This is a genomic window from Flavobacterium daejeonense DSM 17708 (genome assembly GCF_000425425.1).
GTDB lineage: Bacteria > Bacteroidota > Bacteroidia > Flavobacteriales > Flavobacteriaceae > Flavobacterium > Flavobacterium daejeonense.
In genome coordinates this window covers 1-57671 of the sequence record NZ_AUDK01000021.1, presented here as the reverse complement: position 1 = coordinate 57671, position 57671 = coordinate 1, and the positions used below count along the sequence as shown (strand labels likewise).

Sequence of the window (57671 nt, the reverse complement as noted above, 5' to 3'; positions counted from 1 at the left end):
GCGGGAGCCATTGGTAACAGAACCATTGGAGGTTCAGCTATGGGAGGAATGATTATCGGTACTTTATTCGGAGTCTTTGTAATTCCAGGTTTGTATTACATATTTGCTAAAATGAGCGACGGTCGTACTTTAATTCAGGACGAACATAACGAACCGGCTTCTGAAGAGTTCATGAGAGCTAGTGAGGGCGAAAGCAAACTCAAATTAAGGCTGAAAGAAATGAACAAACAATTGAAAAAATTAATGAAAAGAGAGGAAGACAATGAATAATTCAATTTTCAAATTTATAAACATAAGGTCAGTGCTGGGACTGACCTTATCTACCCTGGTTTTTCAAAGCTGTGTACCAACAAGAACCGTGCGCGATGAAAAAAAGGATTTACCGAAACAGTTTCAGAATGTTGTTTCGAATGATACTACCAATTCGGCTCAGATAAAATGGGAACAATTCTTTGATGATTCTAATCTGAATGCACTTATTGAAACGGCTCTGACCAACAATCAGGAGTTGAACATCATGTTGCAACAAGTGGATATGGATAAGAATGAGATTCAGGCCCGAAAAGGAGAATATTTACCATTTGTAGGCATTCAGACAGCTGCTGAAGTAGAAAAAGTAGGTCGTTATACCAGTCAGGGTGCTAATGATGCCAATACTGAAATCAAACCTGGTGAAGAATTTCCGGAACCCTTACAAAACTACAAAGTAGGTGCTTTTGCAACCTGGGAACTGGACGTTTGGAAAAAATTACGTAATGCTAAAAAAGCTGCCGTAATGGAATACCTTTCTACAATGGAAGGTAAAAATTTCATGGTTACCAGCTTAATTGCTGAAATTGCTGATTCGTATTATGAATTACAGGCTTTAGACAACAAACTGGCCATTTTGACTAAAAACTTAGAATTGCAAAACAATGGTTTGACAATTATTCGTTTGCAAATGCAGGCTGCCAAAGCTACCGCTCTTGGTGTGCAAAGACTGGAAGCTGAAGTGTATAAAAACACCAGCGAACTGTACAATGTAAAACAGGAAATTGTTGAAACCGAAAATAAACTGAATTTCTTAATCGGTCGTTCACCGCAACATATTGACCGAAATTCAGATAATTTTATAGAGCAAAAAATAGATACTATTTATGCTGGTATTCCTTCACAGCTCTTAACCAACCGTCCGGATATCCGACGGGCAGAATATGAATTGCAGGCTGCCAAACTGGATACAAAGGCAGCCAGAGCTAATTTTTATCCTTCGTTTACGTTAAGAGCTGGTGTAGGTTTAGAATCGTTCAAGACCAAATATCTTACCACGATGCCGGAATCCGTATTGTATGGTTTAGCCGGTGATATGGTTGCTCCGTTAATCAACAGAAATGCTATTAAAGCCGCTTATTACAATGCTAACGACAAACAATTGCAAGCCGTTTTTGAGTATGAAAAAACCATTTTAAATGCCCATATCGAAGTATTAAACGGTTTATCAAAAATTGATAACCTGAAGAAAAGCTACGAGCAAAAAGAACATCAGGTGCAGGCTTTGACCAATTCTATTGAAATCACTAACAAACTTTTCAGTGCGGCCAGAGCCGATTATATGGAAGTTTTATTAACCCAACGCGATGCTTTGGAATCTAAATTACAATTGGTGGAAACCAAAAAAGAACAGTTAGCTGCTAAAGTTAACATGTACAAATCATTAGGCGGTGGATGGAATTAATTTCGTCTAAAGTTTGATAGTCTTTAAAAAACACCTCTAATGAAAGACAAAGCCACTCCGAAAAGAGTGGCTTTGTTGTTTCTTAGTTTAGTAATTTAGGGACTAAAACATACATTTTTTGTTTTTCATCAAATCTTAATACGCTTTGTTTTGAACTCTGTTTTTTGATGATTTCTTTATCGCAATTGGCATCAAGTGAATAGTCTTTGAACTTCGTTTTGACAATAATATCGTTAAACTTATCTGCTAAATTAGTATTGATAACAAAAACACTTTTTGAAGTTTCAAATGAAGCATTTTCACAACCACCACCATTTTCACCATTCGATTTTTCAAGTTCAAAATCATGCAATACTTCAACAATTTGGTTGTTTTTAAAACAATAAAGATTAATTGAATTTAAACTAAATGGATTTACACTGGAACTTCCGCTATAACTATATCTTATACCAAAAGCTCTGGTTTTTTTGTTCAAATAATAAAGTCCTGTATCAATCTTTAATTCATCAAATCTCAAAGCATCCGAAGTCCATTCCGCTTTTTTGATGTATTTGAATTCAATTGATTTGGTGTTTTTATTCCACACCAATAGGTTATTGTCAATATCAAAACATTCCTCACATTCCGAATCACGATTACTAATAACTGGCAAAACAACAATTACTTTATTATTTTGATTCGGAAGTGCTTTCAAGCAAATTTTATCAGCCAAAAGATTCTTTTCATTGACTTTTAAGAATGCAACAGCTTTATTAATAATTTCTTTATCTGACAATTCCTGCCCAATAATTGAACTTTTAAAAAGAATAAAAGCAATTACCAATAAATTTTTCATGCACTAAAATGTTTTATTTAGTTCTTTAAATCAAAATTCAGCATTCACAAACCTTCAATCTGAAATCAAATCCCCTTAGCTTTCATTTCCAGAATCACATCTGAAGGGTTCAGGAAAGTCGGTGCTTGTTCCGTAATACTACCGGCGCGTTTTTTATTGAGTTTAAAAACCACATCCTGTTCGCTGGTAAATAACAAAGCGCTTAAAAAAGGCTTATTCATCAACGAAAACAAAACAGGATAGATTTCCTCCAAAGAATGAAAACTTTCGGTCTCTTCGGTCTTAAAACGGCTTATAACCGACATTTGCATCACATCATTCTCCAGTAAAACCGGACGAACATAAACATTCTTGATTTCGGTATCGCCAATGGTTTTTGCCAGCGTTAATTTGGCAAAAGTTTTATCTTCTATACTCTGTTTTACTCTTTCCCAAAAAAGCGCAAAAATAGGCTCGTATGACATTTTATTTATTTGATTATTAATTTTTGAAAACTACTCTCCTGTAAAAACCGCTTTTCTTTTTTCCAAAAAGGCTTTGGTACCTTCTTTGAAATCCACGGTTCCAAAACATTTTCCAAAGGATTTAATCTCGGTCTCATAGCCATTCTCCCCTTCTCTGAAATTGGCATTTACCGCATGAATCGCCATACTAATAGCTGCCGGAGAATTTTTAATGATTTTCTGTGCCAATTCATTACAGAAATCCAAAAGCTCAGCCTGTTTACAAATATGATTTGCCAATCCTACTCGGAAAGCTTCCTCAGCCGAAATCATTCCGGCGGTTAAAATCATTTCTAAGGCACGTCCTTTGCCAATTAGCTGCGGCAAACGCTGTGTTCCTCCGTAACCGGGAATCACGCCCAGAGAAACTTCCGGAAGTCCCATTTTAGCATTTTCAGCAGCTACACGAATATGACAGGACATAGCCAATTCTAAGCCTCCTCCCAGCGCAAATCCGTTAATCGCTGCAATAACCGGCACCCGAAGATTTTCGACAAAATTAAACAAGGTTTCCTGTCCCTGAGCCGATAACTGAATACCTTCTTCTACTGAAAATTCGGCAAATTCGGCAATATCTGCTCCGGCCACAAAGGCTTTTTCGCCGCTTCCGGTCAAAATAATGGCGCGAACATCCTGAAGCATTTCCAGAGTTGAAAAAGCATGATGCAATTCGGCAATGGTAACTTTATTTAAAGCATTTAATTTTTCAGGTCGATTGATGGTAATGGTTGCAATATTATGCTCTTTTGCAATCAAAATGTTTTGGTAGCTCATTGTGTTGATTTAAGAGTTAATAATGGGTAGCGAAACTGTAAAACGTGTTCCTTTTCCGTATTCGGTTTCAAAGTTGATGCTGCCTTTATAGTTTTCGATAATATTCTTTATAATTCCTAATCCCAGTCCCATTCCACTGCTTTTGGTGGTAAACTTAGGTTCGAAAATACGATGTATATCCTCCGTTTTAATCCCGATTCCGTTGTCTTCTACAACAATTAGCACATTATTATCTTCTTTTTTGACCGAAACAGCTACCCTCTTGTCCTCTTGTTGCTCCGGAATCGATTGTATGGCATTTTTTACTAAGTTAGTAATTATTCGGATTAATTGGGTACGATCGATCTTCGAAATTATCTCCGGCGCTTCACTTTCAAAAACAATTTGATTTTCGGTGAAAATATCTAAGGCCAATTCGACTACCTCAACCACATTCAGCGTTTCGTTTTGCTGTGCCGGCATCGAAGCAAAATTAGAAAATGCCGAAGCCACCGAATTCATCGTATCAATTTGCTGAATTAATGTTTCGGAGTAATCTTTCATTTTTTGCAAAATATTCGGATCATCCGGATTAAATCGACGTTGGAAGCTTTGCACTGTCAATCGCATTGGTGTCAGCGGATTTTTAATTTCATGCGCCACCTGTTTGGCCATTTCGCGCCAGGCTTCTTCCCTTTCGCTTTGCGCTAATTTAATGGCACTTTTTTCTAATTCGTCCACCATTTGGTTATAACCGGCGATCAACAAATTGATTTCTTTGCTGTTGGCAGTAATTAAAATCTTTTCATTTTTTTTGTTCAAACGCGTTTCGTTTAATTTATCCGAAATGGTTTTCAGTGATTTGGTAATATATGAAGAAAGGAAATAAGCCAAAGCAAAAGCGACAATCAGCATGAAAGAATACACCTGACTCAACCGGATGAGAAAACCATGTAATTCTTTATCATAAAAACCGTCATCTTCCTGATAGGGAATATTTAAAACCCCCAGCGGTTTGAATTTATCATCTTTAATTTGGGTAAACGAAGAGCGATTTTTAATGCCGTTAATGGTCGTAATATCCACATAACGCTTTTCAATCGAAGAACGAACCAGTTTCAGAATGTATTTGGGAATGGGTGGCGCTACTTTGTCCACCGAAAAGGTCTCTTTGGAAGATTTTAGTAAGTTTCCGTCCAAATCATAAATATTGATTTCGATATTATGAATGTGAGCTAATTCATGAATTTTATCCTTAAAAATCAAATCCAAATTTTCGGTTGTCAAAGGATAAGTAGTCGTGGAAAGAATGTAATTGATGTGTTCTCGAACCGCATTTTCCTTGCGTTCCAAACGTTCCTGATGGTATTCCATAGCTTCGTTTTTAAACTGAATAATAGAAATCGAAGCCAGTAAAACCGAAGCTACAATTATCACAACGATCATCGAAAGAAAGATTCGAATTCGCAAGGATAGCATTGATAATTTGAAGCTCTTTAGCATATTTTAGTGATTAGTGAATTGTAATTAGTGATTAGTAAAAGCTAATTACAAATCACCAGTTACTAATTACTTCTTTTCTCTTATTCTTTTATAAAATTTAAAGCCTAACATGATTAAAACCGAGAACAAAATAATCCCGATGACACCATAAATCCAATTTACGGCATTTTTTAAAACTACTAAAAAAACAACCGCAAAAAGAATAATAGTAGCTCCTTCATTCCACAAACGCATAAAATTGGCGGAATAGTTTACCTCATCTTTTTGTAATTGTTTGTATATCTGATGGCATTTTAAATGATACAAATACAGCACAAAAACAAAGCCAAGTTTTACATGCATCCACGGCATTTGCAACCAGGCATTTCCCGTAGGCGTAAACAACAGCATCCAAAAAGCAAAAATACTGGCTAAAACCGCCGATGGCCAGGTAATAATGTACCACAAACGATAACTCATGATTTTGAATTGCGTTTGCAAAATCTCTTTTTCAGGAGAAGGTTTATCGGCTGCTTCAATTTGGTACACAAACAAGCGGACGATATAAAACAAACCCGCAAACCAGGTAATGACAAAGATTAAATGCAGGGATTTTAGATAGTTGTAATAATCCATTTGAATTTAGATTTTAGATTAACGATTTTTAATTTTTGACTGTTCCATTCTAAAGACTTAGCATTAAATCTAAAATCGTTAATCAATATTCATCAATCTTAAATCTATTTCGCCCAATCGTTAATCCAGTTACTTACGGTTTTACACCAGTCGTCACCATCGTTCAAGCAAGGAACGGCAAGGAATTCTTCTCCCCCGTGTTCTTCAAATTCTTCTTTGGCACGCATGGCAATTTCTTCCAACGTTTCTAAACAGTCCGCCACGAAAGCTGGTGTAACTACCGCTAGTTTCTTAATACCTTTTGCAGGCATTTTGTTGATTTCAACATCCGTATAAGGCTCCAACCATTTATCTCCAGCCAAACGGGACTGAAAAGTAACACTGTATTTTTCTTTTGGAATTCCTAAAGCTTCTGTAGCTAATTTGGTCGTTTCATAACATTGGTGACGGTAGCAAAATGCATGAGCCGGTGATGGCGTATTACAACAAAATCCGTCTATCTTGCAATGCGATTTGGTAATATCTGTTTTTCGAATGTGACGTTCCGGCAAACCATGATAGGAAAACAACAAATGGTCGTAATCATAGGTTTCTAAAGAACTTTTGATAGAATCGGCTAAATTTTGGATATAATCCGGTTTGTTGTAAAAAGCAGGAACGGATGAGAATTTCATGTTTGGAAAATGTTTCCTTCTCACTTCTTCAGCTTTTTCTAAAACCGTCACTGTTGAGGACATCGCATGATGCGGATACATCGGAAACAACAATACTTCCGTCACTCCTTTATCTGCCAGTTCTTTTAAACCGGAATAAATATCCGGATTTCCGTAACGCATTGATAAAGCAGCCGGAATACCTAACTGTGGTTTTACCTTTTCAAACATGCGTTTTGAAAGTACAATCAAAGGCGAACCTTCTTCCCACCAAATTTTACTATACGCTTCGGCTGAATCTTCAGGTCGTTTTCTTAAAATAATACCGCGAACCAATAACGCTCTCAATAAAAAAGGAACGTCGATAACGTATTTATCCATCAAAAATTCGTCTAAATACGGCTTTACATCTTTGGGAGTTGGACTTTCAGGTGAGCCTAAATTGATAAGTAATGTACCTTTCATCTTTTAATTTTTGTTGTCGCAAAAGTAAACCAAATCTATGTTGGTATAAATTACTATTAACTATTTTTTATTTATTATTGAATTAAAAAAATCAATATTAAAATTTAAGGATTAATCATTAATTGATTCAAAAACAAACTTAAACTAAACTGTTTTAGAAACATTTAATCCTCCTTTTTGCAAAAAATTCTTAAAATTTTCTTTATCTTTTTTTATTAATTCTTTAGTCTGTAATTCAAGCGATTTTATAATTGTCACGTCAGATTCAAAACCAAAAAGTCTGCTTATTCCTGTGTCTCTGGTTTGGATTAAGATTTTCATTTTATAATTCTTACCATAAGATGCCTTTTCTAGTTTCTCAATTGCATCTTCTATTGTTTCATATTCGCCTTGAATTTTTACCGGAACTGGCAGACCTTCAAAATGGTCTTTTAAAAATCCATCTATTCCACTATTTCTTTGAACAGGAAAAGCATTTATGTTTTGTAAAATGGCTAGTTCTTTCTCCGTTTTTTCTTGATACTCGTTTGTTCCTTTGTTTAAAAGGTTTGATTCTGAAATTATCATTTCTTCTAATCTTAAACTTGCAAGTTCAACAGCATCTTGTGAAATATCAATTCCGATAAATTGTCTCTTTAATAATTTAGCAGAAACACAAGTTGTTCCGCTACCACAAAATGGATCAACAACCAAGTCACCTTCGTCTGTAACGATATTTAAAATTTGATTGAGCAATAAAACTGGTTTTTGGGTTGGGTAACCCGTTCTTTCTTTTGCTTTTGGATTTAAGTATGGAATTTCCCAAACGTCAGAAAGAGGAACACCTTTTTTCTCCTTGCCTAAAATTACATTTCCGTTTTCATCTTTTTTATAAACAGATTTTCCATTTTCATTACGTTCTCTGTCTTGTAATATTTGGTCAAGATTTGTTGTTGCCGAATAATCAGTATAAAGTGTATTGAATTTAAAATCTTGTGTTTTAGAGTAAAAGAAAATTACTTGATGAGCATTTAACAATCCCTTTTTAGCATTAGACCATCTTTTATATGACCAAATAATTTCACTTTGGAAGTTCTCACGTCCAAAAACACTGTCCATCACAACTCTAATATTATGCGATGCCGTTTTGTCGCAATGAAGAAATACACTTCCTGTGTTTTTTAAAATCCTTTTCGATTCTTTTAATACATTTTCAACTAGTTCTAAATATTCTTCAATTGAGTTGTATTTGTCGTCAAATTCATAAGTTTTAGAATTGTCTTTATTCCTAAGACTATGTTTGCGTTGAGTAAAAAAAGGTGGATCAAAGTAAATCAAGTCAACTTTATTGGTTTCAATTTCTTTGAGTTTTTCAACGCAATTTCCGTGATAGATTTTATTAGTTTCCATTTTTAGGGTGTCCTTTCGTTAGCAATCTGTGTCAAAATAGCTTTTAGGTCAACTCCAGAATATGTTTTTAAATATTCCCAAGCTTCATCACCACCATAGTATTCTCCGTCAACACCTGCATAAAGTGTATTCAAAGTTTCCTGAATTTTAATCGCTTGTTCTCTTTGAGGATAATAAAACATTACCCTTATTGGCTTGTAGCCATGCTCTCTAATTACTTTTACTCTTGTATGTTCTTTTGTTATGTGGTCTCCGTCTGTGGTTGCATCTCTCCACTTTACTTCTATGGCATCATTGCCATTTAAAAAGTCAATCTCAAAGGTTTTTGGACGTTGTCCAAGGGTGTTTTCTATTTTGGTTTTTATGCCTTCTGGAAAATTAAAATTCAGGCATAAAGTAGCAGCTTCTTCAAGAAATGAACCTGCATATTTATAAAGAAAACGTCCTGTATTTTGATATTGGTCAATAAGTTGCCCTTCTTGTAAGGAAATGCCCAAAACTCGATAAATGAGATAATGAGAGTTGTCATCAGCTTTCATTTCTTCTGTTCTCGCTTCAATCTTTCCTTTCAAGTTTGCCGAATATACTTCAGCTAAATTCTTTATATTTTGTATTAATTCCTCCATTCAATTGTTATAAATAAACTTGTTTGCAAGTTAAAAATTTTGATGATCCAAATTTATCCTAATTTGAAGTTTAATTAAGCATTTGGATTGATTGACATCAAATATTTTTTGGGTGTGGTTCCAAATTTCTTTTTGAAAGCCGCAATAAAATGGCTTCCGGTGCTGTAACCTATTTTCAAGCCTACTTCATTCACATTATAGGAACCGCTGTCAAGCAGTTTTCGGGCAAAATCCATTTTGTAATCAAACAAAAAACCATAAACCGTATCGCCATAAATTTGTTTGAAACCCATTTTGAGTTTTTTCAAATTCAGCCCTACCTGATCTGCCAGTTCCGGTAATCCCGGTGGCTCAGCCATATTAGCAATGATAATTTCTTTGGCTTTCTTGATTTTCAACACATTTTCTTCATCTACTAAAAACGGACATTGTTCCGCATCAGGATCTTCATTTCGGTTGAAAAACAAGCTCAATAATTCGTAACCTTTGCCTTTGTAATACAAATTTTTTATCGAAGGATTCAAATTATAATGGAACATCTGATTCAAAACAATGGCCATCGACGGACTGATATCGCTTTCGTTATAATATTTTTTGTCCTGATTTTCTTTGCTCAAAAACGGAATATGTTCGGCATCGGAAGTAAACAATCCGTGAAACTTTTTGATAGAAACAAAAATAGAAATCAACCAGGATTTGGGTGCAATCTGAACATTCAACGGCAGTTCTTTTTCGGTATTATAAAACAACAATGCTTTTTCTTCCTTGAGATTAAGCACGTAATTTCCCTGATTAAAAATGTAATTAGCACTACCTTTTAATCCGAAATGAAATTGAATTAAACCCAACTGAACCGGACGCTGAAAGGTTAAAACGGCATCGGTATTATTTTGAAAACGAATTAAAATAAAATCATCGTCAATTTTTATTTCTTCCTCCATTTTTCCTGTTTACTTTGTTCCACTTTTGTTTTTTGGTCTTTCAAAATTAAATCTTTTTGATGGTTTATTCTAAAATAAAAAAATCTTTGTTCTTTCCGTCCCCTATTTCAAAATTCCATTCAGCTGAATGTGGACGGCATTAGAAACTTTATTTTTTACTATTGCGGGAATATCAATAGCAAAATCACTGGCTTTTACTGAAAAATTTGAGGTTATTTTAATTCCTGAACTGGATTGACTTATTTTAAGAACCGCCTGAATGTCTTGGTTTTTTCCGTGCAATTCTAATTTTCCGCTAACCCGATAATCCTTAGGTATCGAAGTCAAACTCTGAAGGTCAAAATTTTCAATTTTCCCTCTAAAAATCGCTTTTGGATATCGGTCACTTTCTATATAATTTTCATTGAAATGCTCTTCCATCAACGCCACTTTAAACCGAAATCCTTTCATTAAAGCCAAACTGGCAATTTCGCCCGTTTTCGGGTTTAGAACTAAAGTTACCGCATTATTCGTTGCTTTTACTTCTTCAAATGAAGGCACTGAAGCTTCAAAAACGATGGCCGCCGTTTTACAAATCATTTTCTCCTGGGCAAAAGTCAAACTGGCTAACAACAAAACGCTTATTAAAATAATTTTTTTCATGTTTTCTGTTTTTAAATTATTCTTCGACAAATCCGTCATTTTTCCATTGCACTACAATATCAATGGTGGCTTGCGGTAATCTTGGCCCGCCTTGCGGCATCAACAAACTATTGCCGTTGTTAAATGAAATTCGATTAATCAATCCCCGACTTTCAATAGCATTTTTCACCTGAGCATAAGTCACTAAAGACATTGGAGCACCATTCGTTAGTGTGGCACCATGACAACGAATACAATTATTATCCATAATCGGTTTTACATTTTGTTTATAGGTAACAACGCCTTCAATGGGCGAATTATCCATTAAAGTTTCCGGATTATCATTGGAACAAGCCATAAAAAAACAGACAGATAACAGCAACATAAAATGATTTTTTATTTTCATAACGATTGGTTTTTTGAGAATTAAACAAAACAAAGTCAGCTCGATAAATGATATACGACAAAAAAATCTTAGCGGTTTTTGAAACTTATAATTTTTGTCAAAACCAAATTCAGAATTCCCACGTACATATCAATAGGTTTCTAAAATTCAGCATCATGAAGAAAAAATTACAATATGGAATCTTGATTTCCGCAGTAACATTGGCTGTAATTCTTTATTGCTATGTCTATCAAAACCATAGAAATATTAATCAGGAAAAAGCCGCTTACTCGATGAATGTTCCGGAATTAGAAAAAGAATTTACCGCCAATGATAGTTTGGCGCTGGCAAAATTTCAGAACCAAACGATACGAATAACGGCTACCATAACGGCCTTAGACCACCAAAACAACTTAATGGTTTTGGATCATAAACTCTTAGCCATTTTTACCGACAGCATTCCTAAAAACATTAAAATCAATCAAAAAGTGAATGCCAAAGGACGCTTTCTGGGCTATGATGAATTAATTGACGAATTTAAAATGGACCAATGTTCATTTGCTGATTAACCAATAAAAAAACATTTATGAAAAAGCTTATCTCCCTGTTATTGCTGGTTCCCTTAACAGCATTTTCCCAAAATGATTTACTAAACGGAATCGATTCCATTTCTTCCAAAGAAAAAGTCACTGCCGCCTTTAAAGCTTTAAAAATTGTCAATTTAGAATCAACCAAACTGGTTGCCAAAGGCGATTTGTATTTTATTGTAGCCCATCGGTTTGGTTCGGTAAAAGATGGTTTTGAAGGTTTCTTCGGATTAGACAATGCAAACACCCAACTGAAATTTGTTTACGGACTAACGGAAAATTTAACTCTCAGCGCTGCGAGAAGCGAACTGGCTTATGATTTTTCGGCAAAATATGCTTTGGTACATCAAATTAAAAATGGTTTTCCGCTAAGCATTGCAGGCTTTACAAGTTTAGCCATAAACAATACACTAAAAGAAAGCTTGTACCCTAAACTCACTTTCGACAATCGATTGACTTATTTGCAACAATTATTGATTTCCAGAAAATTTTCTGAAAAATTATCTTTCGAAATTGCCCCAACTCTTTTCCATGAAAATTTTGTTGACAATCCGCAACAGCAAAACACCCAATGTGCTTTAGGATTTGGCGGACGCTACAAACTATCTAAACACTGGTCTCTTAATATGGATTACGCAGCTCATTTGAACAGAGCTTCAAACTCTATTTATAAAAATCCATTATCAATAGGTTTTGATTTAGAAACCGGAGGACATGTTTTCCAAATGCATTTTACCAGTTCACAAGGCATTCACGAAGCCGCTTTTCTGGGTCAAACTACGGGAGACTGGACAAGAGGCGATGTATTTTTTGGATTTAATCTGCTGAGAGTTTTTTAGAATTTATCTGAATCAAAATCCGTTTTAGTATTTAAAACAATTCTAAATTAGTCTTTTTCGCATAAAAATTAAAACCAGAGCAAACCATAACTCGTAAATGATTTTTAAAACCAAAAAACTTTTAAAAATGAAACCCATAATTAAAAAAGGACTTTTAATCATCGGAGGCATTTTGCTTTTATGCATCTCAATTTTGTTGTATCACGTAATAACGGTGAAACCTGCCGAATATGAAAATGCAAACATCCAGGTGAGTCGCATTGACTTTGAAAACAACATCGATGCTGCGCAGGCGAAACAAATTTGTACCGATTTAAGAAGCATCAAAGGCCTGACTTCTGATTCGATTATTGTAAAAAGAAACGTTGTGGTGTATTTCCACAATAACAAAATGACCAATTCAGAAAAGGTATTCAACGAATTAATGCACAAAAGAGATTATAAAGCCAAACGCTTTATCGTTGACGCTAAACTGGCTAACAAAGCGGTTTGTCCAATGGATCAAAACAGCTTTAGTTACAAATTATTTAAAACCGTAAATCATTTTTTTAATTAACCTTTAAATCCCATTATTATGAAAAATTTTTCAAAACTTACGCTTAGTGTTTTGTTAATTGCATCGGCTGCATTAACCTCATGTAATGACAATGATGATCCGGAAGTAAAAGCTTCGATTTATGTCCGATTGGGGGGAACTACTATGGTTGCTGATCCTGATAATTCCGGTCAAATGATTGAACAAGGACGCTTATCTTACCGTAAAGTAATAAATTCTACTGTAGGGCTTATTGTGGCAGATGTCGAGGCGAATGCATCCGGAAATCTAGGAGCTCATTTTGCGCCACTTTTAACTGAAGTTGATGCAGGAAACACAACTAATTTAGCCATATTAGTAGATAACTTAACCGACTTCTTCTCCTACAATACCGGAGGAACAAATTCAGTAAATATGTATTCGGGTTTAAGTATGGCCGATGCTCACAACCCGGCTAAAAATCCGCGTATGGGAACAAAATCTTCTAATGCGGATTACACCAAATTTGTAGGTTATGTAGGCGCAGCTGCTAACACAAATGGTGTGGCTTCCAATACAGAACTTTACACCGATATTGTTGCTGTATTAGAGTCATTAAGAACTCCAATAGTTCAAAAATAATTCTTTTTGAAAATAAAAACGCTCCCGTAAAGGGTAGCGTTTTTATTTAAATGCAATTGAAAAATACCTCAGCATAAATTGTTATATAATTTTACAATATACACTTCTCACTGCCATTTAATAACAATTTACCAGAACCCTCAGCGATATTTTTTGCTTATATAAAAATAGTTATTTGTAATTAGTTATTTAGAATAAATCTACACAAATATTCTAAAAACAACTGTTTTTACTGATTTTTCGAATAGAATCGATTTTATAATGACCATTTAAGACCAAAGTGTCTCTTAGCGACACAAAAAGAACTTACAGCGTTGTTTTTATAAAATAGTTAATAATACTTTTGTAGAACTTTTTTAAGGAAAGTATAATTATGGAAAGTTTTAATATGTCCAGAAATACCACTTTTTACGCTTTAGGACTAAGTTATAAGAAAGCAGATGCAACGATTAGAGGAAAATTTAGCTTAGATGCCAAAGCTCAATCTATTCTGTTAACTCAGGCTGAAGCCGAAGGAATTGAAGCTTTAATTGTAACTTCAACCTGTAACAGAACCGAAATCTATGGTTTTGCCAATCATCCTTATGAGCTTATCAAACTGCTTTGTGAAAACAGTAATGGTTCGGTTCAGGAATTTCAGGAAGTAGCCTACATCTATAAAAATCAGGAAGCGGTCAACCACATGTTTCGCGTAGGAACCGGATTAGACAGTCAGATTTTAGGTGATTTTGAAATCATCAGCCAAATCAAAAATGCCTTTATTCAAAGTAAATCCTATGGTTTAGTAAACGCTTTCATGGAACGTTTAGTCAATTCGGTGATTCAGGCAAGTAAAAAAATCAAAACCGACACTGAAATTTCTTCCGGAGCAACCTCTGTTTCCTTTGCATCAGTTCAATATATTATCAAAAATGTTGAAGATATTGCCAATAAAAATATCCTGCTTTTCGGAACAGGAAAAATTGGGAGAAACACCTGTGAAAATCTGGTAAAACATACCAAACACGAACAAATTACCCTTATCAACAGAACCAAAGACAAGGCTGAAAAACTGGCTGAGAAACTGGATTTGGTGGTAAAAGATTATGCCGATTTACAACTGGAATTACAAAAAGCGGATGTTTTAGTTGTAGCTACCGGCGCTCAAAATCCAACCGTGGACAAAGCAATTTTAAATCTGAAAAAACCTTTACTGATTTTAGATTTGTCCATTCCTAAAAATGTAAATGAAAATGTTACCGAAATTGAAGGAGTAACATTGATTCACATGGATCACTTATCGCAAATAACCGATGAAACTTTGGAGAACAGAAAAAAACACATTCCTGCTGCAGAAGCCATCATCGAAGAAATAAAAGACGAATTCAAAATTTGGACAAAAGGTCGAAAATTTGCCCCAACCATCAATGCGCTGAAAGCCAAACTGAATGAAATCAAAAATTCAGAATTGGATTTTCAAAGTAAAAAAATAGCCGATTTTAACGAAAAACAAGCCGAAATCATCAGCAACAGAATCATTCAAAAAATCACGACTCATTTTGCCAATCATCTCAAAGATGAAAACACCATGGTAGATGAAAGCATTGAATGGATTGAAAAAGTCTTTAAAATTGAAGCTGTAGTGAAATAATTTTTCAACACAAATTACACCAATTTTCATAAATTTAACTAAATCATAATTTAAGTTATGATGTAAAACAAAATGGCAGAAAAAACAATACGTATCGGGACAAGAGATAGCGAACTCGCTTTATGGCAGGCACATACTGTTCAAAAGAAACTAAACGATTTGGGTTATAAAACCGAAATTGTTGCCGTAAAATCACAAGGCGATATTATTCTTGACAAACCTCTTTACGAATTGGGAATCACCGGAATTTTTACTAAAACACTGGATATTGCAATGATTAACGGCGATGTGGATATTGCCGTTCATTCCATGAAAGATGTCCCTACTGCTTTGCCTACAGGAATTGTTCAGGGAGCTGTTTTAAAAAGAGCCAACACCCTGGATATTTTAGTTCACAAAGGAAACTTAGATTTTCTGGAAAGCAACGGAACAATTGCCACCGGAAGTTTACGTCGTCAGGCGCAATGGCTCAACAAATACCCTAATCATACCGTAGTGGATTTACGCGGAAATGTAAATACCCGAATGCAAAAACTACAGGACAACGACTGGAACGGAGCTGTTTTTGCCGCTGCCGGACTGGAACGAATCAACTTAAAACCGGGTGATTATATCGACCTGGACTGGATGATTCCCGCACCAGCTCAGGGCGCTATGTTAGTGGTCGTTATGGCAAATGATGATTATACTTTGGATGCCGTTTCCCAATTAAATGACATCGAAACAGAAGTTTGTACTTATATCGAACGTCAGTTTTTAAGAACCTTAGAAGGCGGTTGTACCGCTCCTATTGGTGCTTTAGCCAAATACAATGAAGAAGAGGACACCATACATTTTGATGGCGTTTTATTCTCTTTGGACGGAAAACAAAAAATAGAAATCAACAAAGTAGTTGACATTTCCGAATGGAAAAAACTTGGATTCCACTCAGCCAAAGAAATTCTGGAAAATGGCGGCGCCCAACTTATGGATGCTATTAAAACTAATTTGAAAAAGTAATGAGTCAAATCAGTATTCTTTCGACCAAAACTTTAGCTGTAGCACAACGTCAGGCTTTTCTTGATGCCGGTTTTGACCTTTTAGAACAGGATTTCATCGAAATCAAAAACACTCCTTTTGAATTAAAAGGAATCAATACTAATTTGATTTTCAGCAGTCAAAATGCTGTTTTAAGTTTATTGGAACAAAAGGACTGGGAAAAACTTAAATCTAAAAATGTATTTTGTGTAGGTGAAAAAACCAAAGATTTGCTGGAGGCAAATGGTTTTAAAGTAGAAGCTTATATGGATTACGCATCTGAATTGGCAGAAATAATCACGCTTATCTACAACAAAGAAAGCTATACTTTTTTCAGCGGAAATCTACGCAAAGAAACCTTACCAAAAGCACTGAAAAATGCTGGTATCACTTTCAATGAAATCGAGGTTTACCAAACTAAATTAGCTCCATTTAAAATTTCCAAAGAGGAAAATTTTGATGGAATTTTGTTTTTTAGTCCTTCGGCTGTTGAAAGTTATCTGACTAATAATAAAATCACTAAAGAAGTTTGCTTTTGCATAGGCGAAACCACCGCAGCAGCATTAGAAAATAAAACCAAAAACATCGTCATTGCCGCTGAACCGACAATTGAAGATGTGATTGAAGCCGTAATCGAAGAATATAAATAAACATTTAGCTATCAGTAATTAGCTTTTAGCTTAATCGAAAATAAATAATTATAATGCTAATAGCTTACCGCTAATAGCCAATAGCTTAAAAAAAATGATAAAAAACGACCTATTTTTAAAAGCACTAAAAGGAGAAACTGTACAACGTCCACCGGTTTGGATGATGCGTCAGGCAGGAAGATATTTACCGGAATTCAGGGCTTTACGTGATAAATATGATTTTTTCACCCGTTGTGAAACTCCTGAATTAGCTGCCGAAATCACCGTACAGCCTATTCGTCGTATTGCTCCGGATGCTGCGATTTTGTTTTCGGATATCCTTGTAGTGCCAAGAGCGATGGGAATTCACGTTGAGTTGAAAGACAATTTAGGTCCGATTATCCCAAATCCAATCCGTACCATGGAACAGGTCAATCAGGTTTTTGTTCCGGACGTGAATGAAACTTTAGGTTACGTATTTGACGCTGTGAAACTGACTAAGGAAATGCTGAACGACGAAGTGCCTTTGATTGGTTTCGCTGGTTCGCCCTGGACGATTTTCTGTTATGCTGTAGAAGGAAAAGGGTCGAAAAGTTTTGATACAGCTAAAGGTTTCTGTTTCTCCGATCCGGTTGCAGCCCACACTTTATTACAAAAAATCACCGATACTACCATTTTATATTTAAAAGAAAAAGTAAAAACAGGTGTTAATGCCGTTCAGATTTTTGATTCCTGGGGTGGAATGTTGTCTCCTACAGATTATCAGGAATTTTCATGGAAATACATCAACCAAATTGTTGAGGCTTTGGCAGAAATCACTCCGGTTATTGTTTTCGGAAAAGGTTGTTGGTTTGCTTTAAATGAAATGGGTAAAAGTAAGGCTTCGGCTCTTGGTGTAGACTGGACTTGTTCGGCCAGAAACGCTCGTTATTTATCAGGTGGAAATGTGACTCTACAAGGAAATTTTGACCCGTCTAGATTGCTTTCGCCAATTCCAACCATCAAAAAAATGGTACACGAAATGATTGACGAATTCGGTAAAGACAAGTATGTAGTGAATTTAGGTCACGGAATTTTACCAAATATTCCTGTAGATCACGCTAAAGCGTTTATTGATGCAGTGAAAGAATACGGAAATTAATTGTTGACAGTTGTTAGTTGATAGTTGTTTGAAAAATCATAGTAACTGTCAACTAACAACTAGCAACTAACAACCAAATAAAATGCTAAACAAAGGCTTAAGAGACGAAGAAAAAATCAGAATTGACAATGTACTCAAAACATTGCATTCGTTGGTTTTTGTACCTGAAAAAGCTTTTGATTTAGATAAAATTGAAGAAGCTTTAAAAGATTTCGGACTCAATATTGAAAGTCTGGCTTCAATTTCATCCGAAGATTTAATTATACTTTTAGAAAGATTGCACCTGGACTGGGATCACAAAGAGCAATTTGCTGATTTTTTGATTAATTTTTCAAAAGAAAATCAGTTTAATTTCAAAGAAAAAGCACTTAGCATTTACAATTACATCCAAACAGAGAGCAAAACTTTTTCGTTTGGAATTTTTAATAAAATAGCGGCTGTAAAAGCCAATTTATAATGAAAGACAAATTTTACGCCTACATTCAAAATCTCCAAGACCAAATCGTAGCAGGACTGGAAGCTATTGATGGTCAAGCCAAATTCCGTGAAGATCTTTGGAAACGCCCTGAAGGCGGTGGCGGAAGAACCCGCGTAATTGAAAACGGAGCCGTTTTTGAAAAAGGCGGAGTGAATATCTCTGCAGTTCACGGTAAATTACCGGATTCTATGCAAAAACTATTCAACGTAGGCGAAGCTAATTTTTTTGCCTGCGGACTGAGTTTGGTCATTCATCCGAAAAGCCCAATGGTCCCAACAGTTCATGCTAACTGGCGCTATTTTGAAATGTACGATGATAAAGGTAATGTATTCCAGCAGTGGTTTGGTGGCGGACAGGATTTAACTCCTTATTATCTGTTTGAAGAAGATGCAAAGCACTTTCATCAAACTTGCAAAACGGCTTGCGACAAACACAATCCGGAGTTTTATCCAAAATATAAAAAACAATGTGATACTTATTTCTGGAATGCACACCGTAACGAAGCCCGCGGTCTTGGCGGATTGTTTTTCGATTATTGTAAAGCAACTCCAGAAATGTCTATGGAGAATTGGTTCAATTTCGTTACTGAAGTTGGAAATAGTTTCCTGGAAGCTTATGTTCCAATTGTAGAACGAAGAAAAGATCTACCCTATACAGCAGCTCAAAGAAACTGGCAGGAAATCCGTCGTGGTCGTTATGTAGAATTCAATTTGGTTCACGACAAAGGCACTTTGTTTGGCTTAAAAACCAATGGAAGAATTGAATCTATTTTGATGAGTTTACCACCACATGTACAATGGGTTTATAACCATCATCCGGAAGCGGGAAGTGAAGAAGAAAAATTGTTGAAAGTATTAGAAAAACCTGTTAATTGGATTTAAAGCTTCAGAGAAGCGCTATATTTATAGAAACAATTTATTGTGTTCATTTGAGCTCCGTAGGAGCGCCATATTTATAGCAACAAGATATTTACAATGGCAAATACCTATTCACAGTTATATATTCAAATTGTCTTTGCTGTCAAGGGAAGACAAAATCTGATTTCTAATAAATGGAAAGATGAATTGTATAAATATATAACTGGAATTGTTACAAATGAAGGTCAAAAATTAATTGCCATTAACGGAATGCCAGATCATATTCATATCCTTATTGGATTGAAGCCCAATAAAGCTTTATCAGATTTGGTAAGAGATATAAAAGCCAATTCTTCGCGGTTTATCAATGAAAAAAGATGGATAAATGGTAAATTTGAATGGCAAACGGGGTTTGGAGCATTCACTTATAGTCATTCACAATTGACAAATGTTATTAATTATATTCAAAATCAGAAAGAACATCACAAGACAAAAACATTTAAAGAAGAATATATAGAATTTTTAAAATTGTTTAATATTGATTTTAAGAATGAATATCTATTCGAAGATATATAAGATGCCGCTCCTCTGGAGCTAAAAAACAGAACTGAAAACAATCTATAAATATTACGCTCCTACGGAGCTTGAAAAACTATAATATATGTTCCCATTACAACGAGGCAGAAGATTACGTATTAACGAATCGATTAGAAGTTTAGTTCGTGAAACTACATTAAGTCCGAGTGATTTTATGTTTCCAATGTTTATTGCCGAAGGCGAAAATGTAAAAGTAGAAATCCCATCGATGCCGGGAATTTTCCGTCGTTCGATAGATTTAACGGTGGAAGAAGTGGAGGAATTATTCGCTTTAGGCATTCGTGCAGTGAATATCTACGTAAAAGTAAGCGAAAATCTAAAAGATAATACCGGTAAAGAAGCCTGGAATCCTAATGGTTTGATGCAACAAACCATTCGTGCGATCAAAGAAGCCTGTCCGGAAATGATTGTAATGCCTGATGTAGCTTTAGATCCCTACTCTATTTACGGTCATGACGGAATTATTGCTAATGGCGATGTAGAAAATGATTCGACAAACGATGCTTTGGTAAAAATGGCGGTTTCACATGCGGAGGCCGGAGCCGATTTTGTAGCACCATCCGACATGATGGACGGAAGAGTTTTAAGATTACGCCAGGGATTGGATGCTGCCGGTTTTCACAATGTGGGCATCATGAGTTATTCAGCTAAATATGCATCGGCATTTTACGGACCGTTTCGCGATGCTTTAGACTCCGCTCCTAAAGAAGCCGATGTGGTTGTACCAAAAGACAAGAAAACGTATCAAATGGACTATGCAAATCGCATTGAGGCCGTAAAAGAAGCCCTTTGGGACGTTGAAGAAGGTGCCGACATGGTCATGGTTAAGCCTGGAATCGCCTATTTAGACATCGTACGCGAAGTAAAAAACGCTGTGAATGTTCCGGTAACCGTTTATCATGTTTCGGGCGAATACGCGATGATTAAAGCCGCTGCTGAAAAAGGTTGGCTGGACAATGACAAAATCATGATGGAGCAGCTAATGTGTATCAAACGTGCCGGAGCGAGCCTTATTTCAACTTATTTTGCTAAAGAAGCCGCTATTCTTTTGAATCAGTAAACTGATATTTGTCATTTGTTATCTTTAAAAGAAAATGTACATTTGAGAATAAAATTATAAAAAGATGAAAAAAATAATACTCCTTAGTTTGACTCTTATTGTATTTTCCTGTAAAAAAGAAAGTCAGGAATCTTTTGGGAAACAGGAACCAACAGAAGAACAAACGACCGTTGCTGCAGAAGATAAAGAATTAGCTCCTGAAGAACTGGGAAAAGTAATTTTTGAAAGCAAAGGAAACTGCATTTCCTGTCACAAAACCGATGAAAAACTAATTGGTCCCAGCTTAACCGAAATAGCGAAAATATACAAAGAAAAAAACGGAAATATGGTTACATTCCTTAAAGGTGAAAGCGAAGCTATTGTAGATCCTTCGCAATTTGCCGTGATGCAGGCAAATCTGAATTTGACAAAAACTTTCTCTGATAAGGAATTACAGGGTTTAGAAGCCTATATCAACTCAACGATAAAATAATTAAAGGTCAGCCGATTTAAAATATGGAGCTATTTCCTGCTGTTCACTATATCTTTATGTTTTTAAAGAAAAAACATAAAGGATGCCGTTTCCATCAGGGCTAAACACACAAAAACCATCTCTAAATTGAGATGGTTTTCTTCTTTTATAATTTACCGGATTTTGTAATTTTAAACTACTTAATCCCGCCGAAAGCTCCAAAACAGGCATTTTTATGCAAAATTTCGACACTGGAAAAACCTACTTTTTTCATCATATCTAATTGAAAAAACATTGACCTTGGCGTATCTTCTTTTTCAATATAATCAAATACTTTTTGTTGATACTCCGCTCCTCCATGCTGTTGCAAATAATTCGCATACATTTTCCAAACTAATTTATTGACTTCCGGATGATCCTGAACCAATAAATCAGAAATTAACAAACAGCCTCCCGGCGTTAAACTGTCGAACAATTTTTGGAAAACCAATTCCCAATCAGCATCCTCTCGCAAATGATGCAAAACGGCTCCTGCCAAAATAATATCAAAATGATTCTGTGGCAAGATCACATCCCTAATATCGCCCTGAATACTTTCCACTTTTCCGCTTGTTTCTTGCGAAACGCGTTCCTGTGCTTTATCTAACATATTTTGGCTCAAATCAATCAAAGTACAATCTAAATCCGGCACTTTAGAAAGCATTTTCAAAGTATAATTCCCCGCGCCACAGCCTATGTCCAAAATCGTTTTAGCCTGCGGTTTTACAGCTCTGGCCGTACAAGTAATCAATTCTAAAACCATTTTGGCATCCATAGTCGCCACCTGCCCTGTTTCCAAATTAGAGAATCGTTCCACCTCGTTATCAAAACGTTCTCTGATTTCTTTTACTGTTGATTTTTTCATAATAACTAATTTTTTTAACAAACCTATAATTTTTATATATAACATAAAAATGCTTATTTTGTCAACAAATAATACCTAACAAGTATTTATGGAATTACGGCATTTAAAATATTTTCTCAAATTAGCGGAAGAACTGAGTTTTGTTCGCGCCGCCGATAAATTATTCATTTCCCAACCTCCTTTGAGCCGTCAAATTAAAGAACTGGAAACGGAATTAGGAGCCACACTTTTTGAGCGAAACAACAAACGCGTAATCCTAACCGATGCCGGAAAATATTACCAAAAAGAAATTCAGGAATTGTTGCAGAATTTGGAGCGAATCAACCAAACGACTAAAAAAATCAGCGAAAATCAAAGCGGTGAATTCCGGATTGCCTATGTGAGTTCGACTTTTTCAGGCGATATTTCCAAGCTGATTCAATTTTTATCGAATAAATATCCTTATGTTAATTTCCGATTGTACGAAGTCCCGACTGTCAAACAAATTGCGGCTTTAGAAAGCGGTAAAATCGATTTAGGAATTATTCGCGCGCCTTTGCATTCGCCCAAAATCGAGTCAAAATTATGGTTCAGAGACAGTTTTTCACTTGTTTTTAATCGAAATCGATACGACATTCATTCCGAAGCAGATTTTACCCGATTGAAAGAGGAAACTTTTGTATTTTTCAACAAAGATTATGCGCCACAGTTTTACGATGCCTTGTTGCAAATTTGCTCGCAATACGGATTTAATCCCAAAGTCGTCCACGAGTCTAACAATATATCGTCGATAATTCAGTTGGTTAAAAACGGGCTGGGCGTTTCTATCGTTCCTACAACCATCCAAAAAACACATAATTTTCCCGAATTAGAATTCGTAGAACTCAAAAAAACGGCTCTTTTTACGGATATTTTATTGGCTACACCAAAAGGAAATCCCTCGGAAATTGCTCAGGAAGCCATCGCATTTTTAACCTCATAAGATTTGAAAAATGTCTGAAGAAAAATCAACTGTTTATATTAAAACTCCACTTGGTATTGCCAAAATCCAAGGCGATGAATACGGAATTTCGGTTATTTCAATTGCTGATGAAGGCAGCATTTCTGAAAATATCCCTGAAGTTTTACAGCAAGCCGTTTCTCAATTGAATGATTATTTCGAAGGAAAAAGAACTGATTTCAGTTTTAAACTGAATCCTTCCGGAACTGATTTTCAACAAAAAGTATGGAAAGCTTTAATCAAAATTCCCTTTGGAAAAACCATCAGTTATTTGGACTTATCCAAAAAATTAGGCGATGTCAAAGCCATTCGGGCGGTTGCTTCCGCCAATGGTAAAAATCCGTTGTGGATTGTGGTTCCCTGCCACAGAGTTATCGGCAGCGATGGTTCGCTCACGGGTTATGCCGGCGGATTGTGGCGCAAAAAATGGTTATTGGAACACGAAAATCCAGCCCGAAGACAAGAACTTTTGTTCTAACAAAAATATTTCCTTTTATTTTTTATGTAAATTCGTACTGAACAAACTCCAGATACATGAAAAAAGTCAAAAAATTTCTGTTTAGATTACTAGTATTTATAGCAGTTTTGATTCTTTCCCTCTATATTTTCAAAAAAGATTATTTATTACGAGCTGTCAGAATAACGTATTTCAACGGACATTCTACTGCTTTTTTAGATGATTATCAATATTTTGACAACTCTATTATTCAAAAAAGCAATCAACCGCAACCTTGGCCTATTGCCAAAGATTACAATCGAGTAAGACCAACAGAAAGACTTGAAAAAACACATCAAAAAACGGGAACTGTAGCTTTTTTAATTATCAAAAATGATTGTATCTGGAACGAAAACTATTATGATAATTACAGCAAAGACTCCAAATCCAATTCCTTTTCCATGGCCAAAAGCATCGTAACTTCAGCACTTGGAAAGGCAATTATGGATGGAAAAATTCAAAGTTTAGATCAAAAAGTAGCCGATTTTTTTCTGGAATTTTCTAAAGGAAAATCGGCACAAATGACCGTTGGAGACCTGGCTTCGATGGCTTCGGGATTGAATTGGGACGAAGCCTACTATGACCCCTTTTCGGTGACAACTCAAGCCTATTTTGATGAAGATTTAAAACCGGTAATTTTGAATTTAAAAAATGTTGAAACACCCGGAAAACAGTATAAATATCTGAGTGGCAACACCCAACTTTTGGCCATGTGTATCGAAAAAGCCACCGGAAAACCATTGGCTGATTATGTTTCGGAATCTTTTTGGAAACCTATGGGAGCCAAAAGTGATGCTTTTTGGCAAACCGATAAAAAAGGATTGGTCAAAGCTTTTTGCTGCATTGCCAGTAATGCCAGGGATTTTGCGCGTTTTGGCAAACTCTATTTACAACATGGAAAATGGAACGGAAAAACTATTTTAGACAGTAGTTTTGTGGCAAAATCGGTGCGACCACGCTTTAAAGATTCTCCTCAATACGGTTACGGCTGGTGGCTATGTCAGTTTAAAAACAAAAAAGTGTACTACATGCGCGGGCATTTAGGACAATATGTCATTGTAATTCCGGAAGATCATTTAATTGTTGTCCGACTGGGACATCGGGAAATTAAGAGTTCAAGCGGCAATCCGCACAATGATGATTTTTACATTTATCTGGAAGAGACCTATAAAATGCTGGCTCAGAAAAACAATTCATACCAAAATCCATCGTTATGATAGAAAAAATAAATCTCAATAATATTCTCTTTCTGGACATTGAAACGGTTCCGGAAACAGCCGATTTTAACGAATTGGACAGCGACATGCAGGCTTTGTACGAACAAAAAACCCAATACCAGCGCAAGGATGATTTCTCAGCCGAGGAGTTTTATGACCGTGCCGGAATTTGGGCCGAATTTGGAAAAATTGTCTGTATATCTGTTGGTTTTTTTGTCATTAAAGGCGATGTTCGCAACTTTAGAGTCACTTCTTTTTTTGGTGATGAAGCTAAACTTTTGAAGGATTTTAACAATTTGCTGAACAACCATTTCAACGGATCTCAGCATTTACTGTGCGGACACAATGCCAAAGAATTTGACATTCCGTTTTTGGCGCGCCGAATGATTATCAACGGTATTGCGATACCGGACAAGCTGAATCTTTTTGGCAAAAAACCATGGGAAATTCCTCATTTGGACACTTTGGAATTATGGAAATTTGGCGATTACAAGCATTTCACTTCTTTAAAACTGATGTGTAAAGTACTGGGAATTCCTTCGCCAAAAGGCGATATCGACGGCAGTCAGGTAGGGCATGTTTTTTATGTGGAAAAAGACATTGACCGCATTGTGACCTATTGCGAAAAAGACACCATAGCCGTGGCACAGATTTTCCTTCGTTTACGAAGAGAAGATTTACTGATTGAGGATGAGATTATTCATGTGTAAATTTCAATAACAATTACAAAATTCAATAACAATAAAAAAACTCCTTTTTGGATTGAAATTGATTTTTTAGATTGAGATTGACATTGAATTATTATTTTTACAAAAATTAAAAAATTATGGTATTAAGCAGATTTTGGCTGGCAATATTTATTTCGTCTATTGCCTTTATTGTGGTGAGTTTGTTCACATCAGAGACTTATACAATTGATAGCGCATTGAATGGAAAAAAAGACGATCCCATTTTAATTGCCGAAAAATACGCCGAAGAACTACCTGCTTTTATCAAAGACAGTATCAAAAATGCACCAGATCAAACGATGATTATCAATCGGGATACGCTCAATGCAGACACCACTTATGTTTACAAAAACAAAACGGTTAAAATATTCAGCGGAATTCAAAAATCGGATGGTTTGTTACCAACTTGTAAAAGTACTTTGGTCGATTTAATTCTTCCATTGATTGCTTATCTGGCTTTCTTTTGTGGTTTGATGGAATTGTTAATTATTTCGGGAGCATCGGGAAAACTGGCTCAAGTCTTGAGTCCGGTTTTTGTGAAAGTATTTCCTAGTATCCCAAAAAACCATCCGTCCATTTCATATATGACGCTTAATTTTGCTGCCAATTTCTTAGGATTGGATTCGGCTGCAACGCCTTTTGGATTAAAAGCCATGGAAAGTTTGCAGGAACTCAATCCTGAAAAAGACAAGGCCAGCGATGCCCAAATTATGTTTATGTGCTTGCATGCTTCGGGATTGACACTTATTGCCACTTCTATCATTGGTTATCGTGCAGCGGCCAATGCAGCCAACCCAGCCGATGTGATGCTGCCTTGTATTATCACCTCGTTTATTGGAACTATTGCGGCATTTTTGATTGTAGGAGCCAGACAGAAAATCAATTTCAAAAGTGTTTCCCTTGTGGCTGCTTTGATGGCTTTAATTGCAGCGATTATTGGGTTATTAATGTATGTAAATCATTTGGATTTAATTGGAAAAAACTATTTTACAACAAATCTTTCGGCTTTAATTTTATTGGGAATTATCATCATTACCTTGGTCTTTTCCTTTATGAAAGAAAAGAAATTTACCGAAGCCAAAACCACCGTTTTTGATGCTTTTGTTTCCGGTGCTAACAACGGAGTAAAAACCGGAGTGACTATTTTCCCTTATGTTTTGGGGATGTTAGTCGCCATTTCCTTGTTTAGAAACAGCGGTTTATTCGAAATTATCAGTAACGGACTTGGATTTGTATTCTCCAATATGGGCGTCAATAAAGAAATTGTAGATGCATTGCCTGTGGCTTTGCTCAGACCTTTTAGCTCTGCAGGTTCGAGAGGATTTTTGATTGATTCGATGAATACTTTTGGTGCGGATTCTTTAACAGGACGTTTGAGCAGCATTTTCCAATGCAGCGCCGAAAGTACCTTTTATGTCATCGCGGTTTATTTTGGTTCTGTAAATATTAAAAATACCCGCTACGCCTTGCCAACCATGCTTTTGGTAGATGTGATTTGTGTGATTACTGCGATTTTCGTGGCAAGTTGGTTTTTTTAATAAAAATGATAAATATATCTTAAACGATAATAGGATATCTAATCTATTTTTCATTCTTTTGAAACGATAAAAAAACAAATTTTATATTTACCCAAATCGTATAAAATGAAGAAATATTCAAAACACATAGCTTTGCTATTTTTACTTAGTAGTTTAATGAGTTGCCGAATTCATCCGATAACCACAACACCTTCAGGAAAAATACCTCCGGGACAGGCTAAAAAAATGACAGGAAGTAAAAGTGCCAAATACTATGCACCAGGCCATAATAAATAATTCTAATAACTTAAACCAATAATAAAAATGTCAAAATACACTAAGTACATCGCGATAGGGTTAATGATTTTATTTTTAGTTACCAGCCTATTAAGCTAGTTTTTAAAACATTAATCGTAAAAACAAAGAGATGGTATTGCATAAATATCATCTCTTTTTGCTTGTTTTTGTAACAAAAAGTTTGATTTTACGAAAGAATCACAGCTGTTAAAAGACTGTGGCTACGCTAAATAATTTTTATATTTGTCAAAAAAATAAAATACTAATGGACTTTATTTATCAGGATCCTTATCCAATTTTAAAAGACGATACCCAATACCGTAAAATAACTTCTGACTACGTAAAAGTAGAAAAACTAGGAGATCGCGAAATCCTAACTGTTGACCCTAAAGGCTTGGAATTACTTTCTCAGGAAGCCATGAAAGACGTTTCTTTTATGTTGCGAACTTCTCATTTAGAAAAATTAAAAGCAATTTTGGACGATCCGGAAGCAACCGATAACGACAGATTTGTGGCTTATAATTTGTTACAAAACGCTGCTGTGGCCATTGACGGACAATTACCTTCCTGTCAGGACACCGGAACAGCGATTGTAATGGCAAAAAAAGGAGAAAACGTATACACAGGTGTTGATGATGCTGAATGGCTCTCAAAAGGGATTTTTAATACCTATCAGGAGAGAAATCTTCGTTATTCTCAAATTGTACCTATCAGCATGTTTGAAGAAAAGAACTCCGGTTCCAATCTTCCGGCTCAGGTTGATATTTATGCAAAAAAAGGAGATTCTTATGAATTTTTGTTTTTAGCAAAAGGAGGAGGTTCGGCTAACAAAACCTATTTATACCAACAAACGAAGTCGTTGCTTAACGAAAAATCATTAGATGCTTTCATTCGTGCTAAAATAATGGATTTAGGGACTTCTGCCTGCCCGCCTTATCACCTGGCTCTAGTAATTGGAGGGACTTCTGCCGAAGCGAATTTGGCCGCCGTTAAAAAAGCATCAGCCGGATATTATGACAATTTACCAACCAGCGGAAACATGGCCGGTCAGGCTTTCCGTGATTTGGAATGGGAAAAAAGAGTACAGCAAATTTGCCAGGAAAGTGCCATTGGAGCGCAATTTGGAGGAAAATATTTTACGCATGATGTTCGTGTAATCCGTTTGCCACGTCACGCTGCTTCTTGTCCGGTTGGATTGGGAGTTTCTTGTTCTGCTGACAGAAATATTAAAGGAAAAATTACCAAAGACGGAATTTACGTTGAGCAATTAGAAGCTAATCCACAACGTTTCTTACCTGCTACTCCTCCACACTTGGAAGAAGCCGTTGAAGTTGATTTGAATCAGCCAATGGAATCTATTTTGGCTGAATTGACTAAATACCCTATCAAAACGCGTTTGAAACTAAACGGAACGCTGATTGTAGCCCGTGATATTGCACATGCTAAAATCAAAGAATTATTAGACGCCGGAAATCCAATGCCGGACTACTTTAAAAACCACCCGGTATATTACGCCGGACCTGCTAAAACTCCGGACGGAATGCCATCAGGAAGTTTTGGCCCTACAACCGCAGGACGTATGGACGTGTATGTGGAAGAGTTCCAAAAAAATGGCGGAAGTATGGTAATGCTTGCTAAAGGAAATCGTACCAGAGATGTGATGAACGCCTGTAAAACTTACGGTGGATTCTATTTGGGTTCTATCGGAGGACCGGCAGCTATTTTGGCTAAAGAAAATATTCTTTCCGTTGAAGTGGTTGACTTTGAAGAATTAGGAATGGAAGCGGTACGTAAAATTACCATTAAAGATTTCCCTGCTTTTATTATCACCGATGATAAAGGAAATGATTTCTTTGAGAATTTATAAAATTTAACCACAAGGACACTAAGTTTTTTCGCAAGGTTCGCAAAGTCAATTTACCGCAAATTCGCAAATTAAATCTGTGAATTTGCGGTTTATTTTTTTAATTGATTGTCATTTCGGGGATTTCTCCTTCGATAATCAATTCGGCTTCGGTGGAAGCGATAATATGTTCAACCGATATTCCGGGAGCTCTTTCTAATAATTTAATTCCTTTTGGCGTAATTTCCATCACGGCCAGTTCCGTTACGATTTTCTTTACGCAACCTACTCCCGTTAACGGCAACGAACATTTTTTTAGAATTTTACTTTCTCCGGCTTTGTTAACATGCATCATGGCCACGATAATATTTTCGGCAGAAGCCACCAAATCCATGGCACCACCCATACCTTTGACCATTTTACCGGGAATTTTCCAATTGGCAATATCTCCGTTTTCAGCCACTTCCATAGCGCCAAGAATAGTTAAATCAACATGTTTACCGCGAATCATCCCAAAGCTCATTGCCGAATCAAAAAAACTTGCTCCTGCTAGCGTGGTAATAGTTTGTTTACCCGCATTGATAAGGTCAGCGTCTTCTTCGCCCTCAAAAGGAAAAGGCCCCATGCCCAGAACACCATTTTCACTTTGAAATTCGACGTTTATTCCATCTGGTATATAGTTAGCCACCAAAGTAGGAATTCCTATCCCTAAATTAACGTAAAAGCCGTCTTGGAGTTCCTGGGCTATTCTTTTTGCTATATCTTCTTTTGTTAACATAAACAATGTGTGAATTAATCAATATAATAATTTACCAATTATCGAGATTTACTGCTACTAATAATTTTATATACAATAAGACCAATTTCATTAATTTTCGATTTCAAAATAGGTTCAAATGGATAATTTAGCGATTTCTCACACAATAATAACCAATATTTTGTTTCTTCAATTTCTTTCGCAGCAATTTTAATTTTATGAATGAAATCTGCTCTGCTTTCAGCATTTTGCGCTTCATGAACATTTGCACCTATACTAGTTCCAGATTTTAATAATTGATTTGCAATTACAAATTTTCTATTTTGTTCTAAAAGCTCACAGAAAGAAATAATTTCTAAAGCAAAATCAATCGTTTTTGAAACTATTATATTTTCTTTTTCCATAGAATTGCTACATTTTTAAATTAAAAAATTGATTAATTTTTTATCCTAATCGTACGTTTCTCAATTCGTTTTTCGTATTTCTCACCCTGAAAAATACGTTGTACAAAAATCCCGGGAATATGAATTTGGTTGGGATCTAAAGTTCCGGCTTCCACCAATTCCTCCACTTCGGCAATGGTGATTTTTGCCGCACCTGCCATAGCCGGATTAAAATTTCGGGCGGTTCCTTTAAAAATCAGATTTCCGGCCGTATCGCCTTTCCAGGCTTTTACAATAGCAAAATCGGCTTTGAATGCTTCCTCCATCACATACATTTTCCCGTTGAATTCGCGGGTTTCTTTGCCAATGGCAACTTCAGTTCCATAACCAGCCGGAGTGTAAAAAGCGGGAATTCCTGCCTGAGCCGCTCGACAACGTTCGGCCAAAGTTCCCTGAGGAATTAATTCTACTTCGAGCTCGCCGGAAAGCATTTGGCGTTCAAACTCGGCGTTTTCGCCCACATAGGAAGAAATCATTTTTTTGATTTGCTTCTTTTGCAAAAGCAAACCTAAACCAAAATCATCTACTCCGGCATTATTCGAAATACAAGTGAGTTGTTTTGTTTCTTTTCGAACCAATTCGGCAATAGAATTCTCCGGAATGCCACACAAACCAAAACCTCCCAGAATCAAAGTCATACCGTCTTCAATTCCCTGAAGCGCTTCCTGAACGGATTTTACTGTTTTATTAATCATATCGAATTGATTTCTTTTGATATTAAAAATAAGGCTTTATTTCCAAAAGAAAAAACAATATTTCAATTCGTCCTTAATTATAGTTTTTACTCTATTTTTTTATGAAAATGATAAGCACTTATCGTAAAATCCTCTTTGAAATAAAGTTTGTGCGCAGTAGTTCTTGTCGGACCGGAATCTAACTGAATAGAAACACAATTGTTTACTAAGGCAACTGTTTTCAGATAATTTAAAAGCTGACTTGCATAACCCCGGCCTCGGTATTCTTCCAATGTTGAAAGATCATCCAAATAAAGCATTTTGCCACAATACAGCATCGTATAGACACGATAACCAGCAATTGCAACCGTTTTGTCCTTTTCCTGAATATAAAGCAAATGATAGCCTTCTTTTTGTAAATCCTGAATTTGAGAAACAAAATTTTCTCTTTGTAACATAGGTCGTAATATAGAAATAGCTTCCCAGCAGGAAGCTATTTCTGTATCAGTAATTGCAATTTTAATTTCAGTCATACTCAACAAATCAAATTAACAAGGTTTATTAAAATTCAAATTCATCCGTAGACTGAATGGAATCTTTAGCGATAGAATCATTTACTTTTCTAGGCTGGTAACAATCTACTCTGATAGAAAGATTAGCCGGACGTTCAAACGGATCTTTGGAAACTTTTAGGTTTGGATCATTATAACACAATTTCATAAAATAACCCCAAACCGGTAAGGCTGACGTAGCTCCCTGTCCGTAAGTTAAACTTTTAAAACGTGCTGAACGGTCTTCACAACCTACCCAAACTCCGGTAACTAAGTTAGGAACCATTCCCATAAACCATCCGTCAGATTGGTTTTGTGTTGTTCCGGTTTTACCTGCAATTGGATTGGTAAAAGCATATGGATAACCTGTCCAACGGTTATCTCCGTTTCCTCCGTAGGTAGATCTTAATCTATTACCAGAACCTCCTTCAACAACTCCTTCCAATAATTTAACTACTGCAAAGGCAATATCTTTATTCAAAACGTCGTGTGATTCCGGAATTGGTTCGTAAATCACTACGCCGCTTTTATCTTCAATTCGGGATAAAAACTGCGGTTTGTTATACACACCCTGATTGGCAAAAGTACTGTAAGCCGCAACCATTTCTTCCACCGTAATATCAACGGCTCCAAGTGCAATAGAAGGCTGTGCCGGAATTTGAGTTTTTACTCCTAATTTGTGTGTTAATTTAATAACTGCTTCAGGACCTACTTTGTCAATTAATTTAGCTGAAACGGTATTTATCGAATTAGCCAAGGCTTTTTTCAAAGTAACCATTCCCATGTATCGGTTATTAGAGTTTCGTGGTGTCCAGGTTTCCGTAACGTGATGACGTCCTGCCGGAATAGTAAACGGCGCATCGATAATTGAATCACAAGGCGACATATTTAATTGTTCAATAGCCGTGGCATACACAAAAGGTTTAAAAGTAGAACCTACCTGTCTGGCTCCCTGCGCTACGTGATCGTATTGAAAATATTTATAGTTGATTCCTCCCACCCAGGCTTTGATATTTCCGGTTTGAGGATCCATTGCCATTAAACCTGCCTGTAAAAAGTGTTTGTAATAACGAATAGAATCCAAAGGTGTCATGATAGTATCGCGTTCTCCTTTCCAGGTAAACACAGTCATCTTTGTTTTCTTATTGAAAGATTCAATAATCTCGTCTTCGGATTTATCCATGGATTTCATCACATACCAACGGTTTGAATTTTTCATTGCTAATTTCAAAATTCGGTTAGTCTCTTTCTCAGTAATATTAACAAATGGAGCATTTTTATTGGTCTTTTGCTGAATAAAAAATTCTTCCTGCAAATTAGCCATGTGTGCCGAAACTGCTTCTTCGGCATGTGCCTGCATTCTGGAGTCGATTGTAGTATAAATTTTTAAACCGTCTTTGTAAATATCGTAATCCGAACCATCCGGTTTTTTATTCGTTTCGGCCCATTTTTTCATATATTCTCTCAAATATTCTCTGAAATAAGTAGCCATTCCTTCGCGGTGACTTTCTAATTTAAAGTGCAGCGTAATAGGCAAAGCCTGTAATTTTTCTTTTTCAGCCTTGGTAATCATGTGCGCTTTTTCCATTTGCGCAAGCACTACATTTCTGCGGTTTTTTACTCCCACAGGATTTCTAACCGGGTTGTACAATCCGGAATTTTTAAACATTCCCACTAAAATTGCCGATTCATCCACCGTTAATTCTTTTGGAGATTTAGAAAAATAAGTATGTGCAGCAGAGCTAACACCTACAGCATAATTTCCAAAATCGTAAACATTGCAATACATCGCAAGAATCTCGTTCTTAGTATATTGTCTTTCTAATCGGATAGCGATAATCCATTCTTTTATTTTTTGAACGATACGAAAAGGTAAAAATTTAGAGCCTTCACCATGAAACAGTTGTTTCGCCAATTGTTGAGTTAAAGTACTCGCTCCTCCGTTAGTTCCTAAACTCAAAACAGCTCTTAAAGTTCCGCGACCGTCAATTCCTGAATGCTCGTAAAAACGCTCATCTTCGGTTGCTACCAAAGCATCCACCAAATTTTTAGGCAAGTCGGAATACTTTAATTGTGAACGGTTAACCTGAAAATATTTTCCAATAACTACTCCGTCAGAAGAGATAATTTCGGTAGCTAAATTAGAATCCGGATTTTCTAAATCTTCAAATGAAGGCATGGAACCAAAAAGTCCCCAGGAAGCAAAGAGAAAAAACAACATAATTGCTCCCATTCCATAAAAGAAAAGCTTCCAAAATTTCTTAGTATAATACTTAAAATCGTGATCGGTATTATTTATCTTTTTGTTAGTTGCCATAAACTATTTATTCTTTTTTTTCAATTCTTAAACCTACTTCTGTAATGCCTTCAAGGGCTGTTACACCGGGAACTTTTCCGCTTTCTCTGACAGCCTGTTTGATATTGAGTTTGTATTTTCCTCTAAACTTTACATTCTCTTTGTAATACAATTTACTCTCTTTGATATCAGTAAATCCATTCCCCAACAAAGTTCCGTCGGGAGCTGCCATTTGGTATTCTAAAGTATCTACTTTAGTGTAACCATTAGGTTTTTCTAACGTTACAATCAAGAAAAGATTGTTAAACGGATAATTGTTATTGTCCCTGATGTTTATAAAAAGATCATATTTTTTAGTCGAATCCAATTCAGGTAAATTGAAAGAAACCACGCTGTCTTTGTGCCAGGCACTGCCCACAGATTTATATTCATCAAAAACCCTTTTTTTATCACAAGAAAAAAAGAGCACACTTACTAAAAGTATTAAAATGCTATTTTTTAGCCTCATTTTTTTTTATTCGTTGACGGTTTTCCAGGTCCTTTAAACTTTTTTTCTCCGGCAGGTTTTGGTTGTCCGGCTGTAGCCTGAGATGCCTGATTTCCTTTGTTTCCTGATTTGTTATTAGCTCCTTTTTTAGCATTAGCATTTGGAGCTGCAGCAGCGGCGTTTTCAGCAGGTCTTTTAATCTTTTTATGGTTTCTTTTGTTTCTTTTAGGTTGGTCAAAACGGGTTAAACTTTCCTGACCTACCGTATTATTAAAGTCTTTTTCAACTTCCTGAGTCACTTCCATAGCAAAATCCTCTAAAGAAGCTACTTTCTTTTTTAACTTGTTTTCGGCAATGATTTCTTTAACCTTATCTACTTTTAAAACGTGCCAGTTAGCAAAATTATTGGTATAAGCAAACCACATTAAGCCTTTAAAAATATCTTGTTTTTGACAAACCGCATCTCCTTTTTCGGTGATTAATTTAGTTTCAAATTCCGGAAAGCCTTTTAAAGCGTCCATGTAAGTGTCTAATTCATAATTCAGACAGCATTTCAATTTTCCACATTGTCCCGCTAATTTTTGCGGATTCAACGACAATTGTTGGTAACGTGCTGCCGAAGTATTCACACTTCTAAAATCAGTTAACCAGGTTGAACAACACAACTCTCTTCCGCAGGAACCAATTCCTCCCAAACGGGCCGCTTCCTGACGAAAACCGACCTGTTTCATCTCGATTCGGGTGCTGAATTCTTTAGCAAAATCTTTAATTAACTGACGGAAATCCACACGGTCATTAGCCGTATAATAGAAAGTTGCTTTCGATCCATCGCCCTGAAATTCAATATCAGAAATTTTCATTTCCAGTTTTTGAATAATTGCCAATTCACGCGCACGTACTTTCATTGGTTCTTCCTTATTTCGGGAAGCCGTCCAGATATCGATGTCTTTTTGAGAAGCTTTTCGGTAAATTTTTGGAATATCCGTAGCATCCGGATTGATGCCTTTTTTCTTCATTTGGATACGAACCAGTTCACCGGTAAGCGTAACAATTCCGATGTCATGACCCGGTGAAGCTACCGTAGCCACAATATCTCCTATACTCAAAGTTAATTTTTCGGTATTGCGGTAAAACTCTTTTCTTCCATTTTTAAAACGGACTTCAACACAGTTAAATGGCGCTTCGCCATTAGGCAGACTCATATTAGAAAGCCAGTCGAAAACCGTTAATTTATTGCAGCTATCGGTGCCGCAAGTCCCGTTATTTTTACAACCCTTTGGTGCACCACCATCAGCGGTTGAACAACTTGCACATGCCATAATTTTATATGTAGTGTTGTGACCGGCACAACTTAAGTTCTTAAAACGTTTAATCGGTAAAGATAGTATTTTTTAATCGTAAGTTGCAAAATTAAGCGTTTTGCAAAAGCTTAATTTTTTTATAAAAAAAGCCTGTTTCAAATATTTTGAAACAGGCTTTTAAAGTTTTATGAACCAATATTTTATATTTCTTTCACCGAAATTATTTTTACAGAATAGCCTTTTACAGCCAATTCTAAACTTTCGTCTTAGTTATACTAATTCTTATTTTTTTAAATTTTTAAAATCTTCAATATACAATCCTTTGGCAGCATTTGTAGGGTTGAATGCCGCAAGATTATTATTTCTAAAAGATATTCTTTCAGCGCTTTGAGTTTTAGAGGACAAAGTTTGCCCGGTAATTAGTTCAAGAGCCTTTTTTAAATATGGGTCTTTTACGTTTCCAAATTCAACTAGATTATTAAAAACTAAATATGGATTAATATCATGATTCGGTGTAATTTTAGTTGGATTTACGTCTTTGTCTTTGTTGTAATAGGAAAAAGTAATGGGTTGCAATTGCCATTTGTGTTTGGTGCTTCTGTTAGTATATGAAGTATAATCATATTCAGGACTATCATATAGAGTGATAGATCCTACAAATTTACCTACTGTTTCATCGCCTATCGTAACCACGTCAATGTATTTTTTTAAACATTGAATAGTGAGTTCACTGGCAGAAGCCGTTTCAAAACTAACTAAAACATAGATTTTTGTCAAAGAAAGGCTATTTATACTTTCTTCTCTCTCAAAAGTGGGTTCGTTATCAACCAAGTTAAAAATCCTAACTTTGTCTGAAAGGTATTCAAAACCATCTTCGCTATTGTGTTTATCATTGAAATCTAAATAAATATAAGGCTTATTGGTAAAACTTCCGTTAATCATTTGCGCCAGAGCAACAGCAGTTTCTAATGATCCGCCACCATTGTATCTTAAATCTAAAACCAATTCATTAATTCCATCCGATTGCATTTTGGCGAAAGCAGCATTAAGTTCATCATTATAATCTGATTTGAAACTATTATACACCAAATACCCAATGTTTTTGCTGCCATATACTTTCTTTTCGTAATAAGCAACCGGGTTTTCATCAATGTCGGCTTGGGTTACATTTACAGTTCCTGCTTTGTCAGTAGTTACCAAACCTGTACTTACAAACCCAACACTTGCAGCCAAAGTAAAGGTCACTTGTGTATCCTCTAACTGATCATAATTGTTTGAAGTAAGTTGTTTACCATTTATTTTTGTAATAACGTCACCTCTTTTCAATCCTGCTAAAGCCGCAGGTGAATCTGGTACAACATAATTTATCAAGGCTACCAAATTTACATTATTCAAATCTTTAGGATAAAGACCATAACTAAAACCACTACTTTTTTTAACTTCGGCAATTTTTGAGGCATACACCACTTCATTACTGTTTTCAATCCAGGAAAATCTATCCACAGTTCCTCTTTGATAAAGGAGCGAATAAAAAAGCGCATCGGGGGTTTTTCCATTAATAAAATTAGCATAGTTATTGATAGAAGCTATTTTGCTATCGGATAAATTAGCAACTTTGGGTTGCCAATAATACCATGAATTCATTGCTTTCCAAACAAAGTCATTAATTTCGTCGGGTTCAGCATTTTTGGTTGCATCCGAATCAGAATCCTTACTGCAAGAAGTAAAAACCAATCCCACAAGCAATGTTAAAAGGACATATTTTAATTTCATTATAATTCAATTGTTTAAATTAGATTTGTAGCTATTAAAAAAACTCTAAAATTATGAAAAATATTACATCAAAAACCATCTATATTTTACTTTCATTCGGATGTTTCTTTCTGTCATCCTGTTCCAAGCAGCTTTTAGACATTAAAAACCAAACCTATCAAAGCTATAACAGAAACAGTGAAAAAGGATATGTAGTTAATTTTGAACTAAATAACACCGTCATAATTCCAAAATCAATTGTGATTAATGGAATTGTTCAAAATATCTCAATTGAAAACAAAATGGGTAATACTTACCAGGTAAATGTGATTGCACAAACCGCTTTAATTCATAACTACCAAGTAAAATTAGAGGAAAAAGAAAACGGAATTTATTTTGAGAAAGACTCGCAACTATTTTTTCAACCAGTAAAATTCAAATTAATTAAGAATTAATTTTCGTTTCTAAAATGCATCTTTTTAATTGTAAGTTACAAACTTAAGAATCCTCCTGAAGCTTAATTTTTTATAAAAAAAGCTGTTCTAAAATAATTTTGAAACAGCTTTTGCGAAATTTAAGATTTTAGATTAGATCTAAAATCTTATATAATTTATCCGATAAACGAATTCGGAAAGGCACTGCAAAAGTAAGTTTATCTCCGGCTACAGCCTGAGTTCCTTCGTATCCGTTTACAAACATCTTTTCTAAAACCAATTCCTGATTTCCCGTTGTAGGTCCTGAAATAAGGATTTTATCACCTAAGTTTAATTCCTGATTTTCAATAGTAAACAATCCAATACTAGCTTTTACATAATAATGCTCTGCTTTTCCAACCAAAATCTTTTTTACTTTTATCTTTTGACGAATATCATTCGTTTTTGAAGCAGTACCTATAGCGGCATTTGGTAAATCACCGGAATGTTTGAATTTTAAACTTTCTGATTTTCCTTTTCGGAACACTTTGTTTCCTACTTGTTTCCCGCTTCTTAATTTCACCTGCTCTTCATACGGTAAATGTGTGATTTCCAGACATTCTGTAGAACAACAATTTTCCATGGCAGCCTTACAATCATCACATTGGATAAACAATAAATGACAGCCGTCATTAGCGCAATTGGTATGATTGTCACAAGGTTTTCCACATTGATGACATTGCGAAATAATATCATCGGTGATTCTTTCTCCTAAACGGTTATCAAAAACAAAGTTTTTTCCGATGAATTTGCTTTCCAAACCTTCTTCTTCAATTTGTTTGGCATAATTAATAATTCCACCTTCTAACTGGAAAACATTCTTAAATCCTTGGTGTTTAAAATAAGCACTGGCTTTCTCGCAACGAATTCCGCCCGTACAATACATTACCAGATTTTTATCTTCTTTAAAATCCTGAAGTTGTTCGTTGATAATTGGCAAACTTTCTCTAAAAGTTTCTACGTCAGGAGTAATCGCTCCTTTAAAATGCCCTACTTCACTCTCGTAGTGATTTCTGAAATCTACTACAATCGTATTTGGATCTTCGAGAATTTCGTTGAATTCTTTTGCTCTCAAATGCACCCCTTTGTTGGTTACATCAAAAGTATCGTCGTTCAATCCGTCAGCAACAATCTTGTGACGCACTTTGATGGTCAATTTTAAAAACGAATGATCGTCCTGCTCCACGGCCACATTCAAACGAATGTCTTTCATGAAATCATACACTTCCAAAGTTTCTCTGAAAGCTTCAAAATTTTCGGCAGGAACACTCATTTGAGCATTAATTCCTTCCTGAGCAACATAAATTCTACCCAGTGCATCTAAGGCATTCCAGGCAATAAATAAATCGTCGCGAAATTTTTTGGGATCTTCAATTTTGGCATACGCATAGAAAGACAACGTCAAACGTTGTTGACCAGCCTGATCAATCAATTCGGCTCTTTCTTCTGCGCTTAAGGTGTTGTACAGTTGCATGCTATAAACAGTTTAAGTTTAGAAAAATTTTTTGCAAAAGTATGAAAAATAAATAAACCAAGCTGATTAAGCTTTTACGCATTTAAAATGACCGCAAATTCGCAGATTATTTTTAAAATTTAAGCACTTAAATAATTAAAAATCTGCGAATCTGCGGTAAAAATTTTTTTGAAATTTAATCCATAATCAATTCAAACTCGCTTTGAACATTCGCAATTCTTCCCAGCTGTATTTGTCACCAAATTGCTCTTTCATTGGCGTAAGCGATTCTTCTTTGTAGAATTTAAAAGCTTCGGCTAATTCATCAATGGTATCCTGAGGCAGAATTTCGCTAATAGAAATTCTTTTCCCCTGAATTAATTTAACCAAATGACCTTCGATAGTTTGCACGGTTAATTTTCGAATATTGGCAATATCCTGAATAGAATTCTTAGCAATCCAAAGCTCAAATGTTTCCTCAACGGTTGATTTCTTGGGTTCTTTTGATCCTTTTTTCTTGGAAGAATAACGGTCCAAATCGACATCGTCTTCAATCAGATTCACATGCGTTTCTTTAAATTGTTTTTGAATCGCTTCTTTTTTTATGGAAAGGTATTTTTTGATTTCGTCAGAAGTGAGTTTTTCTTTCGAAATAGGCTCACCGGCTCGCAGCGTTTCCAGTAATAATTTGGCTTTCATTAATTGCAAAACGGCTTTGGTTTGCAATTCTTCCAGTTCCGATAATTCTCCAAAATAGGCTTTGGCTTTTTTTGCCCGTTTTACTTCCTCGATTTTCCATAAAATTTCAAATACCAAATCATCCATGGGTTTGAAAAAATAGCCAAAAGCCGCCTGAATTCTTTCAGAAACATGAATTAAATCAACCGTTTCATTGGCAAAAATTTTATGCAACTGCAGCATGAATTTTTTGGAAGGATCCAAAAGCAATTCCATAGTCTCCAATTGTTTGGCTGCCCAAAGTGCATTTTTAGATTTTATGGAACTTTCCGATTTCTCGGAATAACTAAATTTATGATTGCGCCATTCCTGAGCTAAATTGCTCCAATCGAAGCAATTCACCAAATATTGATGAATAAAATTCTTGGTTTCAAAATGCAAAGATTGCTTTAAAATTTCATCCGAAGCTTTGTTTTGAGCATAATCCATCACATCCTGATCGTTTGAAATCCCATTCATTCGCAACGGAGAAAGCAAAATCAAGCCTTCTAACGAACGTAAACGCGACAAAGCCACATACGCCTGCCCAGGCATAAAAACCTGCGAAACATCGAGCGCTGCTTTGTCAAAGGTCAGTCCCTGACTTTTATGAATGGTAATCGCCCAGGCCAATTTTATCGGATAATGCACAAAAGTCCCCAAAACCTCCTCTTCTACTTCCTTAGTCAGGGCATTTACTTTGTAGCGGATGTTTTGCCATTCGTATTTTTCCACCTCAATTGTTTTGTTTTCTTCCGGAAAATGCACCAAAATTTCCTGACTTGAAAGCGATTTGATAATCCCCATTTTACCATTGAAATAATTTTTTTCAAAGTTCAAATCGTTTTTGACAAACATAATCTGAGCGCCTACTTTCAATTGCAAATTGTATTCAATTGGATATATTTTTTCAGGAAAATCACCGGTAATTTCCGGAGTATAGGTAATCAATTCGCCTTTCAAATCTTCCAGAGCCTGTGCATTCATGGCATCAGCTTTAGCGTTATGAGTCGTAAGAGTGATGTAACCTTTATTGGCTTTCAAATCAAAATCAGGTTTGACATACTGATTCAAAATCCGGATATCTTCTGGCGTAATTTTATTATTTCTTAAATTATTTAAAACAGAAATAAAATCCGAATCTGTTTGACGGAAAATCTTAGACAATTCGATATACAAAGGTGGATTTTGCTGAATAACGTGCGAATGAAAAAAGAATTTTCCTTTATAATAATTACGTAAAGTACGCCATTCTTCATCCCGGATAACTGGTGGCAATTGCAATAAATCGCCAATAAATAAGACCTGAACTCCTCCAAAAGGACTCGTTTTTTTCCGCACCGTTTGCATCATGTAATCCATCGCATCGAGCAGGTCGGCACGCAGCATACTCACTTCGTCAATCACCAGCAATTCCATATTACGAATCACGGCTTTTTTTTGTCCGTTCATTTTAAAATGCCGACGCAAACTTTCTTTAGTTTCAAATTTTACCGTTTCCGAAAATTGCGATTCGGCTGTATGAGAAGGAATAAATCCGCTAAATGGCAATTGGAACATCGAATGAATCGTAACACCACCGGCATTTAGCGCCGCAATTCCGGTAGGTGCCACCACCACCGTATTTTTATGAGTGGTTTCAATAATTTCACGCAGCAAAGTCGTTTTACCTGTACCTGCCTTACCCGTCAAAAAAACCGAACGCTGGGTTTGATTGATGAACTGTAGAGTATATTTAGCGGCTTCGGAAACGATTTGCATAAAATTAAAAATAAGATTTTTCTTTGAAGTAAATTTTTATTCAAAATAAGCAAAAAAGCCTTCAATTTCAAAATAGAAATGAAGGCTTTTTAATTGAAAAAAAGTGAAATTATTTCTTCTCTTCGGTTTTTTCATCCGCTTTATCCTCAGATTTAGCAGTCGCTTTATACTTGTCGTTCAATGCTTTAATGATTTCTTTAGTGATATCATATTTATCTTCTGCATAAAGTACAGACGCAGCATCACCAGTACCATAGATATAAGCATATCCGTTTTTCTTTCCGTAATCTTTGATGAATTTTTTAACACCACTGATTAAACTATCCATTTCAGCACCACTTTCCTGTTGCAATTGTTGTGCTAAAGCCTGTTGTGCATAACCCAATTGTTGCTCTCTTTTTTGCAATTCAGCAGCACGTTTTTGAGCCCATTCCTGTCCGTTAGCCTGAGCCTGACTTTGAAAATTAGCTGCATCTTGTTTGAAACGTTTAATTTCAGCATCCAGCTGTCTTCCTTTTTCTTCTGACTGTGCTTTGTATTTTGCTTCTAAATCTTTCGCCTCAGTATATTCTTTCATTAATTCCGAAGTGTCTATATAAGCAGTTTTTACTTCTTTAACTTCTGCGGTTTTGTTACAAGCAACAACTGAAATAGAAATTGCGATAATTAATAAAACTTTCTTCATCTTGATTAAAATTGTAATTAAATGTGTGTATGGGCAAAAATATAAAAAAATAGATAGTAACCTAAAAAAGTACGGAAAAATGGGAAATTTTTAAATTATTAGATTTGACTATAAAGAATTTAAAAGCTATAATTTGAATTTATTAAAATTGAATTAAATAGCTTTTAAATAAAGCAAAAACTAAATTTAGAAAACTTAGTGGTTATTTTTACCGAAAAACTACGTTTAAAACGCTTTAAAATGCGTTTTAGTTGTTTTTTAAGACATAAATTAGTGAAGAATACTCCAAATTACGCTTGGCTTTCCAATTCGATTGTAAACCGATGAAAAAAGCTTTAATAAAATTCATTTTCCCATTTTTATATTTTTCAGAAAGTAAACTCACATAAAAAGAATCAAATTTCATAGGAAGCACTTTCTCTAATTTCATATTCTCTTTTTCAAAAAGCATTTGAATCGCTTTTTTGGAAAAATGCCAAAAATGAATGGGCACATCAAAAGCAGCCCAATAAATTCCGTAATGTTTTGCATCGAAAGATTTAAAATTGGGAACTGCCACAATTAAAGTTCCGTTAGGTTTTAACAAACGTTTTAATTCTTTAATTTGAAAGTTCAAATCTGGTACATGTTCCAAAACATGCCACATGGTAATGACATCAAAAGAATGATTTTCTAATTCGGTTGTATTTTCAACAAAAGCAATTCCTTTACCAATAGCAATTCCTTTGGCTCTGTCGCTCGGTTCTATCCCCACCGTTTGCCAGCCATCATTTTTAACCACCGATAAAAAATCGCCAGTTCCGGCTCCGATATCCAAAATGCGACCTTTAGCAGTTTGTTGTGAATTAATTAAGTTGAGTTTATTTTTTAGAGCAATTCCTTTTACAAAGTGATAAGCTTTTTCAAATAAAGACCTTTTATTATCCGTATGCGAAATATAATCTTCACTTTCGTAATATTTCTCTAAATTTTCTAAACTCGGTTGCGGATGCGTGATCAACATATCCAAAGTTTCATCATAATACAAATCAAAAGTCTCATTAGAAACAGAATGATCTTTTACAGTAAGAAAATGCGTTTTATTTGAAATATCCATTTTTTGTGGTTGGTGGTCTGGTAAATCTTCACTTAATAATGAAGAAAATATTATACATTAAAATTTATTCTAATTTTTAAAAGGAGTAATAAATCAAAATATCTATTACTCCTTTTTATTCTTTTAAATCGCTACTTCCTAGTAATAACAAGGCTTACGGCCGTAGTTTCACGTGGAACAAACTGATTTTAGATTTTTGATTAACGATTTTTGATTGCAAATTTAAATCAAAAATCGTTAATCATAATTATTCAATCTTCAATCTTATCTTCCCATATAAATCAACAATACAGAAATATCGCTTGGAGAAACTCCGCTGATTCTTGAAGCCTGTGAAATGGTTACCGGGCGAATTTTATTCAATTTTTGTTTAGCCTCGATAGACATCGATTTGATTTTATTATAATCAAAATCTTCCGGGATTTTTACATCTTCCAATCGGGAAAGCTTATCCGCATTATTTCTTTCTTTTTCGATATAACCGGAATATTTCACCTGAACTTCGGCTTGTTCCAAAATTTCTTCGTCTAAATCATTTTCGGTAACATAAGCTTGAACTTTTTCAAATTTCATCATGTCTTCCAAATCAATTTGCGGACGGGAGAAAATTTTAAACATTTTATCACCCTGAGAAATTGGCGCCGATTCTTTAGCTTCCAAAATTGGATTTGTCTCTCTTATCGTAACCGAAGTTTCTTTGAAGAAAGCCACCATTTTTTCCGACTCGTTCAATTTACGTTCCATACGCCGTAAACGGGCTTCAGAAGCCAAACCAATTTCATACGACATTGGCGTTAATCTAAAATCCGCATTATCCTGCCGTAATAAAGTTCGGTACTCCGCTCTGGAAGTAAACATACGATAAGGTTCTTCAGTTCCTTTCGTAATTAAGTCGTCAATTAAAACTCCAATATAAGCTTCATCTCTTTTTAAAATCAACGGCGCTTTTTCATGAACTTTTAAATGTGCATTTATTCCGGCCATTAATCCTTGCGAAGCAGCTTCTTCATATCCGGTAGTTCCATTAATTTGTCCGGCAAAATATAATCCTTCCACCAATTTAGTTTCTAAAGTATGCTTCAATTGTGTTGGCGGAAAATAATCGTATTCGATTGCATAACCCGGTCTGAAGAATTTCACGTTTTCAAAACCGGCAACAGTACGCAAAGCTTTAAACTGAATATCCTCCGGCAAAGAAGTTGAAAATCCATTCACATAAAATTCACAGGTATTCCAACCTTCCGGTTCTACAAAAAGTTGGTGACGTTCTTTATCAGCAAAACGATTAATTTTATCTTCAATCGATGGACAATAACGCGGTCCTAAACTTTTAATACGACCATTAAACATTGGTGAACGATCAAAACCTTCTCTTAAAATATTATGTACTTCCGGAGAAGTGTAGGTCATATAACAAGAACGTTGATGCGTTAACGGAGAAGTCAAATCTGAATAAGAGAATTTAGATGGCTTTGCATCTCCTTTTTCTTCATTCATTTTTGAATAATCCAAAGAACGACCATCTACTCGTGGCGGTGTTCCGGTTTTCATTCTTCCGGCTTCAAAACCGGCTTCAATCAAATCTTCGGTAATTCCGTGAGCGGCACTCTCTCCTGCTCTACCTCCGCCAAATTGTTTTTCTCCAATATGAATTAATCCGTTCAAAAAAGTTCCATTGGTCAACACCACCGATTTGGAACGAATTTCAACTCCCAAAGAAGTTCTGATTCCTTTTATTTTTCCGTTTTCAATAATCAAGCCTTTTACCATTTCCTGGTAAAAATCAAGATTAGGAGTTCCTTCTAACATCATTCTCCATTCTTCAGCAAAACGCATACGGTCACTTTGCACACGAGGAGACCACATAGCCGGACCTTTGGACTTATTCAACATCTTAAATTGAATTGCAGTTCTGTCGGAAACAATTCCTGAATAACCTCCCAAAGCATCAATCTCACGTACAATTTGACCTTTTGCAATTCCGCCCATCGCAGGATTACAAGACATCTGGGCTATATTTTGCAAACTCATCGTAACCAATAAAGTTTTTGAACCCAAATTTGCAGCAGCGGCAGCAGCTTCTGAACCTGCATGACCAGCACCTACAACAATTACATCATACTCTTCTAAAAACATCTTTTTGTTATTTTTTCTCCTTTCGGAGAAGTGTTTTTCGAAACCAAAATCAAAATGAAATCAAAAAACAGATTTAATTTTTCACTTCCTTCGGAAGCATATTTTAATAAACTTTTTCAAATGTTCCACGTGGAACATTATTATACAAAAACTAGAAATTTAAGTTATTGTTCCACGTGGAACATTGCAATTTTTTCATCTTCTTTAGCACGCATCAATTGTTCGCTTACTTCATCTTTATCCTTGTAACCACAATAATGCAATACACCATGAACTAAAACTCGTTTAAGTTCATCCGCAAAAGAAACATTGAAATCATTAGCATTATCCTGAACACGTTCAACAGATATAAAGATATCTCCATTCAACTCATTACCTACAGTATAATCAAAACTAATTATATCTGTTAAAGTATCATGATTTAAATACTCCATATTGATTTTATGAAGGTATTCATCATCACAAAAAATATAATTTATTTCTCCTTCTTTTTTATTTTCTGAGACTATCACAGCCGATAACCACGAAGCAATTACCTCTTCGTTGTCCAAGCTAAAATCACATTCGTAATTAAAATCTATCATTGTATTTTAAAATATTTCTGAACCTTACGGTCAAAATTCGAGCGCAAAGGTAGTGATTGTCTGTTTAATATTTCTATACTGCGCAAATATTCTAACAAGCTCTCAGGTAGGGCTTTTGAAGTACTAGAAAATTCCTTAGAATTGGTTTCGGACTGGCGCTTCTTATCTTCTCCCTGCTCACGAATAGCATTGTTTAATTTTAATAATTCCTGTTTAATATTATTTACTTTTTGAAGGGTTTCATTCTTAAAACCTTTATTCAATAATTGCTTCTCTAAATCATTCATTTTATTCAAAGCACTTTGACCAGAGTTACCTAAACCTTGTTTGTTCAATTCTTTTTCTAAAGCTTCTCGTAGCGCTTTTTGCTCTTTATAAATTTCCATTATACTGCGTGCATCTCCTTCTCCGTCTTGTCCATTTTCACCTTGTTTTTTATTACCATCGCTACCTTCTCTGGATTCTCCTGGCTTCATACCCTGTTTCATTTTATCTCCTAACTTTTGTTGTTTGGAAATAATATCCGGCAACTGCATTCCTTCGCCTTTACCTGATTGTGGCTTGCCCTGTCCCATTGAAGATAAAGACATCTGCATAGCGTTTAATAAATCGCTTAAAAAATCACCTAGCTTATTAGCAGAAGTAACAGCATATTGCTGATGAGAAACTCCTTTTGAAATATTAGAATCCGTCAAATTCTCTAATGCTTTGTCTATATTGTACTGTACATTTCCAACTTCTTTAGTAATATCTTCGGTAAACTTAGGATTGCGTAGTGACATTGCAAATAGACTATCATCAACATGCTTAAACTGTAAACGTAAATCCTGTTGTATTTTTATATTCTTATTAAAAGCAGCTGAAGTGGGATTTAGAGATTTAAAACTTAACATAACTGATTCCTCAGAAAGCGAAAAAGCCAAAAGATTATCTAAAACCTGACGCAGCATTTTGACATCTTCTTCCAACTGTTCCATCGCAGCTCCTTCCATTCCCTGGTTCATTTTCATGGATATTTGCTTCATTTTTTTAGAAGCATTTTTCTGTTTTGGTTTAGCTTTTTGATTGTTATTCTTACTTAACTCCTCAGAAGCATTCTTCAAATCCTCCTCAATACTTTTCTCTAAATTTTCGTCATTAGGTATATCTAAAGGAGCTTTTAATTCCATATTCTCTTTTTGCAAATCATCTAATTCATTCTGTATTTTATCAAATTCTTTATTAATTTCCTGTTGCATTGAAATTGTATTTTTATTTACCTTTTCAGAAAGTTTATCTTGTTTCTCCGATAATTTATCCAACTTATCAGCTATTTGTTCTGCTTTCTTTTCAACATAATATTTCTTCGTCAGCTCAACTAACTGCTGCAAATTCTTTACCTGATTTTTACTTGTCTGCTTAAATTGATCTAATTTTTCTAATAAATTCTCATTCTTAAGCTTATCATTTAAAGACTTTAATTCGTCTAAAAGTTTCTTATTGCTCTCTAATTCTTCTTTATTTTTTTCAATGCGTTTTTCTAATTCCTCTTTAAAATCATCTTCCTCTTTAGTCCCGATAGCTATCGGGATAGATTCATCTAAATTATTTTTCATTTTATCCATAAAATTACGCATCATCTCATCCTGTTTCTTTTGTTGTTGGATAAAATCATTGATTTTTTGTTGGTCGTTAAATTCAAAATTTTCTTTTTCTTTACCGGATTTTTGAATCTTTTCTAACTGTGAAAATTGCTTATTCTGATTCTTCAATGATTTTTGCAAACCCTGAATATTGTCAGATTGTTGTTGTAAAAGCAAATCCTGCTTCTCCTGTTGGCTTTTAATACGGTTTGAAAAAATAGCCGATTTAGAACTCTTAAAATTATGCAATACATCATTATCAAAAACCTCAAAATAATAATCGTAAGTCACTCCATCCTGTACCGGAAGATTAGCAGGAAAAGCAAAGATGAATTGGTCATAAGTATTTTGCTTAACAGCTATTGTTCCACGTTTGGCAGTTTTAGGTTTATTAGATTCGTAATAGACAATTTGCAATTTGCTCAAACCATAGTCATCGTTCACTTTTCCCAAAAGATAATTCGTAGCTAATTGTAAACTATCCGGAGCTGTATTGACAGTAATCGATGGGAACTGATCTTTGATAACCACCAATTGATAATTTAGTTTTTCATAATTAGCAATCGCATTATTGGAACTAATAATTTGGTAATTTGTATTTTCGCTGATGTTTTTTGACAAACTAAAATCATTATCCTTTTTAATGAATTCTGAAATAGATTTTCCATTAGAAAAAACTAATTTCTGAGTGGCCAACGTATTAATTTTCCAGATAATTTTAGTTCCTTCAGGAATAATGGCATTACCTGAGCCTTTAATAATTTCAGCTTTTCTGTGCAAATGAAGAGGAAAATACAATTGCATTTCAAAGTTTAAAATAGAAGGAACATTAACAACTTTCAAAAGATATTCGGGAGAAGAAACCGTATTAGCTTCCAAATGAAAACTAACATCAGAAACCGCTTTCTCAATTTTGAATTGAAATTCTCCGGGTTTGACATTCTCCATAAAATAACTTTCATCATTAATAAAAATCATGACATTTTCAGGAACAACTTTACCTTTGGTTTGAACTTTTACAATAAAATCTTTGTTTTGTTGCGTTTGTAAATTTTGATTTAAAATCACAAATTCAAAAGGAGCCGGAGGTGAAAAACGAGCATTAAAATGAACAATACGATTCAAACTTTGGCTAATAATCATACTATTTCCGGAAAAATAAAAAGTAGAAAAAACCAAAAGAGGAATTAAAGCCAGAGGTAAATATTTCTTATTGGTAGTAAAATTCACAGCATTAGAGAAAGGAATCGGTTGCAAAGCATTCGCTTTTTGTTCAATAGAAGCCAAAAGCAATTCCGATTTATTCTGATGAATATCAGAATCTGACAATTGAATAAAATTGAGCAATTTATCTTTTACTTCTACAAAATGATTTCCAATAATAGCAGAAGCTTCATTGTAATCAATTCCTTTTTTGAATTTTAATAATTTAAAAATGGGAAACAATATAAAACGAAAAAGAAGAAACACTTCTACACCAACAAAAGTCCAAAACAAAATAGTTCTTCCAAATGGCTTTAACCAAAGAAAATATTCAATAAAAAGCGTAAAAAGAAAATACAATAAACCTAAACCAATAAAGAAAAACATTCCTCTAATCAGTTCGTTTAAATAATACTTTCGAATGAAAGCCTCTAATTTTTGATATATAAAATTGGAATTATTCAAAATCATTATACTTTATAATAACCTATAAAAGTAATAATTATAACAACAAAAATTCCAAATAAAAAATTCCAAATCCCAAATAAAACGTTGGAATTTGTGTTTTTTAAAAATTGGAAATACTGTTTAATTATAAGCAATTTTTGAAAAACTTCTAACTTCTGACTTCTAACTTCTGACTTCTATTTATCTTTGTAGAAAATCTATTTAAAATGTCAAAACCAGTTCGTGTGCGTTTTGCACCAAGTCCAACGGGACCTTTACACATTGGTGGTGTTAGAACTGCCCTCTTTAATTATTTATTTGCAAAAAAAAACGGTGGAACTTTCTTCCTTAGAATTGAAGATACCGATCAAAATCGCTTTGTTCCGGGTGCCGAAGAATACATCATGGAAGCCTTAGAATGGTTAGGAATAGCTCCTGATGAAACTATTGGAAAAAATGAAAAATTTGGACCTTACCGTCAAAGTGAAAGAAAAGATTTATATAAACAATATGCCTACCAATTAATCAATTCCGGTTGGGCGTATTATGCTTTTGATACTCCGGAAGCATTAGATGCCTATAGAAAAGCTGAAGAAGAACAGGGAAAAACATTTATTTACAATCATACTAACAGAGAAAAGTTAGATACTTCTTTAAAACTTTCGGCTGAAGAAACAGCTCAAAGAATTGCTAATGGTGAACATTATGTTATCCGTTTTAAAACTCCGGTTGATGAAATTTTACATCTAAAAGATATTATTCGCGGACATGTAAAATTTGAAACGAATCTTTTAGATGATAAAGTTTTATTTAAAAGCGATGGAATGCCAACCTATCATTTGGCGAACATTGTTGATGATCATTTAATGGAAACTACCCATGTAATTCGTGGGGAAGAATGGTTGCCATCAATGCCTTTACACGTTTTATTGTATCATGCTTTTGGATGGGCATCGCCGGAATTTGCACATTTACCATTGATTTTAAAACCAGTTGGAAACGGAAAATTATCCAAACGTGATGGCGATAAATTAGGTTTTCCGGTATTTCCATTAGAATGGAAAACAGAGGAAGGAATTTCGTCCGGTTACAGAGAAAAAGGATTTTTCCCGGAAGCAGTGGTTAACTTCCTGGCTTTATTAGGCTGGAATGACGGAACCGATAAAGAATTATTCTCTTTAGAAGAATTAGTTGCAGCTTTTGATTTAGACAGAGTACATAAAGCAGGAGCTAAATTTGATCCGGAAAAAAATAAATGGTTCAATCACCAATATTTAATTCAGGCAAAAGATGAAAAATTAGCAGAAGATTTTGCTGTAATTTTAAAAGAAAAAGGCTTCGCTCCTACTTTGGAATTAACCACAAAAATTGTTTCGTTGATTAAAGAACGCGCCAACTTTGTTTCGGAATTTTGGGATTTAAGCGATTTCTTTTTTGTGGCCCCAACCACTTATGATGAAAAAGCAAAGAAAAACTGGAATTCAGCAACTCCGGCTTTACTACAGGAATTAATTTCAGTATTGGAAGAAATCACCGATTTTACTTCGGTTAATATTGAAACCATTGTGAAAGACTGGTTAACTAAAAATGAAATTGGAATGGGTAAAGTAATGCAACCTTTCCGTTTGAGTTTGGTTGGTGCTCTGAAAGGGCCACACCTATTTGATATTGTGGAAATCATTGGAAAAGAAGAAACAATTTCAAGACTTCAAAAAGCAATAGCTACTTTATAAATAAACACAAAGTTCACAAAGAAGGCACAAAGTTCACTATTAATATAGTAATCTTTGTGCCTTTTTATTTTAGATTTTTTGATGTATTTTTTATAAATAAATAATAACATTTCCATTTAAAATTCCAGGATTTCCTTTAAAATGATAACCCAGATTTTTAGAATTCAAATTACCCAACATATTTGAAATTCCGTATTGGTACGAAACATTTACTCTTAAATGTTTGGCTCCTGCTGTGATTCCCACTGTGGGATAAAAATTAAACTTTCCAATATCAGTAATGTCTTTGGCTAATAAAGTAGTTCCTGAAATCACATTATTTTCTTTGCCTGACTCCACTTTAAATTTTCCGTTTACCTGAACCAAAGGACCAAATTCAAATGATAAATGATTATCAATTATAGAATAACTTAATTGTAACGAAATTTGAGCCGAAGGCAATTTATAATTCACATCTTCTTTTCCAAAAACCAATTGATTAGTAACCACCGAAAAATTATTCTCAGAAAATTGAATTGCATACACCATATCCCAATTGTTGTAAAAATTGCCACGCATGGATAAACCGGCATTCCAGCCGTTTCCGGCTTTGGTTTCAAAATTATCGGTATTCAAAGTAAACTGATTAATTCCAGCATAAATACCAATTCGGTTAGAATCGCGATAACGGTATTGAGCAAAACTTAAAATAGTTATTAAAACAAAACCAAAGGTAAAAACCAGCTTTTTCATAATTAGGAATTTAAACTAACACAAACCTAAAGTTTTTTTGTAATTTAACAGAGATTTTCTAACTAAATTATAAACTATGAGTACTTCCGTTATTTTTTTGTTATTCGTTGTATTTTTTATTTTTCTGTCTTCTTTCTTTACAGTAAAACAACAAACCGCAGTTATTATTGAACGTTTTGGTAAATTTCAAAGCATCAGACATTCGGGACTTCAATTAAAAATTCCTTTAATTGATCGAATTGCCGGACGTGTCAATCTGAAAATTCAACAATTGGATGTAATTATTGAAACGAAAACCAAAGACAATGTATTTGTCAAATTAAAAGTTTCTGTCCAATTTATGGTGGTTAAAGAAACTGTTTATGATGCTTTTTACAAACTGGAATATCCACATGACCAAATAACTTCTTATGTATTTGATGTGGTTCGTGCCGAAGTTCCAAAATTAAAATTAGACGATGTTTTTGAACGAAAAGACGATATAGCTATTGCTGTAAAAAGAGAATTAAACGAAGCCATGACCACTTATGGATATACGATTATCAATACTTTAGTTACAGATATTGATCCGGATATTCAGGTAAAAAATGCCATGAACCGTATCAATGCAGCCGACAGGGAAAAAACCGTAGCCGAATTTGAAGCCGAAGCATCCAGAATCAGAATTGTAGCCAAAGCCAAGGCCGAAGCAGAAAGTAAAAGATTGCAAGGACAAGGTATTGCCGATCAAAGACGTGAAATTGCAAGAGGTTTGGTTGAAAGTGTAGATGTTTTAAATGGTGTGGGTATTAATTCTCAGGAAGCCTCTGCCCTAATTGTGGTAACGCAACATTATGATACTTTACAGGCTATTGGTTCAGATACCAATTCTAATTTGATTTTGTTACCCAATTCTCCACAAGCCGGAAGTGATATGTTAAACAACATGGTAGCCAGTTTTACCGCTAGTAATCTAGTAGGTGAATCAATGAAAAAAGATTTAAAAACAATTACAAAAACCAATAAAAAGAAATCTCAGGAACCTGAAAAACCTGATAACAGTTCTGAAGAAACAGTATAACAACAAAAAAGAGGCTTATTCGCCTCTTTTTTTATTTCTAAACCATTTTATAATAATAGGTATAAACAGTCGTAATATCGTGCCGTAGGAGCTAAAAAAAGTACTTTTAACCCTCTCGGCAACATTTGCCGCAACATTTACAAAAGACAAACTTTCTTTAGTCTTTTCAATGCTTAAAATTAACTTTTGATAACTAATTTCTTTTTCAACTTTCAGAATTTCTAATTCACTGTCAATTTGAGCATAAGAGGAATATTTCTTTGTTTGCATAATTTATTCGTTAAAAAAGATTTCTGAAAATTTCTCTAAGATTGGTCCTTCTACAATTTTATCTTTGACTAAAAACAGTAAACCGGTACAAACAAGATAAAGCAAACCAACACTTAAAAAACCCAAAGCATAACTTCCCAAATAACTTCCAATAATAAAGGCTAATGCAATGGATAAAAACAATAAAACCATACAAATACACAGCAAAATTAAAATGAACTTGAAAATCATCGTAGTTGATTTCATTGCCATCTTAAATGCTGATAATTTATAGTATTCAATATTCTTTTCTATAAATTCCTTAGTGTGTTCCTGAATATTTTCGGTATGTTCTTTTAAATAATCAAAAGCCATAATGTTCTATTGCTGTATAAAGAAATTAATTTTTATGAAGTTTGGCATTCTTTTCCTTTAAATCAGCCAGTTTTTTTTCTAAAAAAGTAATTGCGTCTTCAGTTTTATAACTCATACTTGAAAGCATATTTTCATAACTTTCTTCCAAATCTACTTTTGCATTGGCTAATTTAGATTTCATATCTTTTTCAAGATCTTTATATCCATCTTTTATTTTTTGTCTGGTTTTCTCTCCCTTATCCGGAGCAAACAAAATTCCTAACACAGCTCCTATTGCAGCACCACTTGCAAGAGCTATTAAAGTTTTTCCTGTACTACTTGCCATAATATGTTATTTTTTAAGTTTTTTATAAAGATACTAATAAATTTAAACATAATATTTATCGAATATATTTAAAAAAAGATTAAAACTTTATTTCTGAAAGAAAATCGAGAAAAACAAAAAAATTTGAATAATGGTTTTTCAAATTTTTCACGTAAAACTATTTTTGAAGCTATAATTTCTAATTTCAAATAATAAAATAGCAAAACAGTATTTTTTGCATTAATGAGCTTCAAAAAAAGACTAAAAATTAAAATAAAGCTTACTGTTAAACGAAAATTTAAAAGATGGATATTTTATTAAATATTTTTAAAAAATCGCTTAAAACTAAAATATGAAAGCTGTTTTTAATTAGTAAAAATTATAATTTTTAAAATTAAAATAGTATTTTACAATAATAAAAAAAAGCGCTGATTAAACGCTTTTTGATAGTTATAATTTATTTTAAAAATTGTTCTATAAATTCTTTTTCTCTTTCAGAAGCATTCTTCGGAGGATTACTTTCTAATTTTAAAATTTCCTCCCGGAACGAATTTTTAAAATCCAAATCAAATTCTAAATGCGTTAAATTTAAAACAGCTCTCGAACGAACAAAAGTAGATTCACTTCTTAAAGACATGTTCAATAATTTTTGTAATTCTTCTTTGTCATAATCCGTAACTTTCAAAGGTGCATATTTCAAAATTAAATTAGCAAACAACAATGAACTCTTATTATTGTTGATATTTTTCTTGAATGAATTTTGCAACAAACTGTAATTAGAAATTCCGGCAAGGGTTTCTCCTATCGCAGTTCTAATAACAATTCGCTCTTCTCGTGTACTAACTTTAAAGTATTTGTTAATATCCTTTAAAGCATTATTGATACTGTTACTGTCTTTTTTTCCTTTTTCTTCCCAGGCATCTTTTAGCCCAACAGTTTTGTTAAATACTAATTTTAAAGCAGTTGAATCCTTATCAACATTAAAATATCCTAAACGTTGAAATTGGAATTTATCTCCCGAAACCGCTGTTTCTAAACTTGGTTCTACAAAACCTTTTACAGTTAATAACGAATTAGGATTGATAAAATCAAGGAAACTTTTCTCTTTATGACTGTCCGGAGCTTCGTCAATAAATAAACGATCATACAAACGAACTTCGGCTTCAACAGCATGTTTCACTGACACCCAATGCAAAGTTCCGGCAACTTTACGTTTAGAAGCTTCACTTCCACTTCCACTTCTACTGTCTTCATCATAAGTCACATGAATTTCAGTAATATTTCCGTTATTATCTTTTATAACACTTTCTCCTTTAATGATATACGCATTTTTCAAACGCACTTCATTACCAATACTTAAACGGAAAAACTTAGCCGGAGCAACTTCCAAAAAATCTTCTCTTTCAATATAAAATTCTCTTGAAAAAGGCACTTTTCTATAACCAGCTGATTCATCTTCCTGATTATTTTCGGCATCTAACCACTCCTCCTGTCCTTCCGGATAATTAGTAATCACCACTTTTACCGGGTCTAAAACAGCCATTACACGAGGAGCCGTTTTGTTTAAATCATCACGTAAACAAAATTCTAATAAAGAATAATCGATGATGTTTTCACGTTTAGCAACACCAATAATATCACAAAATTTACGAATAGAAGCCGCTGTATAACCTCTTCTTCTTAAACCGGAAATAGTAGGCATTCGAGGATCATCCCATCCTGAAACAAAATTTTCCTGAACTAATTGTAACAGTTTTCTTTTACTCATTACGGTATAATTCAGATTCAAACGTGCAAACTCATATTGATGTGGTCTAACTAAATTTTGATCATAAATTTGATCTAAAAACCAATCGTATAATTCACGGTGCATGACAAATTCCAAGGTACAAATAGAATGCGAAATTTGCTCTAAATAATCACTTTCTCCATGAGTATAATCATACATAGGATAAATACACCAATCATTACCAGTACGATGATGTTCTTTATGTAAAATACGGTACATAATTGGGTCACGCATCAACATATTAGAAGAAGCCATATCAATTTTAGCACGTAAAACATGTGTTCCTTCTTCAAAATCACCATTCTTCATTCCTTCGAATAAAGCTAAATTCTCTTCTACAGAACGATTTCTGTACGGACTATCAACTCCAGGCTGAGAAGGAGTTCCTTTCTGTTCAGCCATAGCCTCAGAAGATTGACTGTCAATATAAGCTTTTCTATTTTTAATCAATAAAATAGCCCAATCATACAATTTTTGGAAATAATCTGATGCATATAATTCTTTATCCCATTGGAAACCTAACCATTGTAAATCTTCTTTAATAGCATCTACATATTCCTGTTCTTCTTTAGCCGGATTAGTATCATCAAAACGAAGATTTACAGGCGCATTATATTTCAATCCTAAACCAAAATTTAAACAAATGGATTTGGCATGTCCAATATGCAAATACCCATTAGGTTCAGGAGGAAAACGAAATCTTAATTTATTTTGTGGAAAACCATTAGTTAAGTTTTCTTCGATAATTTGTTCTATAAAATGCAGTGATTTTTCTTCGGTTGACATGTCTTAGATTTAAAACAACAAAGTTATCAAAATAGTTCATTAAACCATGAATTTGAGTAATTGCATATTCATATTAAAGTTAAAAAAATTAAATATTTTGTACTTTTGCTCCCAATTCAAATCAATAAATTAACAACATCACTATGGACACGATTAAATTAAAAAATATCCGAACTTTTTCATTTCACGGATGCCTTATCGAAGAAGGAAAAATAGGTTCTGATTATGCTGTTGATTTGACTATAAAAGCCGATTTAAAACAATCAACCGAGTCGGATAATCTGGCGGATACGGTTGATTATGTACATTTAAATAAAATTGTGGTGGAAGAAATGGCTATTCGTTCCCAATTATTAGAACATGTCGCCAAAAGAATCAATACCAGAATTTTTAATGAAATTCCAATGGTAATGAAAAGCACAGTGGAAGTTTCTAAAATTAATCCTCCTATTGGTGGTGATGTTGAATCAGTTACCATTATTTTAGAAGAAAATAGAAATTAAAATGCCAACTATTAAAGAATTCCAAATTCCAAGATAATAGAATTAAGTTTTTTTATTTGGAATTTGACGTTTGGAATTTAGATTATTTATTTTACCTTTGCAGTCCATAAAAACAATGGCGTCGTGGCCGAGCGGCTAGGCTGGGCTCTGCAAAAGCTCCTACTCCGGTTCGAATCCGGACGATGCCTCAAAAAAGAGATACAGAAATGTGTCTCTTTTTTTATGGTTAATTTTTAGAAAAAATTAAGTAAAAATAGGTTCGAATCCGTCCCGATA

58 protein-coding genes and 1 tRNA gene (1 of these 59 running past the window's edge) are annotated in these 57671 nt (G+C 34.6%); 27 read left to right on the top strand and 32 right to left on the bottom strand.

Going from position 1 to position 57671, the window contains the following annotated elements:
• Positions 1-270 carry the final stretch of an efflux RND transporter permease subunit gene (locus tag H599_RS0114270; RefSeq protein WP_026714752.1) on the top strand. 2979 nt of this gene lie to the left of the window's left edge, so 270 of the gene's 3249 nt are visible here — the last part of the coding sequence; its start codon lies beyond the left edge, outside the window; the stop codon is at positions 268-270.
• The gene (locus H599_RS0114265) at positions 263-1714 is read left to right on the top strand and encodes a TolC family protein (RefSeq protein WP_026714751.1); all 1452 of its coding nucleotides are present in this window, start codon (positions 263-265) and stop codon (positions 1712-1714) included. Before H599_RS0114270 ends, H599_RS0114265 begins: the two co-directional genes overlap by 8 nt.
• 82 nt (positions 1715-1796) lie before the next feature.
• Here H599_RS0114265 and H599_RS0114260 read toward each other — a convergent pair whose 3' ends face one another.
• From H599_RS0114260 to H599_RS0114205, 11 genes are all read right to left on the bottom strand, one after another.
• A complete protein-coding gene (locus tag H599_RS0114260; protein ID WP_026714750.1) occupies positions 1797-2549 on the bottom strand; it encodes a PA3715 family protein in 753 nt (250 codons plus the stop codon).
• 65 nt (positions 2550-2614) lie between these two features.
• Positions 2615-3013, bottom strand: coding sequence for a hypothetical protein (locus H599_RS0114255; RefSeq protein ID WP_026714749.1), 399 nt, complete (start codon positions 3011-3013; stop codon positions 2615-2617).
• A 30-nt stretch (positions 3014-3043) separates the two neighbouring features.
• Complete coding sequence (locus tag H599_RS0114250; protein WP_026714748.1) at positions 3044-3826, bottom strand: enoyl-CoA hydratase/isomerase family protein; 783 nt, start codon at positions 3824-3826, stop codon at positions 3044-3046.
• A gap of 9 nt (positions 3827-3835) precedes the next feature.
• A complete protein-coding gene (locus H599_RS0114245; RefSeq protein ID WP_081810574.1) occupies positions 3836-5251 on the bottom strand; it encodes an ATP-binding protein in 1416 nt (471 codons plus the stop codon).
• A 123-nt stretch (positions 5252-5374) separates the two neighbouring features.
• Positions 5375-5923 carry a CopD family protein gene (locus H599_RS0114240; protein WP_026714746.1) on the bottom strand — a complete coding sequence of 183 codons (549 nt, stop codon included), beginning with the start codon at positions 5921-5923 and terminating at the stop codon, positions 5375-5377.
• Between the two features lie 104 nt (positions 5924-6027).
• The gene (hemH, locus tag H599_RS0114235; RefSeq protein WP_026714745.1) at positions 6028-7041 is read right to left on the bottom strand and encodes a ferrochelatase; all 1014 of its coding nucleotides are present in this window, start codon (positions 7039-7041) and stop codon (positions 6028-6030) included.
• Between the two features lie 144 nt (positions 7042-7185).
• Positions 7186-8430 carry a DNA-methyltransferase gene (locus tag H599_RS19835; protein WP_035141678.1) on the bottom strand — a complete coding sequence of 415 codons (1245 nt, stop codon included), beginning with the start codon at positions 8428-8430 and terminating at the stop codon, positions 7186-7188.
• Positions 8431-8432: 2 nt separating this feature from the next.
• A complete protein-coding gene (locus H599_RS20385) occupies positions 8433-9002 on the bottom strand; it encodes an ApaLI family restriction endonuclease (RefSeq protein ID WP_245600526.1) in 570 nt (189 codons plus the stop codon).
• Between the two features lie 128 nt (positions 9003-9130).
• Positions 9131-9997 (bottom strand): helix-turn-helix domain-containing protein, encoded by an 867-nt coding sequence (locus H599_RS0114215; RefSeq protein ID WP_026714744.1) that lies wholly within the window; start codon positions 9995-9997, stop codon positions 9131-9133.
• Between the two features lie 102 nt (positions 9998-10099).
• Positions 10100-10639, bottom strand: coding sequence for a YceI family protein (locus H599_RS0114210; protein ID WP_026714743.1), 540 nt, complete (start codon positions 10637-10639; stop codon positions 10100-10102).
• 16 nt (positions 10640-10655) lie between these two features.
• Complete coding sequence (locus tag H599_RS0114205; RefSeq protein ID WP_026714742.1) at positions 10656-11024, bottom strand: hypothetical protein; 369 nt, start codon at positions 11022-11024, stop codon at positions 10656-10658.
• Positions 11025-11179: 155 nt separating this feature from the next.
• On the opposite strand from H599_RS0114205, the gene H599_RS0114200 reads away from it, so the two are divergent.
• The 13 genes from H599_RS0114200 to H599_RS0114140 all read left to right on the top strand — a co-directional run bounded on the left by H599_RS0114200 (position 11180) and on the right by H599_RS0114140 (position 21466).
• The gene (locus H599_RS0114200) at positions 11180-11572 is read left to right on the top strand and encodes a hypothetical protein (protein ID WP_155960788.1); all 393 of its coding nucleotides are present in this window, start codon (positions 11180-11182) and stop codon (positions 11570-11572) included.
• A 17-nt stretch (positions 11573-11589) separates the two neighbouring features.
• Positions 11590-12429, top strand: coding sequence for a DUF5777 family beta-barrel protein (locus tag H599_RS0114195; protein WP_026714740.1), 840 nt, complete (start codon positions 11590-11592; stop codon positions 12427-12429).
• 127 nt (positions 12430-12556) lie between these two features.
• Entirely contained in the window at positions 12557-12985 is a 429-nt protein-coding gene (locus H599_RS0114190) for a hypothetical protein (RefSeq protein WP_245600525.1), read from the top strand.
• Between the two features lie 18 nt (positions 12986-13003).
• Complete coding sequence (locus H599_RS0114185; protein ID WP_026714738.1) at positions 13004-13585, top strand: globin family protein; 582 nt, start codon at positions 13004-13006, stop codon at positions 13583-13585.
• A 373-nt stretch (positions 13586-13958) separates the two neighbouring features.
• Positions 13959-15215, top strand: coding sequence for a glutamyl-tRNA reductase (gene hemA, locus H599_RS0114180; protein ID WP_026714737.1), 1257 nt, complete (start codon positions 13959-13961; stop codon positions 15213-15215).
• A 72-nt stretch (positions 15216-15287) separates the two neighbouring features.
• Positions 15288-16214, top strand: coding sequence for a hydroxymethylbilane synthase (gene hemC, locus H599_RS0114175; protein ID WP_026714736.1), 927 nt, complete (start codon positions 15288-15290; stop codon positions 16212-16214).
• Positions 16214-16882: a uroporphyrinogen-III synthase gene (locus tag H599_RS0114170; RefSeq protein ID WP_026714735.1), complete on the top strand. Its 669-nt coding sequence runs from the start codon at positions 16214-16216 to the stop codon at positions 16880-16882. The genes hemC and H599_RS0114170 overlap by 1 nt, the downstream gene beginning before the upstream one ends.
• A 94-nt stretch (positions 16883-16976) precedes the next feature.
• A complete protein-coding gene (hemE, locus tag H599_RS0114165) occupies positions 16977-18002 on the top strand; it encodes a uroporphyrinogen decarboxylase (RefSeq protein ID WP_026714734.1) in 1026 nt (341 codons plus the stop codon).
• A gap of 82 nt (positions 18003-18084) precedes the next feature.
• Positions 18085-18459 (top strand): hypothetical protein, encoded by a 375-nt coding sequence (locus H599_RS0114160; RefSeq protein WP_026714733.1) that lies wholly within the window; start codon positions 18085-18087, stop codon positions 18457-18459.
• Positions 18459-19361 (top strand): oxygen-dependent coproporphyrinogen oxidase, encoded by a 903-nt coding sequence (gene hemF / locus H599_RS0114155; protein WP_026714732.1) that lies wholly within the window; start codon positions 18459-18461, stop codon positions 19359-19361. Before H599_RS0114160 ends, hemF begins: the two co-directional genes overlap by 1 nt.
• A 93-nt stretch (positions 19362-19454) precedes the next feature.
• Complete coding sequence (gene tnpA, locus H599_RS0114150) at positions 19455-19913, top strand: IS200/IS605 family transposase (protein WP_026714731.1); 459 nt, start codon at positions 19455-19457, stop codon at positions 19911-19913.
• A gap of 85 nt (positions 19914-19998) precedes the next feature.
• The gene (gene hemB, locus H599_RS0114145) at positions 19999-20994 is read left to right on the top strand and encodes a porphobilinogen synthase (protein ID WP_026714730.1); all 996 of its coding nucleotides are present in this window, start codon (positions 19999-20001) and stop codon (positions 20992-20994) included.
• A gap of 64 nt (positions 20995-21058) precedes the next feature.
• Complete coding sequence (locus H599_RS0114140; protein ID WP_026714729.1) at positions 21059-21466, top strand: c-type cytochrome; 408 nt, start codon at positions 21059-21061, stop codon at positions 21464-21466.
• 175 nt (positions 21467-21641) lie between these two features.
• On the opposite strand, the gene H599_RS0114135 is transcribed toward H599_RS0114140, so the two are convergent.
• Positions 21642-22349 (bottom strand): class I SAM-dependent methyltransferase, encoded by a 708-nt coding sequence (locus H599_RS0114135; RefSeq protein ID WP_026714728.1) that lies wholly within the window; start codon positions 22347-22349, stop codon positions 21642-21644.
• Positions 22350-22437: 88 nt separating this feature from the next.
• Between H599_RS0114135 and H599_RS0114130 the strand changes: the two genes are divergently transcribed.
• From H599_RS0114130 to H599_RS0114100, 7 genes are all read left to right on the top strand, one after another.
• Entirely contained in the window at positions 22438-23310 is an 873-nt protein-coding gene (locus H599_RS0114130; protein WP_026714727.1) for a LysR family transcriptional regulator, read from the top strand.
• A 10-nt stretch (positions 23311-23320) separates the two neighbouring features.
• Entirely contained in the window at positions 23321-23806 is a 486-nt protein-coding gene (locus tag H599_RS0114125; RefSeq protein ID WP_026714726.1) for a methylated-DNA--[protein]-cysteine S-methyltransferase, read from the top strand.
• Between the two features lie 56 nt (positions 23807-23862).
• Entirely contained in the window at positions 23863-25041 is a 1179-nt protein-coding gene (locus H599_RS0114120) for a serine hydrolase domain-containing protein (protein ID WP_026714725.1), read from the top strand.
• Positions 25038-25751, top strand: a complete 714-nt coding sequence (locus H599_RS0114115; protein WP_026714724.1) for a 3'-5' exonuclease — start codon at positions 25038-25040, stop codon at positions 25749-25751. Before H599_RS0114120 ends, H599_RS0114115 begins: the two co-directional genes overlap by 4 nt.
• A 116-nt stretch (positions 25752-25867) precedes the next feature.
• On the top strand, positions 25868-27307 hold the full coding sequence (locus tag H599_RS0114110) for a nucleoside recognition domain-containing protein (protein WP_026714723.1): 1440 nt from the start codon (positions 25868-25870) through the stop codon (positions 27305-27307).
• Between the two features lie 105 nt (positions 27308-27412).
• Positions 27413-27583: a hypothetical protein gene (locus H599_RS21040; RefSeq protein WP_169736902.1), complete on the top strand. Its 171-nt coding sequence runs from the start codon at positions 27413-27415 to the stop codon at positions 27581-27583.
• Positions 27584-27848: 265 nt separating this feature from the next.
• Positions 27849-29450 carry a fumarate hydratase gene (locus H599_RS0114100; RefSeq protein WP_026714722.1) on the top strand — a complete coding sequence of 534 codons (1602 nt, stop codon included), beginning with the start codon at positions 27849-27851 and terminating at the stop codon, positions 29448-29450.
• A 97-nt stretch (positions 29451-29547) separates the two neighbouring features.
• On the opposite strand, the gene H599_RS0114095 is transcribed toward H599_RS0114100, so the two are convergent.
• The 8 genes from H599_RS0114095 to H599_RS19820 all read right to left on the bottom strand — a co-directional run bounded on the left by H599_RS0114095 (position 29548) and on the right by H599_RS19820 (position 37708).
• Entirely contained in the window at positions 29548-30204 is a 657-nt protein-coding gene (locus tag H599_RS0114095) for a CoA transferase subunit B (RefSeq protein ID WP_026714721.1), read from the bottom strand.
• Positions 30205-30242: 38 nt separating this feature from the next.
• Entirely contained in the window at positions 30243-30587 is a 345-nt protein-coding gene (locus H599_RS0114090; protein ID WP_026714720.1) for a four helix bundle protein, read from the bottom strand.
• A gap of 32 nt (positions 30588-30619) precedes the next feature.
• Positions 30620-31321 carry a CoA transferase subunit A gene (locus H599_RS0114085; protein ID WP_026714719.1) on the bottom strand — a complete coding sequence of 234 codons (702 nt, stop codon included), beginning with the start codon at positions 31319-31321 and terminating at the stop codon, positions 30620-30622.
• A gap of 86 nt (positions 31322-31407) precedes the next feature.
• Positions 31408-31833 carry a GNAT family N-acetyltransferase gene (locus H599_RS0114080; protein WP_026714718.1) on the bottom strand — a complete coding sequence of 142 codons (426 nt, stop codon included), beginning with the start codon at positions 31831-31833 and terminating at the stop codon, positions 31408-31410.
• 28 nt (positions 31834-31861) lie between these two features.
• Positions 31862-34168, bottom strand: coding sequence for a penicillin-binding protein 1A (locus H599_RS0114075; protein ID WP_026714717.1), 2307 nt, complete (start codon positions 34166-34168; stop codon positions 31862-31864).
• Positions 34169-34175: 7 nt separating this feature from the next.
• Positions 34176-34655 carry a gliding motility lipoprotein GldH gene (locus H599_RS0114070; RefSeq protein ID WP_026714716.1) on the bottom strand — a complete coding sequence of 160 codons (480 nt, stop codon included), beginning with the start codon at positions 34653-34655 and terminating at the stop codon, positions 34176-34178.
• Positions 34652-35953, bottom strand: a complete 1302-nt coding sequence (locus tag H599_RS19825; RefSeq protein WP_051590755.1) for a PSP1 domain-containing protein — start codon at positions 35951-35953, stop codon at positions 34652-34654. The genes H599_RS0114070 and H599_RS19825 overlap by 4 nt, the downstream gene beginning before the upstream one ends.
• Positions 35954-36217: 264 nt before the next feature.
• The gene (locus tag H599_RS19820) at positions 36218-37708 is read right to left on the bottom strand and encodes a S41 family peptidase (protein ID WP_051590754.1); all 1491 of its coding nucleotides are present in this window, start codon (positions 37706-37708) and stop codon (positions 36218-36220) included.
• 53 nt (positions 37709-37761) lie between these two features.
• On the opposite strand from H599_RS19820, the gene H599_RS19815 reads away from it, so the two are divergent.
• The gene (locus H599_RS19815) at positions 37762-38142 is read left to right on the top strand and encodes a hypothetical protein (protein WP_051590753.1); all 381 of its coding nucleotides are present in this window, start codon (positions 37762-37764) and stop codon (positions 38140-38142) included.
• Positions 38143-38269: 127 nt separating this feature from the next.
• On the opposite strand, the gene trhO is transcribed toward H599_RS19815, so the two are convergent.
• From trhO to H599_RS0114020, 7 genes are all read right to left on the bottom strand, one after another.
• Entirely contained in the window at positions 38270-39634 is a 1365-nt protein-coding gene (trhO, locus tag H599_RS0114050; protein WP_026714715.1) for an oxygen-dependent tRNA uridine(34) hydroxylase TrhO, read from the bottom strand.
• 186 nt (positions 39635-39820) lie between these two features.
• The gene (locus tag H599_RS0114045; protein WP_026714714.1) at positions 39821-42091 is read right to left on the bottom strand and encodes a helix-turn-helix domain-containing protein; all 2271 of its coding nucleotides are present in this window, start codon (positions 42089-42091) and stop codon (positions 39821-39823) included.
• 109 nt (positions 42092-42200) lie between these two features.
• Complete coding sequence (locus tag H599_RS0114040; protein ID WP_026714713.1) at positions 42201-42776, bottom strand: OmpH family outer membrane protein; 576 nt, start codon at positions 42774-42776, stop codon at positions 42201-42203.
• A 247-nt stretch (positions 42777-43023) separates the two neighbouring features.
• Positions 43024-43872: a class I SAM-dependent methyltransferase gene (locus tag H599_RS0114035; RefSeq protein WP_026714712.1), complete on the bottom strand. Its 849-nt coding sequence runs from the start codon at positions 43870-43872 to the stop codon at positions 43024-43026.
• A 264-nt stretch (positions 43873-44136) separates the two neighbouring features.
• Positions 44137-46008 (bottom strand): tRNA uridine-5-carboxymethylaminomethyl(34) synthesis enzyme MnmG, encoded by a 1872-nt coding sequence (gene mnmG, locus H599_RS0114030; RefSeq protein WP_026714711.1) that lies wholly within the window; start codon positions 46006-46008, stop codon positions 44137-44139.
• Between the two features lie 164 nt (positions 46009-46172).
• Positions 46173-46592, bottom strand: a complete 420-nt coding sequence (gene ybeY, locus H599_RS0114025) for an rRNA maturation RNase YbeY (protein WP_026714710.1) — start codon at positions 46590-46592, stop codon at positions 46173-46175.
• The gene (locus H599_RS0114020) at positions 46589-49888 is read right to left on the bottom strand and encodes a glutamyl-tRNA synthetase (protein WP_035141676.1); all 3300 of its coding nucleotides are present in this window, start codon (positions 49886-49888) and stop codon (positions 46589-46591) included. The genes ybeY and H599_RS0114020 overlap by 4 nt, the downstream gene beginning before the upstream one ends.
• A gap of 203 nt (positions 49889-50091) precedes the next feature.
• Here H599_RS0114020 and gltX point away from each other — a divergent pair, with 203 nt between their 5' ends.
• Positions 50092-51597 (top strand): glutamate--tRNA ligase, encoded by a 1506-nt coding sequence (gltX, locus tag H599_RS0114010; RefSeq protein ID WP_026714708.1) that lies wholly within the window; start codon positions 50092-50094, stop codon positions 51595-51597.
• Positions 51598-51687: 90 nt separating this feature from the next.
• Here the strand turns inward: gltX and H599_RS0114000 are convergent, their stop codons facing one another.
• Positions 51688-52329, bottom strand: coding sequence for a hypothetical protein (locus H599_RS0114000; protein ID WP_026714707.1), 642 nt, complete (start codon positions 52327-52329; stop codon positions 51688-51690).
• 76 nt (positions 52330-52405) lie between these two features.
• On the opposite strand from H599_RS0114000, the gene H599_RS0113995 reads away from it, so the two are divergent.
• Complete coding sequence (locus H599_RS0113995) at positions 52406-53389, top strand: SPFH domain-containing protein (RefSeq protein ID WP_026714706.1); 984 nt, start codon at positions 52406-52408, stop codon at positions 53387-53389.
• A gap of 15 nt (positions 53390-53404) precedes the next feature.
• Here H599_RS0113995 and H599_RS0113990 read toward each other — a convergent pair whose 3' ends face one another.
• From H599_RS0113990 to H599_RS0113970, 4 genes are all read right to left on the bottom strand, one after another.
• On the bottom strand, positions 53405-53659 hold the full coding sequence (locus H599_RS0113990) for a DUF6327 family protein (protein ID WP_026714705.1): 255 nt from the start codon (positions 53657-53659) through the stop codon (positions 53405-53407).
• Positions 53660-53662: 3 nt separating this feature from the next.
• Positions 53663-54013, bottom strand: a complete 351-nt coding sequence (locus tag H599_RS0113985; protein ID WP_026714704.1) for a phage holin family protein — start codon at positions 54011-54013, stop codon at positions 53663-53665.
• Between the two features lie 25 nt (positions 54014-54038).
• Positions 54039-54338 (bottom strand): YtxH domain-containing protein, encoded by a 300-nt coding sequence (locus H599_RS0113980; RefSeq protein WP_026714703.1) that lies wholly within the window; start codon positions 54336-54338, stop codon positions 54039-54041.
• Positions 54339-54774: 436 nt separating this feature from the next.
• Positions 54775-56892, bottom strand: a complete 2118-nt coding sequence (locus tag H599_RS0113970; RefSeq protein ID WP_026714702.1) for a glutamine--tRNA ligase/YqeY domain fusion protein — start codon at positions 56890-56892, stop codon at positions 54775-54777.
• 143 nt (positions 56893-57035) lie between these two features.
• Here H599_RS0113970 and folB point away from each other — a divergent pair, with 143 nt between their 5' ends.
• Both folB and H599_RS20810 read left to right on the top strand, forming a co-directional pair.
• Complete coding sequence (folB, locus tag H599_RS0113965; protein WP_026714701.1) at positions 57036-57395, top strand: dihydroneopterin aldolase; 360 nt, start codon at positions 57036-57038, stop codon at positions 57393-57395.
• Positions 57396-57512: 117 nt separating this feature from the next.
• Positions 57513-57583: transfer RNA gene (locus H599_RS20810), tRNA-Cys, on the top strand.
• Positions 57584-57671: the final 88 nt, after the last annotated feature.

Coding starts and splice junctions, on each gene's coding strand:
- H599_RS0114265 (WP_026714751.1), top strand. CDS start 263: ATGAATAATTCAATTTTCAAATTTATAAACATAAGGTCAGTGCTGGGA.
- H599_RS0114260 (WP_026714750.1), bottom strand. CDS start 2,549: ATGAAAAATTTATTGGTAATTGCTTTTATTCTTTTTAAAAGTTCAATT.
- H599_RS0114255 (WP_026714749.1), bottom strand. CDS start 3,013: ATGTCATACGAGCCTATTTTTGCGCTTTTTTGGGAAAGAGTAAAACAG.
- H599_RS0114250 (WP_026714748.1), bottom strand. CDS start 3,826: ATGAGCTACCAAAACATTTTGATTGCAAAAGAGCATAATATTGCAACC.
- H599_RS0114245 (WP_081810574.1), bottom strand. CDS start 5,251: ATGATCGTTGTGATAATTGTAGCTTCGGTTTTACTGGCTTCGATTTCT.
- H599_RS0114240 (WP_026714746.1), bottom strand. CDS start 5,923: ATGGATTATTACAACTATCTAAAATCCCTGCATTTAATCTTTGTCATT.
- hemH (WP_026714745.1), bottom strand. CDS start 7,041: ATGAAAGGTACATTACTTATCAATTTAGGCTCACCTGAAAGTCCAACT.
- H599_RS19835 (WP_035141678.1), bottom strand. CDS start 8,430: ATGGAAACTAATAAAATCTATCACGGAAATTGCGTTGAAAAACTCAAA.
- H599_RS0114215 (WP_026714744.1), bottom strand. CDS start 9,997: ATGGAGGAAGAAATAAAAATTGACGATGATTTTATTTTAATTCGTTTT.
- H599_RS0114210 (WP_026714743.1), bottom strand. CDS start 10,639: ATGAAAAAAATTATTTTAATAAGCGTTTTGTTGTTAGCCAGTTTGACT.
- H599_RS0114205 (WP_026714742.1), bottom strand. CDS start 11,024: ATGAAAATAAAAAATCATTTTATGTTGCTGTTATCTGTCTGTTTTTTT.
- H599_RS0114200 (WP_155960788.1), top strand. CDS start 11,180: ATGAAGAAAAAATTACAATATGGAATCTTGATTTCCGCAGTAACATTG.
- H599_RS0114195 (WP_026714740.1), top strand. CDS start 11,590: ATGAAAAAGCTTATCTCCCTGTTATTGCTGGTTCCCTTAACAGCATTT.
- H599_RS0114190 (WP_245600525.1), top strand. CDS start 12,557: ATGAAACCCATAATTAAAAAAGGACTTTTAATCATCGGAGGCATTTTG.
- H599_RS0114185 (WP_026714738.1), top strand. CDS start 13,004: ATGAAAAATTTTTCAAAACTTACGCTTAGTGTTTTGTTAATTGCATCG.
- hemA (WP_026714737.1), top strand. CDS start 13,959: ATGGAAAGTTTTAATATGTCCAGAAATACCACTTTTTACGCTTTAGGA.
- hemC (WP_026714736.1), top strand. CDS start 15,288: ATGGCAGAAAAAACAATACGTATCGGGACAAGAGATAGCGAACTCGCT.
- H599_RS0114170 (WP_026714735.1), top strand. CDS start 16,214: ATGAGTCAAATCAGTATTCTTTCGACCAAAACTTTAGCTGTAGCACAA.
- hemE (WP_026714734.1), top strand. CDS start 16,977: ATGATAAAAAACGACCTATTTTTAAAAGCACTAAAAGGAGAAACTGTA.
- H599_RS0114160 (WP_026714733.1), top strand. CDS start 18,085: ATGCTAAACAAAGGCTTAAGAGACGAAGAAAAAATCAGAATTGACAAT.
- hemF (WP_026714732.1), top strand. CDS start 18,459: ATGAAAGACAAATTTTACGCCTACATTCAAAATCTCCAAGACCAAATC.
- tnpA (WP_026714731.1), top strand. CDS start 19,455: ATGGCAAATACCTATTCACAGTTATATATTCAAATTGTCTTTGCTGTC.
- hemB (WP_026714730.1), top strand. CDS start 19,999: ATGTTCCCATTACAACGAGGCAGAAGATTACGTATTAACGAATCGATT.
- H599_RS0114140 (WP_026714729.1), top strand. CDS start 21,059: ATGAAAAAAATAATACTCCTTAGTTTGACTCTTATTGTATTTTCCTGT.
- H599_RS0114135 (WP_026714728.1), bottom strand. CDS start 22,349: ATGAAAAAATCAACAGTAAAAGAAATCAGAGAACGTTTTGATAACGAG.
- H599_RS0114130 (WP_026714727.1), top strand. CDS start 22,438: ATGGAATTACGGCATTTAAAATATTTTCTCAAATTAGCGGAAGAACTG.
- H599_RS0114125 (WP_026714726.1), top strand. CDS start 23,321: ATGTCTGAAGAAAAATCAACTGTTTATATTAAAACTCCACTTGGTATT.
- H599_RS0114120 (WP_026714725.1), top strand. CDS start 23,863: ATGAAAAAAGTCAAAAAATTTCTGTTTAGATTACTAGTATTTATAGCA.
- H599_RS0114115 (WP_026714724.1), top strand. CDS start 25,038: ATGATAGAAAAAATAAATCTCAATAATATTCTCTTTCTGGACATTGAA.
- H599_RS0114110 (WP_026714723.1), top strand. CDS start 25,868: ATGGTATTAAGCAGATTTTGGCTGGCAATATTTATTTCGTCTATTGCC.
- H599_RS21040 (WP_169736902.1), top strand. CDS start 27,413: ATGAAGAAATATTCAAAACACATAGCTTTGCTATTTTTACTTAGTAGT.
- H599_RS0114100 (WP_026714722.1), top strand. CDS start 27,849: ATGGACTTTATTTATCAGGATCCTTATCCAATTTTAAAAGACGATACC.
- H599_RS0114095 (WP_026714721.1), bottom strand. CDS start 30,204: ATGTTAACAAAAGAAGATATAGCAAAAAGAATAGCCCAGGAACTCCAA.
- H599_RS0114090 (WP_026714720.1), bottom strand. CDS start 30,587: ATGGAAAAAGAAAATATAATAGTTTCAAAAACGATTGATTTTGCTTTA.
- H599_RS0114085 (WP_026714719.1), bottom strand. CDS start 31,321: ATGATTAATAAAACAGTAAAATCCGTTCAGGAAGCGCTTCAGGGAATT.
- H599_RS0114080 (WP_026714718.1), bottom strand. CDS start 31,833: ATGACTGAAATTAAAATTGCAATTACTGATACAGAAATAGCTTCCTGC.
- H599_RS0114075 (WP_026714717.1), bottom strand. CDS start 34,168: ATGGCAACTAACAAAAAGATAAATAATACCGATCACGATTTTAAGTAT.
- H599_RS0114070 (WP_026714716.1), bottom strand. CDS start 34,655: ATGAGGCTAAAAAATAGCATTTTAATACTTTTAGTAAGTGTGCTCTTT.
- H599_RS19825 (WP_051590755.1), bottom strand. CDS start 35,953: ATGGCATGTGCAAGTTGTTCAACCGCTGATGGTGGTGCACCAAAGGGT.
- H599_RS19820 (WP_051590754.1), bottom strand. CDS start 37,708: ATGAAATTAAAATATGTCCTTTTAACATTGCTTGTGGGATTGGTTTTT.
- H599_RS19815 (WP_051590753.1), top strand. CDS start 37,762: ATGAAAAATATTACATCAAAAACCATCTATATTTTACTTTCATTCGGA.
- trhO (WP_026714715.1), bottom strand. CDS start 39,634: ATGCAACTGTACAACACCTTAAGCGCAGAAGAAAGAGCCGAATTGATT.
- H599_RS0114045 (WP_026714714.1), bottom strand. CDS start 42,091: ATGCAAATCGTTTCCGAAGCCGCTAAATATACTCTACAGTTCATCAAT.
- H599_RS0114040 (WP_026714713.1), bottom strand. CDS start 42,776: ATGAAGAAAGTTTTATTAATTATCGCAATTTCTATTTCAGTTGTTGCT.
- H599_RS0114035 (WP_026714712.1), bottom strand. CDS start 43,872: ATGGATATTTCAAATAAAACGCATTTTCTTACTGTAAAAGATCATTCT.
- mnmG (WP_026714711.1), bottom strand. CDS start 46,008: ATGTTTTTAGAAGAGTATGATGTAATTGTTGTAGGTGCTGGTCATGCA.
- ybeY (WP_026714710.1), bottom strand. CDS start 46,592: ATGATAGATTTTAATTACGAATGTGATTTTAGCTTGGACAACGAAGAG.
- H599_RS0114020 (WP_035141676.1), bottom strand. CDS start 49,888: ATGATTTTGAATAATTCCAATTTTATATATCAAAAATTAGAGGCTTTC.
- gltX (WP_026714708.1), top strand. CDS start 50,092: ATGTCAAAACCAGTTCGTGTGCGTTTTGCACCAAGTCCAACGGGACCT.
- H599_RS0114000 (WP_026714707.1), bottom strand. CDS start 52,329: ATGAAAAAGCTGGTTTTTACCTTTGGTTTTGTTTTAATAACTATTTTA.
- H599_RS0113995 (WP_026714706.1), top strand. CDS start 52,406: ATGAGTACTTCCGTTATTTTTTTGTTATTCGTTGTATTTTTTATTTTT.
- H599_RS0113990 (WP_026714705.1), bottom strand. CDS start 53,659: ATGCAAACAAAGAAATATTCCTCTTATGCTCAAATTGACAGTGAATTA.
- H599_RS0113985 (WP_026714704.1), bottom strand. CDS start 54,013: ATGGCTTTTGATTATTTAAAAGAACATACCGAAAATATTCAGGAACAC.
- H599_RS0113980 (WP_026714703.1), bottom strand. CDS start 54,338: ATGGCAAGTAGTACAGGAAAAACTTTAATAGCTCTTGCAAGTGGTGCT.
- H599_RS0113970 (WP_026714702.1), bottom strand. CDS start 56,892: ATGTCAACCGAAGAAAAATCACTGCATTTTATAGAACAAATTATCGAA.
- folB (WP_026714701.1), top strand. CDS start 57,036: ATGGACACGATTAAATTAAAAAATATCCGAACTTTTTCATTTCACGGA.